This window comes from Leucobacter komagatae (genome assembly GCF_006716085.1).
Lineage (GTDB): Bacteria > Actinomycetota > Actinomycetes > Actinomycetales > Microbacteriaceae > Leucobacter > Leucobacter komagatae.
Genome location: NZ_VFON01000002.1, coordinates 399,800 through 455,292, shown reverse-complemented (window position 1 = coordinate 455,292; position 55,493 = coordinate 399,800). Strand labels below are relative to the sequence as shown.

At 67.3% G+C, this 55,493-nt stretch carries 57 protein-coding genes and 3 pseudogenes (2 of these 60 running past the window's edge); 42 read left to right on the top strand and 18 right to left on the bottom strand.

Annotation, left to right across the window (positions count from 1 at the left end; translation table 11 throughout):
- The 10 genes from FB468_RS17010 to FB468_RS16965 form a co-directional block, all read left to right on the top strand.
- On the top strand, positions 1–205 hold the end of the coding sequence (locus tag FB468_RS17010) for a carbohydrate kinase family protein (protein ID WP_246055917.1). 713 nt of this gene lie to the left of the window's left edge; the window shows 205 of its 918 coding nt (coding positions 714–918); its start codon lies off the left edge, out of view; the stop codon is at positions 203–205.
- 128 nt (positions 206–333) lie between these two features.
- Positions 334–1,266: an alpha/beta fold hydrolase gene (locus tag FB468_RS17005; RefSeq protein ID WP_141888020.1), complete on the top strand. Its 933-nt coding sequence runs from the start codon at positions 334–336 to the stop codon at positions 1,264–1,266.
- A gap of 92 nt (positions 1,267–1,358) precedes the next feature.
- Positions 1,359–2,030 (top strand): response regulator transcription factor, encoded by a 672-nt coding sequence (locus FB468_RS17000; protein WP_141888021.1) that lies wholly within the window; start codon positions 1,359–1,361, stop codon positions 2,028–2,030.
- Positions 2,031–2,033: 3 nt separating this feature from the next.
- A complete protein-coding gene (locus FB468_RS16995; RefSeq protein ID WP_141888022.1) occupies positions 2,034–3,422 on the top strand; it encodes a sensor histidine kinase in 1,389 nt (462 codons plus the stop codon).
- The gene (locus tag FB468_RS16990) at positions 3,415–4,395 is read left to right on the top strand and encodes a TAXI family TRAP transporter solute-binding subunit (protein WP_141888966.1); all 981 of its coding nucleotides are present in this window, start codon (positions 3,415–3,417) and stop codon (positions 4,393–4,395) included. The genes FB468_RS16995 and FB468_RS16990 overlap by 8 nt, the downstream gene beginning before the upstream one ends.
- A 233-nt stretch (positions 4,396–4,628) precedes the next feature.
- Entirely contained in the window at positions 4,629–5,375 is a 747-nt protein-coding gene (locus FB468_RS16985) for an amino acid ABC transporter ATP-binding protein (protein WP_141888965.1), read from the top strand.
- A 54-nt stretch (positions 5,376–5,429) separates the two neighbouring features.
- Positions 5,430–6,341, top strand: a complete 912-nt coding sequence (locus tag FB468_RS16980) for a glutamate ABC transporter substrate-binding protein (RefSeq protein WP_141888964.1) — start codon at positions 5,430–5,432, stop codon at positions 6,339–6,341.
- Between the two features lie 75 nt (positions 6,342–6,416).
- Positions 6,417–7,073, top strand: coding sequence for an amino acid ABC transporter permease (locus FB468_RS16975; protein WP_141888963.1), 657 nt, complete (start codon positions 6,417–6,419; stop codon positions 7,071–7,073).
- Positions 7,070–7,996 carry an amino acid ABC transporter permease gene (locus tag FB468_RS16970; protein WP_246056033.1) on the top strand — a complete coding sequence of 309 codons (927 nt, stop codon included), beginning with the start codon at positions 7,070–7,072 and terminating at the stop codon, positions 7,994–7,996. Before FB468_RS16975 ends, FB468_RS16970 begins: the two co-directional genes overlap by 4 nt.
- A 78-nt stretch (positions 7,997–8,074) precedes the next feature.
- A complete protein-coding gene (locus FB468_RS16965) occupies positions 8,075–8,878 on the top strand; it encodes a TSUP family transporter (RefSeq protein WP_141888961.1) in 804 nt (267 codons plus the stop codon).
- Between the two features lie 166 nt (positions 8,879–9,044).
- Here FB468_RS16965 and FB468_RS16960 read toward each other — a convergent pair whose 3' ends face one another.
- From FB468_RS16960 to soxR, 3 genes are all read right to left on the bottom strand, one after another.
- Positions 9,045–10,085 (bottom strand): hemolysin family protein, encoded by a 1,041-nt coding sequence (locus tag FB468_RS16960; protein ID WP_141888960.1) that lies wholly within the window; start codon positions 10,083–10,085, stop codon positions 9,045–9,047.
- Positions 10,082–11,443, bottom strand: a complete 1,362-nt coding sequence (locus FB468_RS16955; protein WP_141888959.1) for a hemolysin family protein — start codon at positions 11,441–11,443, stop codon at positions 10,082–10,084. Before FB468_RS16955 ends, FB468_RS16960 begins: the two co-directional genes overlap by 4 nt.
- A gap of 355 nt (positions 11,444–11,798) precedes the next feature.
- A complete protein-coding gene (gene soxR, locus FB468_RS16950; protein WP_141889007.1) occupies positions 11,799–12,251 on the bottom strand; it encodes a redox-sensitive transcriptional activator SoxR in 453 nt (150 codons plus the stop codon).
- 106 nt (positions 12,252–12,357) lie between these two features.
- Between soxR and fdxA the strand changes: the two genes are divergently transcribed.
- The 10 genes from fdxA (at position 12,358) to FB468_RS16900 (ending at position 21,153) form a co-directional block, all read left to right on the top strand.
- The gene (gene fdxA, locus FB468_RS16945; RefSeq protein ID WP_119283428.1) at positions 12,358–12,687 is read left to right on the top strand and encodes a ferredoxin; all 330 of its coding nucleotides are present in this window, start codon (positions 12,358–12,360) and stop codon (positions 12,685–12,687) included.
- Positions 12,684–14,054, top strand: a complete 1,371-nt coding sequence (locus FB468_RS16940) for an FAD-dependent oxidoreductase (protein ID WP_141888958.1) — start codon at positions 12,684–12,686, stop codon at positions 14,052–14,054. Before fdxA ends, FB468_RS16940 begins: the two co-directional genes overlap by 4 nt.
- Positions 14,051–14,617, top strand: coding sequence for a flavin reductase family protein (locus FB468_RS16935; RefSeq protein WP_141888957.1), 567 nt, complete (start codon positions 14,051–14,053; stop codon positions 14,615–14,617). The genes FB468_RS16940 and FB468_RS16935 overlap by 4 nt, the downstream gene beginning before the upstream one ends.
- A 23-nt stretch (positions 14,618–14,640) precedes the next feature.
- Positions 14,641–15,240, top strand: a complete 600-nt coding sequence (locus tag FB468_RS16930) for a superoxide dismutase (protein WP_141888956.1) — start codon at positions 14,641–14,643, stop codon at positions 15,238–15,240.
- A gap of 102 nt (positions 15,241–15,342) precedes the next feature.
- Positions 15,343–16,056, top strand: coding sequence for an SDR family NAD(P)-dependent oxidoreductase (locus FB468_RS16925; RefSeq protein ID WP_141888955.1), 714 nt, complete (start codon positions 15,343–15,345; stop codon positions 16,054–16,056).
- A gap of 212 nt (positions 16,057–16,268) precedes the next feature.
- A complete protein-coding gene (locus tag FB468_RS16920; RefSeq protein ID WP_211359208.1) occupies positions 16,269–16,943 on the top strand; it encodes a M15 family metallopeptidase in 675 nt (224 codons plus the stop codon).
- Positions 16,940–18,100: an alanine racemase gene (gene alr, locus FB468_RS16915; protein ID WP_246056032.1), complete on the top strand. Its 1,161-nt coding sequence runs from the start codon at positions 16,940–16,942 to the stop codon at positions 18,098–18,100. Before FB468_RS16920 ends, alr begins: the two co-directional genes overlap by 4 nt.
- On the top strand, positions 18,097–19,080 hold the full coding sequence (locus FB468_RS16910; RefSeq protein ID WP_141888954.1) for a D-alanine--D-alanine ligase family protein: 984 nt from the start codon (positions 18,097–18,099) through the stop codon (positions 19,078–19,080). The genes alr and FB468_RS16910 overlap by 4 nt, the downstream gene beginning before the upstream one ends.
- A gap of 10 nt (positions 19,081–19,090) precedes the next feature.
- Positions 19,091–19,774 carry a response regulator transcription factor gene (locus FB468_RS16905; protein ID WP_141888953.1) on the top strand — a complete coding sequence of 228 codons (684 nt, stop codon included), beginning with the start codon at positions 19,091–19,093 and terminating at the stop codon, positions 19,772–19,774.
- A complete protein-coding gene (locus tag FB468_RS16900) occupies positions 19,774–21,153 on the top strand; it encodes a sensor histidine kinase (protein WP_141888952.1) in 1,380 nt (459 codons plus the stop codon). The genes FB468_RS16905 and FB468_RS16900 overlap by 1 nt, the downstream gene beginning before the upstream one ends.
- Positions 21,154–21,181: 28 nt before the next feature.
- Here FB468_RS16900 and FB468_RS16895 read toward each other — a convergent pair whose 3' ends face one another.
- The gene (locus FB468_RS16895) at positions 21,182–21,934 is read right to left on the bottom strand and encodes a helix-turn-helix domain-containing protein (protein ID WP_170219805.1); all 753 of its coding nucleotides are present in this window, start codon (positions 21,932–21,934) and stop codon (positions 21,182–21,184) included.
- Between the two features lie 100 nt (positions 21,935–22,034).
- On the opposite strand from FB468_RS16895, the gene FB468_RS16890 reads away from it, so the two are divergent.
- The 7 genes from FB468_RS16890 to FB468_RS16860 are packed head-to-tail and all read left to right on the top strand — an operon-like array spanning position 22,035 to position 31,204.
- Positions 22,035–23,084 (top strand): FecCD family ABC transporter permease, encoded by a 1,050-nt coding sequence (locus tag FB468_RS16890; RefSeq protein WP_246056030.1) that lies wholly within the window; start codon positions 22,035–22,037, stop codon positions 23,082–23,084.
- A complete protein-coding gene (locus FB468_RS16885; RefSeq protein ID WP_141888950.1) occupies positions 23,081–24,142 on the top strand; it encodes a FecCD family ABC transporter permease in 1,062 nt (353 codons plus the stop codon). Before FB468_RS16890 ends, FB468_RS16885 begins: the two co-directional genes overlap by 4 nt.
- Positions 24,139–24,966 (top strand): ABC transporter ATP-binding protein, encoded by an 828-nt coding sequence (locus FB468_RS16880; RefSeq protein WP_141888949.1) that lies wholly within the window; start codon positions 24,139–24,141, stop codon positions 24,964–24,966. The genes FB468_RS16885 and FB468_RS16880 overlap by 4 nt, the downstream gene beginning before the upstream one ends.
- A gap of 17 nt (positions 24,967–24,983) precedes the next feature.
- Positions 24,984–25,982 carry an ABC transporter substrate-binding protein gene (locus tag FB468_RS16875; RefSeq protein WP_141888948.1) on the top strand — a complete coding sequence of 333 codons (999 nt, stop codon included), beginning with the start codon at positions 24,984–24,986 and terminating at the stop codon, positions 25,980–25,982.
- 16 nt (positions 25,983–25,998) lie between these two features.
- Positions 25,999–27,795, top strand: coding sequence for a siderophore-interacting protein (locus FB468_RS16870; RefSeq protein ID WP_141888947.1), 1,797 nt, complete (start codon positions 25,999–26,001; stop codon positions 27,793–27,795).
- Entirely contained in the window at positions 27,792–29,444 is a 1,653-nt protein-coding gene (locus FB468_RS16865) for an ABC transporter transmembrane domain-containing protein (protein ID WP_141888946.1), read from the top strand. The genes FB468_RS16870 and FB468_RS16865 overlap by 4 nt, the downstream gene beginning before the upstream one ends.
- A 44-nt stretch (positions 29,445–29,488) precedes the next feature.
- Complete coding sequence (locus FB468_RS16860) at positions 29,489–31,204, top strand: ABC transporter ATP-binding protein (protein WP_170219804.1); 1,716 nt, start codon at positions 29,489–29,491, stop codon at positions 31,202–31,204.
- A gap of 5 nt (positions 31,205–31,209) precedes the next feature.
- Here FB468_RS16860 and FB468_RS16855 read toward each other — a convergent pair whose 3' ends face one another.
- Complete coding sequence (locus FB468_RS16855) at positions 31,210–32,379, bottom strand: acetyl-CoA C-acyltransferase (protein ID WP_141888944.1); 1,170 nt, start codon at positions 32,377–32,379, stop codon at positions 31,210–31,212.
- 34 nt (positions 32,380–32,413) lie between these two features.
- On the bottom strand, positions 32,414–33,271 hold the full coding sequence (locus tag FB468_RS16850; RefSeq protein ID WP_141888943.1) for a thioesterase family protein: 858 nt from the start codon (positions 33,269–33,271) through the stop codon (positions 32,414–32,416).
- A 57-nt stretch (positions 33,272–33,328) separates the two neighbouring features.
- Here FB468_RS16850 and FB468_RS16845 point away from each other — a divergent pair, with 57 nt between their 5' ends.
- The 4 genes from FB468_RS16845 (at position 33,329) to FB468_RS16830 (ending at position 36,185) form a co-directional block, all read left to right on the top strand.
- Complete coding sequence (locus FB468_RS16845) at positions 33,329–33,826, top strand: winged helix-turn-helix transcriptional regulator (RefSeq protein WP_141888942.1); 498 nt, start codon at positions 33,329–33,331, stop codon at positions 33,824–33,826.
- Between the two features lie 84 nt (positions 33,827–33,910).
- Positions 33,911–34,351 carry a hypothetical protein gene (locus tag FB468_RS16840; RefSeq protein ID WP_141888941.1) on the top strand — a complete coding sequence of 147 codons (441 nt, stop codon included), beginning with the start codon at positions 33,911–33,913 and terminating at the stop codon, positions 34,349–34,351.
- A 146-nt stretch (positions 34,352–34,497) separates the two neighbouring features.
- Positions 34,498–35,457 (top strand): cytochrome c oxidase assembly protein, encoded by a 960-nt coding sequence (locus FB468_RS16835; protein WP_141888940.1) that lies wholly within the window; start codon positions 34,498–34,500, stop codon positions 35,455–35,457.
- Positions 35,454–36,185 carry a DsbA family protein gene (locus tag FB468_RS16830; RefSeq protein WP_246056029.1) on the top strand — a complete coding sequence of 244 codons (732 nt, stop codon included), beginning with the start codon at positions 35,454–35,456 and terminating at the stop codon, positions 36,183–36,185. The genes FB468_RS16835 and FB468_RS16830 overlap by 4 nt, the downstream gene beginning before the upstream one ends.
- 2 nt (positions 36,186–36,187) lie before the next feature.
- Here the strand turns inward: FB468_RS16830 and FB468_RS17720 are convergent, their stop codons facing one another.
- Positions 36,188–36,361, bottom strand: coding sequence for a WYL domain-containing protein (locus FB468_RS17720; RefSeq protein ID WP_246056027.1), 174 nt, complete (start codon positions 36,359–36,361; stop codon positions 36,188–36,190).
- A 127-nt stretch (positions 36,362–36,488) separates the two neighbouring features.
- Positions 36,489–36,679, bottom strand: a pseudogene (locus tag FB468_RS17200) (WYL domain-containing protein); the annotation flags it as partial.
- A gap of 48 nt (positions 36,680–36,727) precedes the next feature.
- On the opposite strand from FB468_RS17200, the gene FB468_RS16815 reads away from it, so the two are divergent.
- The gene (locus tag FB468_RS16815; protein ID WP_141888939.1) at positions 36,728–37,312 is read left to right on the top strand and encodes a YdeI/OmpD-associated family protein; all 585 of its coding nucleotides are present in this window, start codon (positions 36,728–36,730) and stop codon (positions 37,310–37,312) included.
- A 16-nt stretch (positions 37,313–37,328) separates the two neighbouring features.
- On the opposite strand, the gene FB468_RS16810 is transcribed toward FB468_RS16815, so the two are convergent.
- Positions 37,329–38,528 (bottom strand): MFS transporter, encoded by a 1,200-nt coding sequence (locus FB468_RS16810; RefSeq protein WP_141888938.1) that lies wholly within the window; start codon positions 38,526–38,528, stop codon positions 37,329–37,331.
- Positions 38,529–38,611: 83 nt separating this feature from the next.
- Between FB468_RS16810 and ribB the strand changes: the two genes are divergently transcribed.
- Positions 38,612–39,259 (top strand): 3,4-dihydroxy-2-butanone-4-phosphate synthase, encoded by a 648-nt coding sequence (ribB, locus tag FB468_RS16805; RefSeq protein WP_342777265.1) that lies wholly within the window; start codon positions 38,612–38,614, stop codon positions 39,257–39,259.
- Here the strand turns inward: ribB and FB468_RS16800 are convergent.
- Complete coding sequence (locus FB468_RS16800) at positions 39,247–39,987, bottom strand: siderophore-interacting protein (RefSeq protein ID WP_141888937.1); 741 nt, start codon at positions 39,985–39,987, stop codon at positions 39,247–39,249. The genes ribB and FB468_RS16800 overlap by 13 nt on opposite strands.
- Positions 39,988–40,075: 88 nt before the next feature.
- On the opposite strand from FB468_RS16800, the gene FB468_RS16795 reads away from it, so the two are divergent.
- On the top strand, positions 40,076–40,660 hold the full coding sequence (locus tag FB468_RS16795) for a TetR/AcrR family transcriptional regulator (RefSeq protein WP_141888936.1): 585 nt from the start codon (positions 40,076–40,078) through the stop codon (positions 40,658–40,660).
- Positions 40,661–40,685: 25 nt separating this feature from the next.
- On the opposite strand, the gene FB468_RS16790 is transcribed toward FB468_RS16795, so the two are convergent.
- On the bottom strand, positions 40,686–42,512 hold the full coding sequence (locus tag FB468_RS16790; protein WP_141888935.1) for a glycosyltransferase family 4 protein: 1,827 nt from the start codon (positions 42,510–42,512) through the stop codon (positions 40,686–40,688).
- 164 nt (positions 42,513–42,676) lie between these two features.
- Here FB468_RS16790 and FB468_RS16785 point away from each other — a divergent pair, with 164 nt between their 5' ends.
- The 5 genes from FB468_RS16785 (at position 42,677) to FB468_RS16765 (ending at position 47,670) form a co-directional block, all read left to right on the top strand.
- Positions 42,677–43,519, top strand: coding sequence for an AraC family transcriptional regulator (locus FB468_RS16785; RefSeq protein WP_141888934.1), 843 nt, complete (start codon positions 42,677–42,679; stop codon positions 43,517–43,519).
- A 152-nt stretch (positions 43,520–43,671) separates the two neighbouring features.
- Complete coding sequence (locus FB468_RS16780; protein ID WP_141888933.1) at positions 43,672–44,733, top strand: ABC transporter substrate-binding protein; 1,062 nt, start codon at positions 43,672–43,674, stop codon at positions 44,731–44,733.
- Positions 44,730–45,803 (top strand): FecCD family ABC transporter permease, encoded by a 1,074-nt coding sequence (locus FB468_RS16775; RefSeq protein ID WP_141888932.1) that lies wholly within the window; start codon positions 44,730–44,732, stop codon positions 45,801–45,803. The genes FB468_RS16780 and FB468_RS16775 overlap by 4 nt, the downstream gene beginning before the upstream one ends.
- Positions 45,800–46,867, top strand: coding sequence for a FecCD family ABC transporter permease (locus FB468_RS16770; RefSeq protein ID WP_141888931.1), 1,068 nt, complete (start codon positions 45,800–45,802; stop codon positions 46,865–46,867). The genes FB468_RS16775 and FB468_RS16770 overlap by 4 nt, the downstream gene beginning before the upstream one ends.
- Before the next feature lie 14 nt (positions 46,868–46,881).
- Positions 46,882–47,670, top strand: a complete 789-nt coding sequence (locus FB468_RS16765) for an ABC transporter ATP-binding protein (RefSeq protein ID WP_141888930.1) — start codon at positions 46,882–46,884, stop codon at positions 47,668–47,670.
- A 49-nt stretch (positions 47,671–47,719) separates the two neighbouring features.
- Here the strand turns inward: FB468_RS16765 and FB468_RS16760 are convergent, their stop codons facing one another.
- Entirely contained in the window at positions 47,720–49,138 is a 1,419-nt protein-coding gene (locus FB468_RS16760; protein WP_211359207.1) for an MFS transporter, read from the bottom strand.
- Positions 49,139–49,239: 101 nt separating this feature from the next.
- Here FB468_RS16760 and FB468_RS16755 point away from each other — a divergent pair, with 101 nt between their 5' ends.
- On the top strand, positions 49,240–49,914 hold the full coding sequence (locus FB468_RS16755; protein WP_211359206.1) for a TetR/AcrR family transcriptional regulator: 675 nt from the start codon (positions 49,240–49,242) through the stop codon (positions 49,912–49,914).
- A 15-nt stretch (positions 49,915–49,929) separates the two neighbouring features.
- On the opposite strand, the gene FB468_RS16750 is transcribed toward FB468_RS16755, so the two are convergent.
- Both FB468_RS16750 and arsB read right to left on the bottom strand, forming a co-directional pair.
- A complete protein-coding gene (locus FB468_RS16750) occupies positions 49,930–51,219 on the bottom strand; it encodes an NAD(P)-binding protein (RefSeq protein ID WP_141888929.1) in 1,290 nt (429 codons plus the stop codon).
- The gene (gene arsB / locus FB468_RS16745; RefSeq protein ID WP_141888928.1) at positions 51,216–52,325 is read right to left on the bottom strand and encodes an ACR3 family arsenite efflux transporter; all 1,110 of its coding nucleotides are present in this window, start codon (positions 52,323–52,325) and stop codon (positions 51,216–51,218) included. Before arsB ends, FB468_RS16750 begins: the two co-directional genes overlap by 4 nt.
- 110 nt (positions 52,326–52,435) lie before the next feature.
- Between arsB and FB468_RS16740 the strand changes: the two genes are divergently transcribed.
- Together FB468_RS16740 and FB468_RS16735 are read left to right on the top strand one after the other, a co-directional pair.
- Entirely contained in the window at positions 52,436–52,846 is a 411-nt protein-coding gene (locus tag FB468_RS16740) for an ArsR/SmtB family transcription factor (RefSeq protein WP_141888927.1), read from the top strand.
- Positions 52,843–53,253 carry an arsenate-mycothiol transferase ArsC gene (locus tag FB468_RS16735; RefSeq protein WP_141888926.1) on the top strand — a complete coding sequence of 137 codons (411 nt, stop codon included), beginning with the start codon at positions 52,843–52,845 and terminating at the stop codon, positions 53,251–53,253. Before FB468_RS16740 ends, FB468_RS16735 begins: the two co-directional genes overlap by 4 nt.
- Before the next feature lie 41 nt (positions 53,254–53,294).
- Here FB468_RS16735 and FB468_RS17320 read toward each other — a convergent pair whose 3' ends face one another.
- From FB468_RS17320 to FB468_RS16725, 4 genes and pseudogenes are all read right to left on the bottom strand, one after another.
- Positions 53,295–54,011 (bottom strand): 2-oxo acid dehydrogenase subunit E2, encoded by a 717-nt coding sequence (locus tag FB468_RS17320; RefSeq protein ID WP_211359205.1) that lies wholly within the window; start codon positions 54,009–54,011, stop codon positions 53,295–53,297.
- Positions 54,012–54,119: 108 nt separating this feature from the next.
- Positions 54,120–54,326 (bottom strand): annotated as a pseudogene (locus FB468_RS17500) (E3 binding domain-containing protein); the annotation flags it as partial.
- 61 nt (positions 54,327–54,387) lie between these two features.
- Positions 54,388–54,516: pseudogene (locus tag FB468_RS17495) on the bottom strand (biotin/lipoyl-containing protein); the annotation flags it as partial.
- A gap of 49 nt (positions 54,517–54,565) precedes the next feature.
- Positions 54,566–55,493 carry the 3' portion of an alpha-ketoacid dehydrogenase subunit beta gene (locus FB468_RS16725; protein ID WP_246056026.1) on the bottom strand. It continues 74 nt past the right edge of the window, so the window shows 928 of its 1,002 coding nt (coding positions 75–1,002); the start codon falls outside the window, past its right edge; its stop codon occupies positions 54,566–54,568.

The window sequence follows — 55,493 nt, the reverse complement described above, 5'->3', positions numbered from 1 at the left end:
GATTGGTGCCGGCGACAGCTTCACCGCGGCGCTGATACAGAGTCTCGCGTCGCTGACGCCCCAAGCCATCCCGCTCCTTGACACGGCAGAACTCCGGGCGCTCGGCCGCCGGGCGGCGGTCGCGGCAGGCCTCACGGTCGCGCGCCGAGGGGCAGACCTCCCGTCACTCGCCGAGCTCGAAGCGGCTCTTGAGGCAAGCCCCTGAGACGAGCCCCGCCGGCAGAATCCCGCCACGCTGAGGCCGCTCGGCGTTCTCCGAGCCGAGTGAGGCAGAGTCGAAGTACACCTGTCGGCGAGCCCGCCCGCAGTGAGGCCGAAAGGAGCCGGATCGCAATGACGCGCATCAGTGACGAAGGGCGACTGCGGGAGCTGCTCGAACCAGACGGCGGTGAGTTTTCTGAGATTCCCAGCGGCACGCTGAACTACTCACTCACGGGGGAAGCCCGCAACGGCACGGTGCTGCTCATCGCGGGGCTGTCGATGCAGCGCACCGACTGGTCGCCCGAGCTCATCGCCGGGCTCCATGAAGCCGGGTACGCGACGCTCGCCGCCGACAACCGTGACGCGGGCAGGTCGCGCATGAACGACAGCATCCCCACGGACTACAGCCTCGCCGACATGGCGACCGACCTGCGCGATCTGCTCGAAACGCTCGACCCCAACGCCGCCCACACCAACCCTGGCCCCGTGCACGTCGTCGGTATGTCGATGGGCGGGATGCTCGCGCAGCATCTCGCGATGCTCGCCCCCGAGCGCGTGAGGTCGCTCACGTCGCTCATGTCAACGACGGGGGCCCGCGAGGTTGGCCGCCCCGAACAGGCGAGCAAATGGGTGTTCCTCACACCTGCCCCGACCGACAGTCGCGACGCCTACCTCGCGTACGCGCAGCGCTACCACGAGGCGCTCGCCGGGCCGTTTTTCGCCGACCCCGAGCGCGCTCGACAGACGGCTGAGATGGCGTGGGATCGCGGGCTCTCGCCGGCAGGCACGGCGAGGCAGCTCGCGGCGATCCAATCGGACGGCGACCGCACCGAGAGGCTGCGCGCCCTGCGAGTGCCGACGCTCGTCGCCCACGGTGACGCCGACCCGCTGATCGGTATCTCCGGTGGCGTCGCGACCGCAGCCGCGATCCCCGGCGCGAGCATGTACGCGATCCCGGGCATGGGTCACACGGTTCCGTGGCAGCGAGCCGCCGAGCTCACGGCCCGCCTCGTCGCCCACTTCGCTGCGGCGGCCGCTTCCGTCGACAGGGCGCACGGTCGCTAGGCTCGGGGAGGAAAAGAAAAAGGAGACGCCCCGAACGGACTACGCTTGAGGCTCGCATCCCACCCGGTCACTGAACGCTTGAGGAAGACCCCATGAACATCCTGATCGTAGAAGACGACGCCCGCGTCGCCGAGGCGCTGAGCGCCTATCTGCGGCAGGCGGGGTACACGACGCACCGAGCGGCCGATGGCGCGTCGGGCATCGAAGCGGTGGGGCAAGACACCGAGGCAGTGATCCTTGACCTCGGGCTCCCTGACATGGATGGCCTCGACGTGTGCCGGCGTATCCGCGGCGTGAGCAGCGTGCCGATCATCATTGCGACGGCCCGCTCGAACGTCGAGTCGCGCATCAAGGGGCTGCATGCCGGCGCCGACGATTTCGTCGTGAAACCCTACGACGTGCGCGAGCTCATCGCCCGTATCGAAGCGGTCACTAGGCGCGCCCGTTCGGCCGCGCCCTCACCCGACGAGAGCTCGAACGTCGAACTCGACGGTCTGTACATTGATTTCGCGAACCGGCTCGTGCTCGCCGAGGGCGCCCCGGTCGAGCTCACCCCGAAAGAGTTCGACATTCTCGCGGTGCTCGCGCGCTACCCGGGTGTCGTGACCCCCCGCGATCGGCTCATCCGTGAGGTGTGGGGAACCGATTGGACGGGCTTCAGTAGGTCGCTCGAGGTGCACGTCGCCTCGATTCGGCGCAAGCTGAACCGGCCCTCGCTCATCGCGACCGTGCGCGGCGTCGGCTATCGGTTGACGGCCGGATAGCCCGTGCGCAGGCGGCTCTTCATCGTCTTTCTGGTGCCGATGACGATCATCCTCGTGGCGCTCGGCGGCGCGTACGGCTGGAGCGCCGCACGGTCGATTCAGCAGCAGGTCACCTCGCAGCTGCTCAGCGACCTCAGCTACTTTACGACGGGCGCGAGCCAGGCGCTGCGGGCGGGCGATCCCGCCATGATCGAGACGGAGCTGCGGCGGTATGGCTCGCTGTACGACGCCGAGGTCGTCGTCTATGACCGCTCGGGTGCGCCGTGGGCCGCGAGCGTGCGAACCCCAACGCTGTCCGAGGAAACGACGAGTCAGGTGAACCTCGCGCTCTCGGGGCGGCGCGGCGAGCCCGCGGGGGAGATGCTCCCCTGGGTGAAGGGCGAGACCGTCATCGTCGAGCCCGTCTTTGACGACGGCAGCGTGATTGGTGCGGTGCACATCTCGGCGAGCACCGATGGGCCGCGGCGCGCGATCCTCACCCAGTGGAGCGCGCTCGTGATCGTGAGCGGCCTGATCATCCTCGCGCTCGTGTGGGCGGTGTATCGACTCGCGAGCTGGGTGCTGCGGCCGCTGCACCGGCTCGACGCCGCGATGGCCGCGATCGAGCACGGCGAGATGGGCGCGCGTATTGACGACGAGACGGGGCCGCCCGAGGCGCGGCGCATGGTGCGCATGTTTAACCAGATGGCCGACGAGATCGAGCGCGTGATGACGCGGCAGCAGGAGTTCGTCATGAACGCTTCGCATGAGCTGCGTAACCCGCTCGGCGCGCTCCTCATGCGGGTCGAATACCTCGCCACGGGGCTCGACGAGGGGTGGATCGACGACGTCGAGCACGCCCGCGAAGAGGGCCGGCGCATGACCCGCATCCTCGACACGCTGCTGAACGTCGCGCGCGATGGGAAGTCAGACTCGGCGTTCGTCGCCGTCGACCTCGCGGCGCTCGCGGAGGATCGCGCGGCCGGCTGGCACGAGCGCGCCGCCGACTCGTGGGTGGTGTTTCACACGCGGGCCGTGGGCGACGTGTGGGCCGTCACCGACCGCATGGCAGTCGAAACCGCGCTCGACGCGATCATCGACAACGCGCTGAAGTTCGCGCCTCGCGGAAGCGCGATCGACCTCTCGGTGACGACGCGGGAGGGCGAGCACGTGATCTCGGTTCGGGATCGGGGCCGGGGGCTTGAACCCGAGCAGCTCGAGCAGGCGACCGCGAGGTTCTGGCGCAGCCCGCAAGATCAGAACGTGCCGGGGTCGGGGCTCGGCCTCGCCATCGCCTCTGACCTGCTGCACACGCTCGGCGGGCGGCTGCGGTTGTCGTCGCCAACGGGTGGCGGTCTCGAAGTTGAGCTCATCCTGCCGGGCGCGAGCGAGAGCGGGGGCGAGCGTGCGTAGGGGCGACGGGGAGCGAAGGCTCTCACCGCGGGCCACGAGCCGCGCCCTCTTGGGCGGGCTCGCGGCGCTGACGCTTGCGCTCTCGGGCTGCAGCGCCGCGGCGAACAACGCGGAGCAGCTTGTGATCGCGGGCGGCGCGTCGACAGGGATCTACTACTCGTACGGCGGCGCCCTCGCGGGCGAGCTCCGTGGCGAGGGGCTCGACGCCGTCGTCGCGACGAGCGGAGGCTCCGTTGACAATCTCTTGCGGGTCGGCAGGGGCGAGGCGATTCTCGGGTTCGCGCAGGCCGACGCGGCCGCAGATGCGATCTCGGGTGTCGGGGCCTTCGACGTGCCGCTTCCTGTCCAGGGGGTCGCCAGGGTCTATGACGAGTACGTGCAGGTGGTCGTGCCCGAGGAGTCACCGGCCGAGCATATCCCTGACCTCGCGGGGCTACGCGTCTCCGTCGGCGAGGTGAACTCCGGTGTCACCGTCATCTCCGATCGCGTGCTGCGCGCCGCCGGGATCGATGAGGGCGACTTTGTGCCCGTGCGTCTCGGGCTCGACGATTCGGTTGCTGCGCTCGCTCGCGGCGACATCGACGCGTTCTTCTGGGTGGGCGGCGTGCCGACACCCGGCATCCAAGAGCTGTCGAAGACAACCCCGCTGCGGATGCTACCGATCCGGCCCGAGACCGTTGAGAAGGTGAACTCGGGCCACGCCGGCGTCTATCGGCTCTCCGATTTCCCGGTCGGCACCTACGGAGCGGCTGAACCGGTCGAGACGATGACGATCCCGAACTACCTTGTCGCGGCCGCCGATGCGCCCGAGCGCCTCGTCTACGAGGTCGCGCGCACCCTGTTCGAGTCGCGCACCGACATCGCCCGCACCGTCCCCGCCGCCGCGCTACTCGACCGGCGACAGGCGATCTTCACGAGCCCGCTGCCGCTCCACCAGGGGGCCGCGAAGTACTACGTCGAGAGCCGCCACTAGCCGCAGGGGGCCCTCGCGCAGGCGGCGCTCGCCGCCGCTGAACCTCAAGAGAAGCTCAAGACGAGCCTCAAGATACCCTCAACGCCCGTGACTTTGGAGATTCGCGCTCACTAGCGTGGGGCTGATCGGTTCAAGGACGAGCAAGCGACTCGCTCTTCGAACCTGGCAACCCAAGCAGTGTGCCGACGCAGCGCAGCCCGCGCTCGCGGTCAGGATCCAAAGGTGGAACATAGATGAGTGCGAGCGAACCGCTGGTCGTCGTCGAGAACGTGCAGAAGCACTACGGTGATTTTCAGGCGCTGACCGACGTGAACCTCACGGTCGACCGTGGCGAGGTCGTCGTCGTGATTGGCCCATCGGGCTCAGGCAAGTCGACGCTCTGCCGGTCAATCAACCGGCTCGAGACGATCACGAGCGGCTCGATCCGCATCGACGGCAAGGAGCTCCCGGCCGAGGGCAAGGGGCTTGCGAAGCTCCGCGCCGAGGTCGGGATGGTGTTCCAGTCGTTCAACCTGTTTGCGCACCTCACAATCCTTGAGAACGTCACACTCGGACCCATCAAGGTGCTCGGCAAATCGAAGGCCGAGGCGAACCGCGAGGCGATGGAGCTGCTCACCCGCGTCGGCGTCGACAAGCAGGCATCGAAGCTGCCCGCGCAGCTCTCCGGCGGCCAGCAGCAGCGTGTCGCGATCGCGCGCGCTCTCGCAATGCACCCCAAGGTGATGCTGTTCGACGAGCCCACGAGCGCACTCGACCCCGAGATGATCAACGAGGTGCTCGACGTGATGGTCGGCCTCGCGAAGGAGGGCATGACCATGGTCGTGGTCACCCACGAGATGGGGTTCGCGCGTAAGGCCGCGGATCGCGTCGTGTTCATGGCCGATGGCCGGATCATCGAGTCGGCGACCCCCGACGAGTTCTTCACGAACCCCGAGAGCGACAGGGCAAAAGACTTCCTGTCGAAGCTCATCACGAACTAACCAGCCGGGCCGCCCGTACCGGGCGACCCGGAACCCCCACCGAAAGGAACGCACATGCGATTCAAGAAAGCTTTTGCAGCGGCTGGTCTGGTTGCGGCGGCAGCGCTGGCGCTGACCGGCTGCAACAGCGGCAGCCCGACGGCTCCCGAGGGCGGCGACACTACCGCCCCGGCCGAGACGAGCACCCCGTGGACGGTTGCCGAGGGCTTCACCCTCGAGGGCAGCCCGACCTTCGACAAGATCGAAGAGCGCGGCAAGGTCGTCATCGGCGTCAAGGAAGACCAGCCCGGCCTCGGCTACTACGACAACGTCACGAAGGAGCGCACCGGGTTCGACGTCGACATCGCGCGCTGGATTGCGGCCTCGATCGGGTTCGACGAAGACAAGATTGAGTACAAGGCGATCGCGTCCGCAAACCGCGAGCAGGCGATCGTGAACGGCGACGTCGACTACTACGTCGGCACCTACTCGATCAACGACAAGCGCAAGCAGGAGATCGACTTCGCCGGCCCGTACTTCATCACCGGCCAGGGCCTGCTCGTCCGCTCGGACGACACCGACTACCAGAAGCTCGAAGACCTGAACGGCAAGACCGTCTGCTCCGCGACCGGGTCGACCCCGATCCAGAACATCAAGGAGAACTTCAAGGAGATCAAGCCGCAGGAGTTCGACCTGTACTCGGCCTGCGTTGAGAACCTCGTGAACGGTCAGGTCGACGCGGTCACCACCGACCAGGCGATCCTCATCGGCTACGCGGCGCAGCAGCCCGATGACCTTAAGGTCACGAGCGGCCCGGTCTTCACCGAGGAGCAGTACGGTGTCGGCCTCGCGAAGGGCGACGACGCGTTCCGCGCGCACATCAACGAGCTCTTCACCGACGGCGGCAGCATCTGGACGAAGATCTTCGACCAGAACCTCGGCCAGTCGGGCATCAAGGTCGACCAGCCCAAGGTCGACGCGTACTAAGCCACGCTTCATCCGCAGTAACGCCCGGGGGCGGAACCCCCGCCCCCGGGCACTCTCTTCACAGAAGGAAGACGAATGGACGTCATCTTCGGGAACCTGGATCTCTGGGGGACCGCGATCGGGAACACGCTGCTCGTGTTCTTCGGCGGCGGGGCTATTGCCCTCGTGCTCGGCCTGATCGTCGGGGCGATGCGAGTATCGCCCGTGCCCATCGCGCGCGGCGTCGGTACCGCGTACGTGAACCTCATTCGCAATACGCCGCTGACGCTCGTGTTCTTCTTCTTCGTGCTCGGCTACCCGGCTCTCGGGCTTGGCCGGATGAACCTGACGGTGCTCGGCATCATCGCGATTGGTGTCTACACCGCCACCTACGTCGCGGAGGTGCTACGCGCCGGCATCAACACGGTGCCCGTCGGGCAGGCCGAGGCGGCTCGCGCCATCGGCCTCCCGTTCGGGCAGGTCATGACCAGCGTGATTCTGCCGCAGGCGTTCCGCTCGGTCGTGCCGCCAATGATGAGCGTGTTCATCGCGCTCCTGAAAAACACAACGGTTGCCGCAGGCTTCTCGATCGCCGAGCTCGCGCAGCTGCGCGCCGCGATCAACGACTCGGGCGACCGCCCCGGCAGCCCCATGGAGGTGCTGCTCTGGGTCGCCGCAGTCTTCGTCGCGATGGTCATGCTGCTGAGCCTCGTGCAAAACCGGCTTGAGAAGAAATGGAGGATCGCGCGATGACCGCCTCAGTGCTGTACGACGTTCCCGGTCCAAAAGCGATTCGACGCAACCGCGTGCTCGCGGTGCTCACGATCGTGGTTGTTGCCGCGATCCTCGGCTTCGTGCTCTACCGCTTCTACCTGACCGGCCAGTTCACCGCGCAGAAGTGGGGGCTCTTCACCTACTCGACGATCTGGGAGCAGATTCTCGCCGCGCTCGGCAAGACGCTTGCGGCATTCGGCGTCGCCGCGGTCGGCAGCCTCGTGGTCGGGTTCGTACTCGCCATTGGCAGGCTTTCCGACCACAGGTGGGTGCGGGTGCCCGTCACTGCGGTGACCGAGCTGTTCCGCGCAATGCCCGTGCTCATCATGATGATGCTCCTCTACTACGGTCTGCCCTCGGTCGGCGTGAAAATGGACCCGTACTGGGCGGTCGTCATCGCGCTCATCGTTTACAACGGCTCCGTGCTCGCCGAAGTGATTCGCGCGGGCGTTGAGTCGCTGCCGCGTGGCCAGAAAGAGGCGGGCTACGCGATCGGCCTGCGCAAGAGCGGCGTGATGCGCCTCATCCTGATGCCGCAGGCGGTGCGGGCGATGCTTCCTGTCATCGTGTCCCAGCTCGTCGTGACGATGAAGGATACGGCGCTCGGGTTCATCATCACCTACCCCGAACTGCTGTACCTTGCGAAGCAGTTCAGCTCGAACGTGCAGTTTGGTCGGCCACTCTTGCAGTCGGCGTTCGTGATAGGCGGCATCTACATCGTGATGTGCTTCATCCTCTCCGGGATCGCGCACTACCTCGAACGGCGCCTGCGCAGCGGCAGCCGCGGTACGGGCGATGCGGGCCTCTCAATCGGGCCGGGTCTTGTGCAGGGCGGGCCAGACCCGCGCATGCACGAGGGCGGCACCGTCACCGAGGTACTCTCGGTACAGGGCGGAAGATAGCGACAACGGGCTCCGCGATGCGGGGCCCGTTTCGCTCTGCCCAGAATTCCACCCCCACACGCTGAGAGGTCACACCGCATGAGCCAGATGGCACTGTCACTCACGCTCATGCCCGAGGGGCTCGACTGGGGCGGCCTCGTCTTGCTGCTGCTCGCAGCCTTCGCCGCGGGCTGGGTCGACGCGGTGGTCGGTGGCGGCGGGCTCATCCAGCTCCCCGCCCTGCTGCTCGTTCCCGGTATCGCGCCCGTTCAGGCCCTCGCGACGAACAAGCTCGCGTCGGTGTTCGGGACGGCGGCGAGCAGCGTGAGCTATTACCGCAGCGTGCGCCCGAGCCTGAAGACCGCCTTGCCCATGGCCGTGATCGCGCTGCTTGCCGCGGTCGGGGGTGCCTCGCTCGCCGCCTTCCTGCCCTCGGAGGTCTTCACTCCGATCATCATGATCGCGCTCGTCGTGGTGGCGCTCATCACAATCTTCAAGCCAGCCCTCGGCGCGGTGACAAAGCTCAAGTATTCGGGCGCGAAGCACGTGGTCCTCGCGGGTGTTGCTGGGGCGGCGATCGGGTTCTACGACGGCCTCATCGGGCCGGGCACGGGAACGTTCCTGGTCATCGCACTCGTCGGGCTGCTCGGCTACGACTTCCTCATGGCGAGCGCGCAGGCGAAAATTGTGAACTTCGCGACCAACCTCGGCGCGCTGCTGCTGTTCATTCCGCTCGGGGTGGTGCTGTGGCCGCTCGGGCTGCTCATGGCGGCGGCGAACGTGGCGGGCAGCGTGCTCGGCTCAAAGATGGCGATTGCCCGAGGGGCGCGCTTCGTGCGGGTCCTGTTTCTCGTCATCGTCGCGGCGCTCATTGTGAAGCTCGGCTTCGACCTGTGGGGGTAGGGCGCTCGCGCCGCCCGCCACCAGCGCTCCCGCCGCCCGCCACCAGCGCTCCCGCCGCCCGCCACCAGCCCATCCGTATGCGATCGGCCCAAGTTACGCCCACCCCGCTACAGGGTTGGCATATCTTGAGCCGATCGCAGGTCTACGGTTCGAAAGGCCGGGAGAGCTAGCGCTGAGCCGCGTCCTGCACCTCACCAATGAGTTCCTCGATGATGTCTTCGAGGAAGAGGATGCCGACGGGCTCACCGTTCGCATCAGTGACGCGAGCCAGGTGGCTGCCGCTCGCGCGGAGCACGCTCAGCGCCTCCTCGGCCTCTGCGGCGGCCGCAACATCAACGAGGTCGCGGAGCCTGTCCGCGGGCACCGGTTGATCCCGATGCTCCGCGGAGCTGAGGTCAAGCACGTCCTTGATGTGAACGTACTGCGTCGGAGCTCCGGCGGGCGCCGCAATGACGAATCGCGAGAAGCCGTGCTTCGCGACCGCGAGCTGCACGTCACGCGGGGTGGCCTGCGCGGGCAGCACGACGAGTGACGAGAACGGCAGCACCACTTCGCCCGCGGTCTTCTCGGTGAACTCGAACGCCGCGGTGACCGTGCCCGAGGCATCGAGCAGCGTCCCCTCTAGCGTCGATTGCTCGACGATGTTCGCGACCTCGTCGAGGGTAAACGCGCTCGTCGCCTCGTCTTTCGGGGTGACCCGGAAGAGCCTGAGAATGCCGTTCGCCACCCAGTTCAACGCGCGAATGAGTGGGCTCACGATGCGCGACACGAACACCAGCGGGGGCGCAAGGATGAGGGCCGCGCGATCCGGCACCGAGAACGCCATGTTCTTCGGGATCATCTCGCCAAAGACGACGTGTAGGAACGTGACGAGGGCGAGCGCGATACCGAATGCAACGCCGGTCACCATCGCGGGGGTCAGGCCGGTCCACGCGAGCGGCACCTCAAGCAGGTGCTTGATCGCGGGTTCGGAGACGTTGAGGATGAGCAGCGAGCACACCGTGATGCCGAGCTGGCTCGTCGCGAGCATGAGCGTCGCGTGCTCCATCGCCCACAGCGTGGTCTTCGCCGAGCGGCTGCCGGCCGCAGCTCGCGGCTCGATCTGCGAGCGGCGGGCGGAGATCACCGCGAACTCGGCGCCAACGAAGAAGGCGTTCACTGCGAGCAGCACGAACAGCCAGACGAGGCCGGGAATGTATTCACTCATCGTGCGTGCTCCGTGGTGTTCTTGGGTGTTGCTGTGCGGGCATGGTCATGCGGGGCGTCGGAAGGGACGAAACGCAGCCGCTCAAGGCGGGCGCCCGCCACCGACTCGACGACGAGCTTGCCGCCTTCGATGTCGACAGTCTCGCCGACTTCTGGGATGCGCTCGAGTTCGGTGAGGAAGAACCCGGCGACAGTGTCGTACTCGTCGCTCTCAGGGACCCGGATCTGTGCGCGCGACCAGAGTTCGTCGGGCCTGAGGGACGCGTCGAAGACGACGGCGTCACCCTCCGAGACAATGCCCTCGTGCAGGGTCGACGGGTCGTCGTGCTCGTCGAGGAGTTCGCCAAGAAGCTCCTCGATGAGGTCCTCGAGGGTGACGATGCCGGCCGTGCCACCGTGCTCGTCGACGACGACGGCGATCTGGTAGCCGCGCCCCTTCAGCGTGCCGAGCAAGGTATCCGCGCCAGCGGATTCGGGAACTCGCAGGAGCTCCGACGAGATCGAAGTGATGGGGGCGTCGCCCCGTCGCTCGTCGTCAACGGCGAAGGCTGACTTCACGTGGGCGATCCCGATCACATCGTCGATATCGTCCCCGTACACCGGGAAGCGCGAGTGGCCCGTCGCGACAGACGCGTCGATCACATCTTGTACCGTGGCGGTGCGGGGAAGTGCCGCGACGCGAACGCGCGGTGTCATCACCTCGTCGGCTGTGCGCTCCGAAAACGTGAGCGTCCGGTGGAGAATGTCGGCGTCGCTCGCGTCGAGCAGCCCCTCGGTCGCCGAGCGGCGGATGAGGTACCCGAGCTCCTCGGCACTCCGGGCGGCCGACAGCTCCTCCTTCGGCTCAATGCCGAATGAGCGGATCACGCGGTTCGCGGTGCCGTTGAAGAGCAGGATCACGGGCTTCAGCACGAACGTGAAGGCCAGCTGAAATGGCACGACAATCTTGGCTGTGGCGAGGGGGACCGCGAGGGCGAAGTTCTTGGGCACCAGCTCGCCGATGATCATGGAGAACAGGGTTGCGAGGGTGATCGCGACGACCGCCCCCACGCCAGGGATAAGCGCCGCGGGGATGCCGATGCTGCTCAGCGGCTCACGCAGCAGCGAGCTGATGGCGGGTTCGAACGTGAAGCCCGCGAGCAGCGTCGTGAGGGTGATGCCGAGCTGCGCGCTCGACAGGTGCGTCGAGGTGACGCGGAGCGCGGAGATCGTGAAGCCGAGGCCCTTCTCGCCGGCCGCCTGGCGGCGCTCAAGGTCGCTGCGGTTGAGATTGACGAGGGCGAATTCCGAGGCCACAAAGAACCCGGTGCCCACGGTGAGGATCACGCCGATGGCGATGCCCCAGAGTTCGGAACTCAATGCTCACCCCGCTTTCGGTCCGCGCTCTGCGGCCTGGTTGGGGTGAGCCTGGGTCTATGACAATCATCCATGCATCGATCATAGAAAACTCGGAGGGCAGGAAAACTGAGACTTTGCCTCGAACCGCGCAAAGTGACAGCCCACCCGTGCGCGGATCACAGCCGCGTAGACCGCACCGTATGCATTCGGCGCAAGGTATCCCCAAGCAAGCCAGGATCGGCATAGGAAGCGTTGATCCCATACGCAGCGTCTGGGGGTTGGGAGCTTTGGGGGCTTGGGCCCAGGGCTGGGGCTGGGCTGGGGCTGGGCTGGGCTGGGCTGGGCAGGGGCTGGGCTGGGCTGTGTGAGGGGCTCCCTACACGGGGATGCGGCGAGCCCCCGCGCCCGTGTCGCCGAGCGCGTCGTCGGGGTTGAGCAGCGAGCATGCCTTCATTGAGAGGCAGCCGCAGCCGATGCAGCCCGTGAGCTCTTTCTCGAGCTGCTCGATGCCCTTCCTGCGCTGCTCCAGCACCTTCTTCCACTCGCGGGAGGCGCGCTGCCAATCCTCGTGCGTTGGTGGGCTCGAGAGCGGAACGTCCGCGAACGCTTCGCGCACGTCCTCGAGCGGGATCCCGAGCCGCTTCGCTACCGAGATGAGTGCGACGCGGCGCAGCATGTACCTCGGGAAGCGGCGCTGGTTGCCAGCCGTGCGCTGCGACGCGATGAGTTCCATTCGCTCGTAGTAGTGCAGGGCAGACACGGGGACGCCAGTGCGGCGGCTCATCTCGCCGATGCTGAGTAGTTCTTCGGGGGAGTGGGCCGGTTCCATCATCGCCTCCAACACGCGGGCCTTGACCTCAACCAAGGTTGAGGTTTTAGCATAGCTGATGTGCCCTCGAAATGTGAGGGCCGAATGCTGGACGAGGGGGATAGCCGTGACATACGTCATCGCGCTGCCGTGCGTAGATCTCAAGGACAAAGCCTGTATCGACGAGTGCCCCGTCGACTGCATCTATGAGGGGGATCGGATGCTGTACATCCACCCTGACGAGTGCGTCGACTGCGGGGCCTGCGAGCCGGTGTGCCCGGTCGAGGCGATCTACTACGAAGACGACCTGCCGGGCGAGTGGCAGGAGTACTACGGTGCAAACGTCGAGTTCTTCGACGCCGTCGGAGCCCCGGGTGGCGCCGCCCGCACCGGCCCCATCCCCGGAGACCATCCCTTTATCGCGGCCCTACCACCTCAGGAGAGTGCACTGGCATGACGCCACATCGAACCGTCGCTATCATCGGAGCCGGCCCCGCCGGCGTCTACGCAGCCGACATTCTGCAGGGGCGAGACGAGACCGTTGAGATCGATCTCTTTGAGAAACTCCCCGCGCCCTACGGGCTCGTGCGGTACGGCGTCTCGCCCGACCACCCCCGCATCAAGAAGATCCAGGACGCGCTGCACGACGTGCTCGAAAGCCCGCGCATCCGCCTCATCTGCAACGTGGAGATTGGCACCGACGTCACGATCGATGAGCTGCGCGAGGCCTACGACGCCGTCGTGATCTCGACCGGAGCCGACCGCGACGTCGACCTGAACATCCCCGGGGCAGACCTGCCCGGGTCGTTCGGCGGCGCCGACTTCGTCGCCTGGTACGACGGGCACCCCGACGCGCCCCAGGAGTGGCAGCTCGACGCCGAGTCGGTGGCCGTGATTGGCGCGGGCAACGTCGCACTCGACGTCGCCCGGATGATCATTACCCAGCCACACCAGCTCACACAGACCGACATTCCCGACCACGTCGAGGCGGCCTTCCGGCAGAACCCGGTGCGCGACTTGCACCTGCTCATCAGGCGCGGCCCCGCCGACGTGCGGTTCTCTCCGATGGAGCTGCGTGAGCTCGGCGCCAGGGACGATGTCGACGTCATCGTCGACCCCGCCGACATGGAGCTCGACGAGCACGCAGAGCGCATGATCGCGCAGTTCAACCAGCGCCGCATCATCATGAAGACGCTCGCTGAGTGGGCGAACACTGACCCCGCGACCCGCACCGCGGCCCGGCGCGTTCACCTGCACTTTTACCAGCAGCCCGCGCAGATCATCGGGGCAGGGGACGCCGGCAGCGAGCGCGTGACCGCGATCGAGATGGAGCGGACGACCCCGGACGAGCTCGGCCGAGTCACCGGAACGGGAGAGACAGTCACCCACAACGTCGGCGCCGTGTACCGCACCATCGGCTACCGGTCGACGCCCGTGCCCGGGGTGCCGTTCGACGAGGTGAGCGGCACGATCCCTGACGCCGCTGGCCGTGTCTTGGGCAGCGACGGGGCCGCGATCCCTGGCCTGTACGCGACCGGGTGGATCCGTCGCGGGCCCGTCGGGCTGATCGGCTCGACAAAATCTGATGCCGCCGAGGCCATCTCGAGCCTGCTCGAAGATCTCGCCGAGCGGCCCGACGTCGCACCGGTTGGGGCTGCCGACGCACTGCGTGAGCGGCTCACGGCCGCTGTCGGCTGGGACGGCTGGCTGCGCATCGACGAGGCTGAGCGACGGCTCGGCGAAGAACGCGGGCGCGAACGCACGAAGATCGTGAATCGCGCCGAGCTGCTTGACCACGCACGAGAGATGGAGCGCAGCCGATGACACACTCGATCCAGGAAGCACAGACAACCCAGAAGGCCCAGGCTGTCCAGGAAGCACAGACAACCGACGCGACCCTCGCGAACGAGTTCAAAGCCGCGTTTCGCTACCACCCCGCCGGCGTCGCCCTCATCACCGCCCAGACGCCGGAAGGGCCGGTCGGCCTCACCGCGTCGAGCGTCGCCTCAGTCGCGGTTGACCCCGCTGCCCTCGTCTTCTCGGTGACGCGCACGACGGGCAGCGCTGGCCTCATCCTCGCCGCTGACACCTTTCTTGTGCACCTCCTCGATGCTGCGCACGCGGGTATCGCCCAAGAGTTCGCAGTCTCCGGCGGCGAGCGCTTCACCCCCGCGCAGGGGTGGACGACGCTCGAGACCGGTGAACCGCACCTGCCGCACGCCCGCGTTGCGCTCCGCGCCCGCACGATGCAGCAGATCGCGGTCGGCGACTCGATGCTCGTCGTCGCCGAGGTGCTCGAGATTCACACCGGGCCGGAGGATCCTGCGGCGAGCGTGCCGATGGCCTACCGAGATCGTGCGTTCACGGCGCTCGGCGAGCGACTCTAATACCCATAACCGAAAGGAACACCATGTCTGTTTACACTCTCCCCGACCTGCCCTACGATTACAGCGCGCTCGCGCCGCACATCTCGGGCCGCATCATGGAGCTGCACCACTCGAAGCACCATCAGGCGTACGTGACGGGCGCGAACACCGCGCTCGAGCAGCTCGCGGAGGCCCGCGAGTCAGGCAACCTCGCGAACGTGAACAAGCTTGAGAAGGATCTCGCGTTCAACCTCGGTGGCCACATCAACCACAGCATCTTCTGGGAGAACCTGTCGCCGAACGGCGGCGGCGAGCCCGAGGGCGACCTCGCAGAGGCGCTCGGCACGCACTTCGGTTCGATCGAGCAGTTCCGCGCGCACTTCACCGCCACGGCCATGGGCGTGCAGGGCTCGGGCTGGTCGGTGCTCGCGTGGGATGAGCTGGGGAAGCGCCCAGTGATCTTCCAGCTGTTTGACCAGCAGGGCAACGCGCCGCTCGGCGTCACCCCGCTGCTGCAGCTTGACGTGTGGGAGCACGCGTACTACCTCGACTACGAGAACGTGCGCGCCGACTATGTGAAGGCCTTCTGGAACCTCGTGAACTGGGAGGACGTTGCGCGCCGGTTCGCGGCTGTCCAGAAGTAAGCGCACGGAACACCCACTGCGCGGGCAGGGCGCGGTCGCTCACGAGGCGGCCGCGCCCTGCCATTTTTGGGAGCGCACCCACACCTACAGGAGGGGGATCACATGTCAGTCTTGATCGTTGGAGCGAGCCGTGGACTGGGGCGCGCGCTCGCCGCAGGCCTCGCTCATGCGGGCCACGAGGTCGTCGGGGTCGCGCGAACGGTGCCCGAGGGCGAGACGAGCGAGACGCGCTGGATCGCGGCGGATCTCGCTCGGCCGAGCGAAGCCGCGGAGCGTATCGCCGCGGGCGCGGGACCCGAGGTCGACACGATCATCTGGAACGTCGGGATCTGGGAGCGGGACGCTTTTAGCGCCGCGTACGATTTCACCGCTCCTGGGGCTGAACACGACGCAGAGATCGAGACGCTCATCACGACGAATGTGACGGCCGCCGTAGTCGTGCTGCGGCGGCTGCTCCCTGCGCTGCTCCGCCACGAGCAGCGCCGCGTGATCATCACCGGCTCGACGTCGGGGCTGCGGGGAAGTGGGCGGCCCGAGGTTGCGTTCGGCGCCTCGAAGCACGCCATCCATGGGATCGCCGACGCGCTGCGCGAGGGGTACCGGGCCGAGCGGCTCGCCGTGACGACGTTGCAGCTTGGCTACTTGAACACCGAGGACGGGCTCGATGTGCCCGAGCGGGAGGCGGCGGAGCGCGGGGCGGGCACGCTCATTCCCGTCCACGACGTCGTCAAGGTCGTGCGCACCCTGCTCGAGCTGTCGCCCGTGGCGTTCGTGCGAGACCTGACGCTGCCCGCGATCCTTGACGAGCGGTTCTGAGGCCCTCGACGAGTATCGCTCGACGAGCCGCCAGACGACTGGGCTAGGGCCCGGGCCGGGGCAAGACTGAGACGCTCGCAGCAAACTCCCAGCCACCCGTCGCCGAACCGAACCGTCCCGTGCCAGAGCGCGCGCGGCGGGGCGAGAGGCTGTGTGCAACGCGGCTCGCACAGGGCTCGCGGCCAGTTCGGTGGCACGAGAGGAGCACACCCGTGACGAGACTTCCCCGAGAAACCTACGTTTCCCCCAAGCAGCACGGCTTTCCCTACCCTTCTTCGGCGGTTCAGCGGCGACGTCGTGCCGTCGCCATTTCCGCGGCGGTCGTCGCCGCCGCCGGAATCGCTGTTGCGGTCGTCGTCGCCCTGATGGCCTCAGTGACGAGCTTGCCGGGCATCGCGAGTGCGAACGACGCCGGCCCGCTGGGAAACGCGGCGGCACCCGCCGACGGCGAGACCGGTGCGATCGACATGTACGAGCCGATTTCGCCGTTCGACGATGGGCACCCGGCGGTGGCGCGGCTTGACCCAGCGCTGCGTGACGCAATTCAGGCTGCGGCAACCGACGCTGAGGCCGACGGCATCGTCATCGAGCTCACGTCAGGGTGGCGCAGCTCCGACTACCAGGCGCTGCTCTTGCGGGACGCGATCGACGACTACGGCAGCGAGGAAGCCGCGCGGGAGTTCGTAAGCACGCCAGAGGCGTCAAACCACGTCACGGGCCAGGCCGTTGACATCGCCAGGGTCGACCCGGCGCTGTGGATCGAGCAGTACGGCAACGCCTATGGCCTCTGCCGTGTGTTTGCGAACGAGAGCTGGCACTTCGAGCTGGCGACAACGCCGGGCGGCGAGTGCCCCCCGATGCTCTCCGATGCGAGCGAGATCTCATGATCGCCGTGGCCCCGCCGCGCACGGGGATGCCCCCGGCCGAGCACAGGCTCGCAGAGATCTTCGTCGACCGCCGGGCGATCGCTCACAACGTCAGGTACTTCAGCTGGGTCACCCAAACCCCGGTGATGGCCGTGGTGAAAGCTGACGCCTTCGGGCACGGCGACATCGCGGAGATCGCGCTTGCGAACGGGGCGACGTGGATCGGGGTCGCGACGATCCCTGAGGCGCTCCGGCTCCGCGAGCAGGGGATCGCGGCGCCCATACTCAGCTGGCTCAATCCCGTCGATGCCGACTGGGCGGCGGCGACCGCTCAGCAGGTCGACGTCGCGGTCACGAGCCTTGAGCAGCTCTACGCGATCGCAGCCGCTGCGGGCGAAGCCGGTGGCACCGCGCGGGTCCACCTTCACCTCGACGTCGGAATGTCCCGTGATGGCGCCCCCACCGAGATCTGGTCGGCACTGTGTGAGTCGGCGCGAGCGCTCGAGGAGGCCGGACGGGTGAGGGTCGTCGGCGTCATGGGGCACCTCTCAAGCGCGGACGACCCAGAGAGCGCGCAGAACGACATCGAGCGCTTGAGATTCGTGAACGGCGTGCGCGCCGCGCACCGTCGGGGCCTCACCCCGAGCGAGCTGCACCTTGCGGCGTCGGCCGGGGCGCTGCACCGGCCCGACTCGCGCTTCACGCTGAGTCGCATCGGCGCGGGCCTCTACGGCATCGACCCTGCCGGGCGCGCCGAGCTGACACCGGCGCTCACGCTCACCGCCCCCGTCGCCCAGCTGCGCAGGGTCGGGGGCGGCGTCGGTGTGGGGTATGGGCACGACTACACGACCGTCGAAGCGACGACGCTCGCGGTTTTGCCGCTCGGGTACGGCGACGGGCTACCGCGCGCGGCGCAGGGTCGCGCTGAGGTGAGTATTCGGGGGCACCGGTTCCCGATTGTTGGAAGGATTTCGATGGATCAGGTGGTGGTTGATGTGGGAAACGCGCAGCTGGAGCTCGGCGACGTCGCGCTCGTGATGGGGCCGGGCGGCCGGGGCGAGCCGACGGTTCGTGAGTGGGCGGCATGGTCGGGCACGATCGAGCACGAGCTCGTGACTCGGCTCGGCGTGCGCAGTAGCCGCGTGCTGCGTACCTCTGACGCGAGGTGGGCGCGATGAGCCGGGCCAGGCATGTCCTCGTTATCGGGGGTGGGGCGAACTCCGAGCATGACGTCTCGCTCGGGTCGGCCGCCGCAGTGCGAGACGCGTTGCTCGCGAGCGGGCACCTTGTCACCGGGCTGACGATTCGGCGTGACGGCAGCTGGGAGACGCCGTCGGGCGCGAGGCTCGGGGTCGCCGCGGCGATCCAACGCTTGCGGGAGAGCGACGTCGTGTTCCCCGCGCTGCACGGCGAGGGGACAGAGGACGGCACGATTGCTGGCCTGCTCGAGACGATCGGCGTACCCTACGTCGGTTCGGGGGTGCGCGCGGGCGCGCTTGCGATGGATAAGTGGGCGGCGAAGCTCATCGCCGAGAAACTCGGGGTAGCGACCGCGGCGGGCGTGCTCATCGACGGTGCCAGCGAGCACGGCGACCCAGCTGCCGTGCGGCTTCCCGTCGTGGTGAAGCCGGTCGCATCGGGCTCCAGCTACGGCGCGGCGCGCGTTGAGCGCGCGGAGGATCTTCGCTCGGCGATCGCGGCCGCGCAGGCCTACGATCCGCGCGTGCTCATCGAGGAGTTCGTGACGGCCCGCGAGATCGATGTCGCCGTCATGCGGCTCGCGAGCGGGGAGATCCACGTCGCGCCTGCGCTCGAAATCGGGAAGGACGCGCAGCAGCTGTTCGACACGGCCTTGAAGTACGACCAGGCGCCCGACTTTCGGGTGCCGGCCGAGCTGCCGCCTGCGGTGGCGGAGTCGCTCGGCCGTGCCGCGCGCGTGATCTACGACGCGGTCGGTTGCGCGGGTGTCGCGCGGGTCGATTTCTTCGTGCGGGGCGAGGAAATCATCTTCAACGAGATCAACACGATGCCCGGAATGACCGAGCACTCGCAGGTGCCGCGTATGTTTGCTGTAGACGGCGTGACGTTTGCGGAGCTGACTGCGCGTCTGGTGGAGGCCGCGTTCGCGCGCAGCGTGCGGGCCGTGCAGCTGACTTGATAGGAGAGGCATGCTGAAGATCCTCGTGGTCGAAGATAACCCCGAGCTCGCGCAGGCGTACCGGCTCGCGCTGAGCCAGCGGGGTCATGACGTGCAGATCGAGGGGACGGGCGCCGGTGGCGCGCGGGCGGCAATCGCCGACGAACCCGACGTCGTGCTGCTCGACCTCATGCTGCCGGACATCGACGGGTTCAGCGTCTGCAGGCACATCCGGCAGGATTCCGATGTGCCGATCATCATGCTTACCGCGCGCGATGACGACGGCGACGTGATCGGCGGCCTCGACTCGGGCGCCGACGACTACGTCGTAAAACCGGTCTCGCCCGGCGTGCTTGAGGCGCGCATTCGCGCCGTGGTGCGGAGCAGGCAGCCGGCGGCGCAGGAGTCGGCGCCCGCGACCGTGCTTGAGTACGAGGGCCTGCGCGTCGACCTCGGGTCGCTCGAGGTCACCCGCGACGGGGTCGAGCTTGAGCTGTCGCCGAACGAGCTGCGGCTGCTCATGGTGCTCCTCGAACACCAGGGCCAGGTGCTCAGCCGCGAACAGCTGCTCGACCGCGCGTGGGGCACCGCCGCGGCGGGAGATCTGCGGCTCGTGAACGCGGCGGTCCAGCGGCTGCGGCAGAAGATCGAGGCTGACCCGGCGGAGCCGCAGCTGCTGCGCACCGTGCGCGGCTTCGGGTATCGGCTCGGCTGATGAGGCATCGCTGGCGGCCGAACCTCCGCACCCGCATCACACTCACGCTCGTCGCGGTTGCGGTGGGGGTCGCCGCGACGACGGCGGGCGCGCTCGTGTGGAACGCGCGGCTCATCATCTTGGAGTCGCGGCAGGCGGCGATCTATGACGTGCTGCGGGTTGAGTCGAAGGTCGCAGCCGAGGGGCTACCCGAGAACCCCACGGAGACCGATCTCGCTATCGCGGCCGAGGAGTTCTCGGTTCCCGCGATCCTCATCAACCTGCGCACCTCGGAGAGCGGCGGCACGCTCGCCCTCAACGAGATCCCTGAGTACCTGCTCGAGACCCTCGTCGACGGCGGCGGGATGTCGGCCTACGAGCGCGAGAGCAAATACGGGTTCCTCACGTTCACGGCAGGTCTTATCGTGAACCCGGGCGACGGGGGCGACCCGATCGCGGCGTTCGGGATGTTCGACATGCAGTCGCAACAGGAGGAGATTGACAGGCTTGTGAACCTCGGGCTCGCCGTCGGCGTGGTGTTCGTCGCCGCGGCCGCAATTGTGGGCCTCGTCGTCGGGCGCCAGCTCGGCAGACCCCTCGACCAGCTCGTCGAGGTCGCCGACGGCCTGGGCAGCCCCGAGCCGTCGCCCGTTGTTGACACTGGCTACCCTGACGTGAACGTCGTGCTCGACGCGATGCGAAACTCGGAGGCCCGGCTGCAATCGACGATCGTGCGGCTCGAACAGAGCGAGGCAGCCTCGCGGCAGCTCGTCGCAGACGTCGCCCACGAGCTTCGCACCCCGCTCGCGACCCTCGTCGCGGTGTCTGACATCCTTGCCGACACGGAGGCCGCGACGACCGAGAACCGGCGCGAGGCAGGCGAGATCGCGGCGCGCAGTGCCACGCACCTCACCACTCTCACGAACGACATCCTTGAGATGTCGCGCTTCGACTCAAAGCAGGCGGAGGTCGTGCGGCGCCCCGTCGACGTGAACGAGCTGTGGGCGGGGCTGCAAGAGAGCAGCAGGTGGCAGGGTGTGTCGTTCGAGCTGTTCGGCGAACCCACAATCCAGACCGACGCGGTGAGGCTGCGGCTCATCGTCTCGAACCTGGTGAACAACGCGCTGCGCCACGGCGAAGCCCCCGTCCAGGTCACCGCCTGGGTGCAGTCGGGGCGCCTGACGGTGACTGTCGCCGACGCCGGGCCCGGGGTTGCCCCCGAGCACGAGGCGCGAGTCTTCAACCGGTTCTACAAAGCCAACTCGGCGCGCTCGGACTCGAACGAGTCGAGCGGGCTCGGCCTCGCGATCGTGCGTGAGAACGCGCGCCTGCTCGGAGGCGAGGCCTGGCTGGTGCCGGGACCCAGTAGCGTCTTCGCGGTGTGGGTCCCGGCAGGGTAGCCACTTATCCCGCGGCCGCCTTGGACGATTAGGCGGCCCGGTGCGCAACCGGGGTGTGGCCGAGTGTGCGCCGGAACGCGTTCGTGAACCCGTTGTGGGTCATGCCGACCCGTGCCGCAACGAGGCTGACCTGCGCGCCCCGCTCAAGGAGCGGAATCGCCTGTTCGACTCGGAAACGGGTGCGCCACTCTGTGAAGCTGAGGCCAGTCTCTGCGAGGAAGGCACGTCGGAGCGAAGTGACGCTGCAGTGGAGGGTCAGGGCCCATTCGTCGAGTGTGCTGTCATGTGACGGGTCTGCTTCGAACGCCGCAGCTATGGGGCCGGTGAGGCGCCCTCGCGGGATAGTGAGCGGGGCCTCCTGCTGGGCCAACTCGGGGGCATCCTGGATCCGATCGATGAGCTGCCCGAGCGCAGCGAAGTCATCGACTCTGGCATAGCGGAGCAACAGCGTGCGAAGCCTCTCATCGATCGCCAGCGCGCACGCGGACGAGGGCCCCGGACGGTCAGGTGCGGGCAGTACGCTGATGGGCACGAACTCGTCGTCGAACCGTGCGCTGTGTTCGGCGTGCGCCGCGATCCAGACCGCAGTACCCTGGTCAGCCCGGAACTCGACGCCTTCGACCTCGACTGTGCATGAGCCGCTCGCGGCATAGAGCAGTTGCGGGGCGTCGTGGCTGTGCGGGTCGTGCCCCCACCACTGGAGGTCGGCGACCTCAGCGTCTGCGGTGGTGAGCGGGCTGGCGCCGCCGGTGGCGTGTGGGGTGAGGATTGGGCGCTGCATGTGAGACCTTGAACGTTGAGATTGATACATCAGACTTAGGTTTGCCTAAGCTTACATTGAAGGTCACTTGAGCCGCGCACAGACGAGAAAGGGGCGCCACTTGTCGACGTCCCCAACCGCCCCGGTCAGTCGTGTGGGTACTCACCGGACACACCCTCTGCTGCGCGGGGGAGGGTTCGTCGCGCTGGCGTGCTTACTCGCGTGCGTCGCAGTTGCAGGGCTCGCTATCGGTGCCCGCGACATCGACCCGATCACAGTGACGCACGCGCTGCTCGGGAAGCTGCCCGCCGATGACTACAACGGCCTCGTCGTGCTGACGGAGCGTTTGCCACGCGTCGCCCTTGGGCTTCTCGTGGGCGCTTGCCTGGGCGCCGCTGGCACGGTCATGCAGGCGGTTACCCGAAACCCGCTGGCCGACCCCGGCATCCTCGGTGTTGAAGCGGGCGCAGCCGCAGCGGTAGTGATCGGAATTGTCATCGTCGGGGTCCACGAGCCCCGCGGCTATTTCTGGTTTGCACTTGCAGGGGCAGCAGTCGCGGCCACGTCAGTCGCCCTCATCAGTCGTGCAACGACCACCGCTTCGCGGGAGATCTCACTCGTGATCGCCGGAGCCGCCGTCGCGGCGTTGCTCATGAGCTTGGTGACGCTGCTGACGGTGCGTGACGAAGCGGTGTACTCGAGTCTGCGTTCATGGTCGGTTGGGTCACTCGTGGGGCGTGGTCTTGTGCTTGGTGAGCTACTGCCGTTCGCACTTGTTGCACTGGGGTTGGCGGTCACGCTCGGTCGCTCACTTGACGCACTCGCTCTCGGTGACGAGGTTGCGGCCGGGCTCGGGGTGCGTGTGGGGCCGACGCGCCTGTGGGCGGCGGGCGTTGGGGTGCTCCTCGCCGCGACCGCGACCGCAGCCGTTGGGCCCGTGGCCTTCGTCGGGCTCGTCGGGGCGCATCTGGCGCGCATGCTCGTGGGAACGGAGCACCGTTGGGTGCTGCCCTATTCGATGCTCACCGGCGCATTGTTGCTCTGCGCAGCTGACGTCGCCGCCAGGCTCGTTCCCGGCCACGGCGAACTCGAGGTCGGCATCATGACGGCCGTCGTCGGAACGCCGTTCTTTGTCGCGCTTGCGCGCCGACGGGGGAGGGGAACCGCATGAGTCCGACCACGATGCGCCCGCGGAGCAACGCGGCCCGTGACACCGCGGTGACCATGCGCGCGAACGCGCGTGCGGCGAGACTGTGGCGAGGGCTTGTGCTCGCCGTCTGCCTGATTGTCGCCGTGGGGCTCGTCGCGGTCCAGCTCTTTCTCACGGGTGACGCCGAGATCGAGCCTGACCGGGTGATTCCGGCGGCGTTCGGGGCGGGCGACGGATTGGCTGATTATGTTGTGCGCCGAACCAACTTGCCGCGTGGCCTCGTCGCGCTCCTTGGCGGCGCCCTCTTTGGCATCTCCGGCGCTCTCGCGCAGCGGCTGTTCGGCAACCCGCTGGCCACGCCCGACGTCATCGGAATCTCCTCCGGTGCTGGTGCGGGCGCGATGCTCGTCATCGCCGGGTTCGGCGCGACCGGCCTCGGGGTGCAGGGCGGTGCGATGCTCGGCGCGCTGGTCGTGTCACTCATTGTGTACGGCCTGAGCTGGCGAGGAGGCGTGCAGAGCTACCGGCTGATCCTCATCGGGATCGGAGTCGGAGCCTGTGCGAGCGCGATCATCACGTTCGTAGTGACCAGGCTCGACGACGCCAGCACGCAGCGAGCCATGCGCTGGCTGATCGGTTCGCTGAATGGCACGAATGAGCGAGACGTTGCGCTGCTTACCTGTACGCTCTGTGTTGGAGTCGCCCTGGTGCTCTGGATCCGTCGCGGTCTTGGCGACCTCGCCCTCGGTGACGAGCTCGCCGCGGGCCTCGGAGTTCGAGTGCCCGTCGTGAGGTTCGCAGCGCTTCTGCTCGCGACAATGCTCGCCGCCGTCGTCACTTCCGTGACCGGCCCGATCGCGTTTGTCGCGCTCGTTGCTGGGCCGATCGCAACCCGTCTCCTCCGCGTCCCAGACGCGCCACTGGCCGCTGGCCTAGTTGGGGCGGTGCTGCTGTGCGCGACCGACATCGCGGCTCAGACCATGCCCCTCATCAGCCCGGTGCCCACCGGAGCAATCACCGCGCTCTTTGGGGCGCCGGTGCTCATCGCACTGCTCGTACGAAGAAAGGCAACGGTATGACCCCCGCGCTTCCCGCGCTCCGCGCAGACGGGCTGAGCGTCGAGTACTCCAAGCATGCTGTGCTCTCCGATCTTGAACTCGAGATCCCGACGGGCCAGATCACCACGCTCGTTGGCCCGAACGGCAGCGGCAAATCAACGCTGCTCAAAGCACTTGCCAGAATCCAACCGCTCTCGACAGGGTCGGTGACGCTCAACGGCTCGGACATTCATCGAATGAAGACACGTGAGGTCGCCCGCAGCCTCGGCATCTTGCCGCAGTCGCCCCTCGCCCCTGAAGGCATCACCGTCGCAGACCTCGTGCGGCGTGGGCGGCATCCGCACGGGCGATCGCTCGGTCGCGGCGCTGCGGGGGATACTGACGCTGTCGCTCAGGCGCTTGACGTGACGGGAACTGCAGAGTTTGCCGGCCGACCGGTTGATTCTCTCTCGGGCGGGCAGCGCCAGCGTGTGTGGATTGCGATGGTCCTTGCGCAGACAACGCCCATCCTGCTGCTCGATGAACCGACAACGTTTCTCGACATTGCCCACCAAATCGAGGTCCTCGAACTGCTTGCAAGCCTGAAGCACGACCACGGCAAGACCGTGCTCCTGGTGCTCCATGACCTCGAACAGGCGGCAGCATACTCCGACCGGATTGTCGCGCTGAAGGCGGGCGAGATCGCTGCTGTCGGCCCGCCGAACGACGTTGTCACCGAGTCGTTTGTCGCCGATGTCTTTGGGCTCGCCTCCCGCGTGATTCACGACCCCGACACCGGCGCACCCCTCATACTTCCTCGCGGCCGAGCCCGCCCAGGCCCGGCGACAGCGCCGAACCCACTGTGAACGAAAGAAGGCAAAGAATGACCACGACGAAGACACGCGCCGCTGCTGCGATTGCCGCAATCGCGGCACTGACGCTCCTTGCCGGCTGCAGCCCATCGGGCGAATTGGCGGGCGGCTCCACGAGCGAAGCGACCAAGGGCTTCCCCATGACTCTCGAAAACCCTTGGGGCACCACGACGATCGAAACGAAGCCGACCAAGGTCGCAGTGATCGACGCGGTTGACCTTGATATCGCCCTCGCCCTCGGCGTCGAACCGATCTTGTCGTCGCGCTACGCCGACAACGCATTTGAGCCGTGGACTGAAGAGAAGCTCGCCGCCGACAACATCGATCTTCAGACGTACGACTCAACTGATGGAACGGACTACATTGCGATCGCAGCAGCTGACCCCGACGTGATCCTCGCGACGAGCGGGTGGACGCTCGACGATGACTACGAGAAGCTCGCCGAGATTGCGCCCGTCGTGACGTGGGGGAAGGGGCAAGAGCTCACCGACCTCACCTGGGCAGACCGGACGCTGCTCGCAGGCAAGGCCCTCGGCCTCGAAGACCGGGCGGCCGAGGTTGTGGCGGACGTTGAGGGCGCATTCGCGGCGGCGTCTGAGGCTCACCCGAAGTGGCAGGGCGCAACGCTCACCTATGCCGTGATGCACCCCTCGCAGATCAGCTACGTCACCTATGAGGGAAGCGACGTGAGCTTCTTCACGGACCTGGGGTTCGTGCTACCGGAACAGGCATCGAAGTTCTCGGATGCGAATAACGCGGTGAGCATTGAAAACATCGACATGCTCGACGCTGACGTGCTGCTCGTCGGGTACCCCTTCGGCGACGAAGGCATCCTCACTCAGTCGGCGCTCGAAGCCAATGCGCTGTTTCAGCAGTTGCCTGCGGTGAAGGAGGGGCGTTACGGAATTCTCGGTGACGACGTCGCGTCGCCGCTTGCGTACCCGACGCCGCTGAGCCACCCGTGGGTGCTCGACCGGATGGTGCCGCAGCTCGAAGCCGTCGTGAAGTAACTGGAAGTCACGAGTCATGGCGAAAAGCATCAGACCACAGGTCACCTATCCAATCAGCCTGCGTGCGCTCACCGTGCGCCGCGCCTATGACATCAGCGCGGGGATGCGCCGTGTCGAGCTCACGGGCCCGGAGCTCGCGGGCGGCGAGCGCGGCGGGTTTACACTGCCGCCGTTTGCTTCTGACGGCTTTGACGACGAGCTCAAGCTGTTCTACCCCGACCCTGAGACTGGCAAGCTCAGCCTCCCCGAACAGCGCGACCGCTTTATCGACTGGCCACGCGATCCGCGGGCAGAGTCACGCACATACACCGTTCGCGACTTCGACCCTGAAGAGGGTGTTCTCACGCTCGACTTCGCCCGGCACTCGCGTGGAGTCGCGACGGATTGGGCCGAAACCGTCGCGCCCGGTTCTGAGATCCATATTGCGGGCCCGAAGATGGCCTGGCTGCATCCGGCGGGGGCAGACTGGCTCCTCATCGGCGGCGACGACACAGCGCTTCCCGCACTCGCCCGCTGGCTCGAAACGATGCCGCCGGAGACGCAGGGCGTCGCCCTGCTCGAGGTTGATGACTCCGACAGCGAATTCGAGATCGCCCACCCGTCGGGGATGGAGGTTCGCTGGCTGCATCGCAACGGCGTACCTGCAGCCCGGTCGACCGTGCTTATCGACGCGGTTCTTGGAGAGCCGTGGCGTCCCGGCGAACCGTTTTGCTGGTTTGCAGGGGAGACAGGTGTGCTTCGCCCGATTCGTACCTACCTGCGGAAAGAGCGTGGCCTGGAACGAGACCGGGTTGAGGTTACCGGCTACTGGCGGGCGCCTGCGGGCGAGGACCTCGACATCGACACAGGCGAAGAGGAGGGTGTTGACCTGCACCACCTCGCCGACCTCGTGCCTCCGTTCGCGCTCAGGGCCGCGGCGACACTCGGGGTCGGGCCTGCGTTGCGGGGTGGCCCGCGGACAACGGGCGAACTCGCGGAGCGCCTCGGCGCCGACCCGCGGGCGCTCGCGAAGCTCCTGCGGTACCTTGCGACGATTGATCTGCTTGAGCACAGCGACACGGGCTGGGAGCTGACTCGCGAGGGCGGGGTGCTCGATGACGAGAGCGAGACTCACGGTCTTGACCTTGGCGACCCGCTTGCGCGGGAACAGCTCGCGCTCACCGACCTGCTCGCCGTCGTTCGCAGCGGTCGACCCGACCGCGGTGAACGAGGGGCGGCGCGCGACCGTGATCCGGCGCTCGATGCGGCAATCATCGCGCAGGAGGCCGATGAGCTGAGCTACGTTGCCTCGTCGTTCGGTGCGGCCGAGGTGCAGTTTGCGCCTGGCGAGCACGTCACTGTTGCCGGTGACGGGGCGCTTGCGGTGCTGCTTGGCCCGCTCAAGGCCGACCCTACGCTCACTGTCACACTGCTCGAACGCCCCTCTCGTGTTGCCGCCCAGCTTGCCGTGCTTCCTGAGGAACACCGAGGCCGCGTGCAAGTTGTGCACGGAACCGGGCTCGACGCCTGGCCAGCGCGCGGTGGCACCACGCTGCTTGTTGGTGCGCTCCGTGATCTGCCGGATGAGGACGCGGCGCACTTGCTGCGGGGCGCCGCGAGCGCCGGTGATCGCCTGCTTGTATTCGAGACGCTGCTCGGCATCGACGAGATCGACGATCACGACGCGGGGGAGGATCTCGCTGCGCTCTGCCTGACGGGCGTTGGGCTGCGCACCAGGGCCGAACTCGAGGCCGTTGTTGCGGCGGCCGGCCTGGCTTTCGAGGCCCGCGCGATCGGGTGGGGCGAGCTGCTCTTCACCGTTACGCGAGTATGAGGGGCGGCGCGCTCGCGCTCAGCGGCGTGCGCAGCCCCAGGCAACTTGTGCTCCAGACCATTGCTGCGTCGCCAGGGGTCGCTGCGGGCGCCGCAGCGCTCATGGCCGTGCAGCAGGTCGCAGAGTTCACTGTCCCCGTTCTGCTTGGGGTCGCGATCGATAGAGGGATCGCCACGGGCGATCTCCGGGGCACTGTGTTCTGGGCGTGCTTGCTCGTCGCAGACTTTCTGGTTCTCGTCGTTGCGCAGCAATTTGGCTCGCGGCTCGGGCTCCGCGCCGTGGAGAGCGTGCAGCACAAGCTGCGTCGCGCTCTTGTCGAGCGGCTGCTTTCGCCGACCGGGCTGAATCAGCCGCGCAGCGTTGGCGAGCTACTCGCGATCACGGGGTCTGATGTGACCAGACTGTCGCACGCAGTACTCATCGTCGTGTACCCGGTGGCGGAGGTCACTGCTCTCGCGTACGCAGCCATCGCGCTCGGCCTCATCTGGTGGCCGCTCGGGTGCGCCGTGCTCCTCGGAGGGCTCGCGCTCGTGCTCGCCATGGAGTTCATTGGGCGGCCCTTCCTCAGGCGGACAGCGGTCGAGCAAGAAGCGATAGCGGGCGTCAGCGCTGTCGCCGCTGACACGCTCGCGGGCGTCGACACGCTGCGAGGCTTTGGCGCCCGTGCCTGGGCTGTCGGGATTCACAGCACAGCAAATGAGCGCGCGCTCGTTGCGACGAAGCGGGCACGGGCGGCCGAGCAGCGTTTCGTTGGCGTCTCGCGGGCGCTATCCGCAGTGTTCGTCGTCGGTGTGGCTGTCACCGCAGCGTTTCTCGCGCTGGCCGGCACGATCTCCGTGGGGCAGCTCGTCATCGTCGTTGGGCTTGTGCAGCTGGTTATTGGCCCACTTGAAGCAATCGCCATCAACCTCGCGGCAGTGTGGCTCGCCGCGCTTGCATCGGCGACGCGCGTTCTCGCGCTGTCTGCCGAGCAGCCAGCGCGGCCAGAGCCGCGGGCCACCGGGGCGGAGCTTTGCACGTCTGAGTTCGAGCCAGAAGGCGAGCCGCCTGCGCTCGCGCTGCGCTGGTCGACCGATGAGAGGAGCGATTCGTCGCGAGCGATGCTGTCGTTCGAAGTGCAGGCTGGCGAAGTCGTCGGTGTCGTCACGGACAGCGCTCGCGCACACGAACTTGTCGCGGGGCTGCGGCGCTGTGGGGTTGAGGATGCTGGGAAGGTCATGCTCGGCGGGTCCGACGCCTCACGTCTCGACTCCGACGCGCTCAGCGCGCACCTGCTCGTCGCACCGAAGCACACCGCGGGGGCGGCATTGCCGGCGCCTGGGCAGAGCGAGCGACGGGCCGCGCATTCGGTGCGAACCCCGCACTCGGGTGGTGAACTGCAACGGGCTGCGCTGGCGCACGCCTACTCGTCGTCGGCGCCCGTGCTTGTGCTGCATGAACCGACCTCGGCGCTTGACCCGGTGACCGAGCAGAGCATTGCGGCCAAACTGCGAGCTGCCGTTGCCGGGCGAGCCGTGCTGGTTGTGACGACCGCCCCCGCGTTACTCGCGGTGACCGACAGAGTGCACCACCTGTGGGGTGGCGCAGCGCGATCTGGTCGACACCATGAGTTGCTCGAGAACTCCGACTACAGGCAGGCCCTGAGATGACGCCAGCGTTGCCCCCATCGACCTCGGGGCGTGCGCGCCGGTGGTTGCTTACTCTCCTGCGCCCCGGTAGCCGTCGCCTGGTCCTTGCCCTCCTCCTGTTTTCGCTCGCGGAAATCTCGGCCCTTGCCCTGCCGTTTGCGCTTGGTGGCATTGTCGATGCCGCAGGGGAGGGGGACGGCTCGGCAGTGTTGACATTTGGTGCGATCGCGATGGGTGGCTTAATCATTGCAGCCGCGCTCGCAACCACGGCTGCCATTCTGCTCACATTTCTGCTCGAATCCGTGCTCACACGCGTTCGGCAGTGCGCGCTTGTGGCCGCACTCGACCTCTCCGCGGAAACGGCCGATGGCATTTCTGCGGGCGAGCTCGCGTCTCGCGGTAGCGACGACATCGAAGCGCTCCGGGAGGCCGTGGCCGGGCCGATCCCTCAACTCGCGAGCTCGGCTGCCGCGGTCGCGGCGTCACTCGCTGGTCTTGTCGCCATCCATCCGGCATTTGTGCTCGTAGTCGGCCTGACCGCCCCCGTGTACTGGTTCGCCGTCAGAAGGTATCTGCGGCGCGCGCCGCGGCTTTACGATGTCGAGCGCGCGGTTGTCGCGCGACGGTCTTCGGGGTTGTTTGAAGCTTTACACGCGCGTGAGGCGATTCGCGCCTACGGATCGGAGCAGCAAGCCGCGGCGATGTTTACTCGCCGGTCGTGGGCAGTGGTGCGTGCCGCACTGTCTATCCGCGTCGTGCAGAGCAGGTTTTTTCTGCGGCTTGGCCTTGCCGAGATGCTGGGGACCGTCGGGCTGCTGTTCCTCGGGTTCGCGCTGACCCGCTCCGGGGTCGTGACTCTCGGCGAGGCCACAACGGCGATGCTCGTGATGCTTGCCCTGTTTGCCCCTATGAGCGGTTTGTTGCTCATCGCCGACGACCTCCTTGCGGCGGGCGCCGCCCTGCGCCGGATTGTTGGCCTCGTCGACGCGGGGGCGCGGTCTGCGCCCGCGACCGGTTCCCTCCCTCGCCGAGCAGACGGGCACGCCTTCAGGCCATCGCCCGCGACAACAGCCGAATGCGCTGTAGAGCTCGCCTCCGTGTCGGTTCAACTGGGTGACGTGACAGCGCTGCGAGACGTTTCAGTCGCGATCAAGCCCGGGCAGGTTGTTGCCGTCGTCGGAGCTTCAGGGGCGGGGAAGACGACCCTCGCACGCGTGCTCGCCGGGCAGCTGGCCCCCGCGTCAGGCAGCGTGCGAGTCCACGGGTTCGACCCATTGACCCTCCGCGGAGACGCGGCGGCCGGGGCTGTTGCGATCGTGGATCAGCAGCCGTACGTCTTTGCTCAGACTGTGGGGGCCAACCTCCGGCTTGCGCGTGCGTCGGCACCTGACGAGGAGCTTCGGGCCGTTGCTGAGCGAGTCGGCTGCGGCGACACCAACGTCGTGCCTGATGAGGGCATCGCTGATGGTCTCGCTCAGCGCCTGGCGCTTGGGCGGGCATTGCTCGCGGGGGCGCCCGTCTTGGTATTTGATGAGGCGACCGCCGCCGTTGACGCTGTGCGGGCCGGAGAGCTGGATGACCTCGTGCGTGCCGCCTGCGTAGGGCGGACAGTGCTCATCGTCGCTCACCGGCTTTCGCAGGCGGAGCGGTGCGACCGGGTGCTCGTACTCGACGGCGGCCGCATTGTCGAAGACGGAGCCCCCGCCGCGCTTCGCGAGTCAGGGGGAGCGTATGCTCGCCTGTGGCGGGCGTGGGCGGCGGGGGCCGACGGGCGACGGTGAGCGCGCTACAGACGTTCGAGGATCGTGGCGTTCGCCATACCGCCGCCCTCGCACATGGTCTGCAGCCCGTAGCGCCCGCCCGTGTCCTTGAGCGTGTGCACGAGCGTGGTCATGAGGCGTGCGCCGCTTGCGCCGAGCGGGTGGCCGAGCGCGATCGCGCCGCCGCGCACATTCACGCGTGACAGGTCGGCGCCGGTCTCCTTCGCCCACGCGAGCACGACGGGCGCGAAGGCCTCGCTCACCTCGAAGTTGTCGATGTCGGAGATCGAGAGGCCCGCGCGCGCGAGCACCTTCTCGGTCGCCGGCATCACCGCGGTGAGCATGTACAGCGGGTCGGCGCCGGCCACGGCGAAGCTGTGCACGCGGGCGAGCGGCGTGAGCCCGAGCTTCGCCGCCATGTCGCTCGTCATCACCATGATCGCGGCGCTGCCGTCGCTGATCTGGCTCGCCGACGCCGCGGTGACGTTCCAGCCGATCTGTGGGAAGCGCTCGGCCATCCGCTCGTTGTAAAACGCCGGCTGCAGCGTTGCGAGCTTCTCGAGGGTGCTGCCGGTTCGGATGCCCTCGTCGTGGGTGAGGCCCGCGAGCGGCGCGAGCTCGGCGTCGAAGGCGCCCGCGCGCGTGGCCGCGTCGGCCTTGTCGTGCGAGCTGATCGCGAAGCCATCCATCTGCTCGCGGGTGATGCCCCAGCGCGCGGCGATGAGCTCGGCTGAGTAGCCCTGGTCGATGAGGCCTTCGGGGTATCGCTCGGCGAGGGCGACGCCATCAATATCGGCCGCACCCGCGACGGAGGCGCCCATCGGCACCCGGCTCATTGATTCGACGCCCGCGGCGATCGCGATGTCGTACGCACCCGAGATGACTCCCTGGGCTGCGAAGTGCACGGCCTGTTGGCTGCTGCCGCACTGCCTGTCGATCGAGGTGGCGGGAACCGAGTCGGGGAAGCCCGCGGCGAGCGTCGCCCGGCGGGTGATGTTGCCGCCCTGCTCGCCGACCTGGCTGACCACGCCGCCGATCACATCGTCGATGAGGGCGGGGTCGACGCCCGTACGTTCGATGAGCTCCCTGAGCGAGTGCGCGAGGAGGTCAACGGGGTGGACGTCGGCGAGCGCGCCGCCCGGGCGCCCCTTACCCACCGGGGTGCGTACTGCTTCAACAATGACTGCGTCTCTCATGTGCTGTCCTCTCATGTGCCTATCTGGGTTGAGCCTACGATGCTTGTGCCGGGCGCACTAGCCTGAGCTGGCGGGCCTCCGCGAGGTGGGTGAGGTCTTCGCCCCACACGTTGATGGTTTCCGTGATCCAGCCGCCGGCTGTCGCGATCGGGGTTCGGGCCTCGATCAGCACCCACGGCGAGACCGCCCGCCCTCCCGCGAAGTGGACGGAGAGCTCGACCGTCGGGATCGGCTGCGGCGCAGGCAGAATCGCCGCGTACGACGGCGCGAGCGCGTCGACCAGGAAGAGCAGGCGAAGGTCGTCGGGTGGCAGGTCGTCCGCGGTCAGGCGCACCCACGCGGTGAGGCCCGGGTCGGTGCCGCCCGCGAACGGCCGGTTCGTTCCGGTGACGCGCAGTTCGTAGAACTCGGCGACGGGCACAAACGACGGCGGCGGGTTGAAGAGGCCGCCTTCGTGCCAGGGTGGCACGGCAGGGGCGGCGGGCCGCAGCACCGGGGAAGCGGTGGGGGCGTCGCTGCCGAAGAGGGCTGTGGCGCTCGCGAGGGGAGCGGTGGGGGATGAGGATCCCGGGCCCTCCGGGCCCTCAGTCGCCACCGGGCGCAGCTTTGCGCTCAGGGAGGCGGTGCTGCGGGTCTCGGCGTCGGCGGTGACGTCGATCGCGAAGGGCTCACGAACCGCGCGGTGGAGCCTGCCCGAGACGCTGCGGAGGGAGCCTTCGGCGCCCGTCTCCCGCATCGCGGCGACCATCGCCCCGACGGCAAGACCGCCGTGCAGGCCCCCGAAACCCCACAGCTCGCGCGGGGCCTCGCGCGTCTCGAACGGTGGGGCGGTGAGGAAGTCGTCGATGGCTGCGCGCGGGGGAGCGGCGGTGAGCTGGCTATGTGTGTCCATAGCTAGAGGGTACGATGCTGACTATTGTTTCCACAAGCCAGGCGGTAGAATTGGTGCATGTCCGTGAAGCTCTCAGGCCCGCTCGCCGATCGATCCTCGTGGAGCACAGAGGAGTGCTCGATCGGAAAGGCGATGGAGGCGGTTGGCTCCCGCACCGCCATGGTGCTCTTGCGCGAGGCGTTCTACGGCACCACCAGGTTCGACGACTTCGCGGCGCGAGCCGGCGTGACCGACGCGGTTGCCGCGGCACGCCTCAAGCAGCTCGTCGAGGTCGGAGTGCTTGAGAAGCGCCCGTACCGTGAACCGGGGCAGCGCACGCGGAACGAGTACCTGCTCACTCAGATGGGGCGCGACCTCTTCCCCGCGGTGTTCGCCCTCATGCAGTGGGGCAACAAGCATCTGCAGGCAGCCGGCGGGCCGCTCGCGCTCGTCGACGGCGAGACCGGTGAGCCGGTCACGGTCGCGGCGCGAACGCCCGCTGGGGAGGAGATCGCGCCAGAAGACATTGCCGTCAGGGTCAACCTCGACTGGTTGCGGCAGGCTGGGCCGCGCTAGCGGCCCCGTGCGTTGGGGGCGTCTCAGCCCGCACTCATTGAGGCGCTGCTAGCGTGAACGTGACTGTGAGGCGGTGAGTGAGCGATGCGAACTGGTGAGGCGAGCGTTGCGCCGGTGTCGGCGCGCGGCCTGCTGTTCCTCTTCGCATTCGTCGCGTTTCTCGCGCTGTCCATTCTCGGCCCGCACGTCCACGGAGCCGACGCGGCTCCGCCCGTCGCCGTGAATTCCGCCGCCCAGCAGCATGCCGAGCCGAGCGTCGCTGCATCGGCCGCTGTCGCCGCGACGGTGACGGAGACCGTCATCGCGTTTCGCGGCGAGCCGGGGAGTAGCGGTGACCAGGCGCTCGGGTTCGGCGCGGTGTGCGTGCTCGTGCTCGTCGCGTCGATCGCGCTTCTCGCGGTCCGCGGCACGCTGGGCTGGGCGCCGCTGCGGCGCAGCCTGCCGCGCTGGCTCACCCCGAGGCCCGATGCGCCGCGCGGGGGCGCCTTCCCGCTCACTCTGCTGCTCTCCGTCAGCCGAACCTGAGTCACCCGCTCGACGAGCGGGGGCGTGACGCGCGCCCCCGCGATCCCGAGCCATCACGGCGGTAGACCCGGCACCCGGCTTCCGCCAACGCGTCGCCCCTCTCCGACCGCGGCTCTCCGCACTCACTGAGAAAGGCGTCTCGCCACGTGAACCTCACCCAATACGCTGCCGCGCGCACGCTCGAGCTCACAGACTTGTTTACCGTCGACGCGTCGCGCATTCCGCCGCTCGGCTGGCTCGCGCTCGGCTGCCTCGTCGCCTATCTCGCCGGTGCCGCCTCCCTCTGGGTGAGGGGCCGGCGGTGGAGCGTACTCGGCACGATTTCGTTCGTGCTCGGCAGCCTCGCCTGGTTTGCCGCGACGGGGCTCGCCGTCAACGCCTACGCAGGCGACCTCATCACCGCGCTCATCTTTCAGGTGATCACGATGCTCGTCGCGGCGCCCCCGCTCTTGCTCATGGGGTCGCCCGGAAAACTGCTGCTGCGCGCGACCCCGCACCGCGGGCTCGGGATCCCGATACTGCGAGCCGCGATCGCGGCGCAGCGCTCCCGCGCGGCCCGGATCCTGCTTCATCCGATCGTCGCGATCCTCGTCGCGGTCATCGCTCTCCCCGGCCTGTTCTTCACCGACGCGATCAGCTGGATCATGGCGGTTCCCGGCGGGCACCAGACGCTGCTCGCGCTGCTGCTCGTGTTCGGCGTGATCGGCGGTGCGCCGCTCTGGGCGCTCGACCCGCTGCCCCGGAAACCGTCGTTCGGGGTGCGGCTCGCGGGCGCGTTTCTCGAATTGCAGGTGCACGCGCTCTTCGGCCTCGTACTGCTGAGAAGCGCGAGCGGGCTGCTGAGCTGGTACTCGGAGGAGCCCGAGGGGTGGGCGGTGAGCCGCGCGCTCGACCAGTCGCTCAGCGGCAGCCTCGTCTGGACGTACGGCCAGCTGCCGCTCATCATCGTGCTCATCGTGACCCTGTCGAAATGGCGGCGCAGCGACATGCGCGGGGCGCGCCACCGGCAGCGCGCGGAGGACGAAGCCCTCGATGAATACAACGCATACCTCGCCCGGGCGGCCGAACACACGGTCGCCGGCGCCAACCGAAAGGATCACGCATGACGAACACGACCGAGCCTGCGCAGCGCAAACGCATGAGCACCTCCGCGAAGGCGGCACTCATCACCATCCCGACAGTGGTCGTTGGCGTGATCATTCTCATCATCGTGCTCTCGCTGGGGAAGCCGGCGGCGGCCCCCGGCGGTGGCGGTGATGCCGCGCGGCCAGGAGACTCGGGTAGCCCGGCTGCCACGCTTCCCGTCGTCGCAGAGAACTCCCACGTGCTCTCCGACGCTGGGCCCGACGCGCCGACCCTCGTCGAGTTCCTCGACTTCGAGTGCGAAGCGTGCGGTGAGATTTACCCGGTCATGGAAGAGCTGCGTGAGGAATACTCGGGCGAGATGAACTTTGTCATTCGCTACTTCCCGCTCCCCGGGCACCAGAACTCGATGACCGCTGCGCTCGCCGTCGAGGCCGCCGCGCAGCAGGGCAAGTTCGAAGAGATGTACAAGCTGATGTTCGAGACGCTCGGGGAGTGGGGCGAGAAGCGCGACTCTGAGGCCCCGCGCTTCCGCGGCTACGCTGAGCAGCTCGGGCTCGACATGGCAGCCTACGACGCCGCGCTGAAGGACCCGGCGACGCAGCAGCGGATCGAGTTCGACTTCGACGCGGGCCAGAAGCTCGGGGTGAGCGGAACCCCGACCTTCTTCCTCGAAGGCGAGCCGTTCCAGCCGCAGTACCTCACCGACATTACTGACGCCTTCGATGCCGCGATTGCGGCGAAGAAGTAGCCCTAGGCCGGGGCGTATCGCTGGCTGAGCGCAGCGCCGATCTTCGCGAGATGGTCACGCACCGACTGCGGGCTCGTGACTTCGAGCCACTCGACGAGACCGGCGAGGTGCCCCGCAATGCCGTACTCGCTCGGTGCGTGGAAGGACACCGGGATGCGACCGTCGCTCAGCCTCATCCGCGAGGCCTCGCCACGTCGTTGCGAGGTCAAACGTCTCGGCGCGATGAACGGAGGCGTCGATTGCTGTCACCCCCGTGACCCGGTCGAGCCGAAACGTGCGCTCGTCCGCTTCGGTCTGGGCGACGAGGTACCAGCGGGGCCCTTCGCGACGAGGCCGAGCGGGTGCGCAACCCGTGCTGACCGCTTACCGGCGCCGTCGACGTAGCTCAGCTGCACCTGCACGCCGCGGATCACCGCATCCTGCAGCTCGTCGAAGAACTCAACCTGGATAGCGGACACTGGGTGCAGCAGGAGCGCCACCGCGAGACGACGCATGCGATCCTTGACTGGCTGGATCGACACCCGGCGGGCTAGGAGACCTGGATGGACGACACGCTGTTCTTTGCAGACGCTGAGGCGTTCAGCGCGTGGCTTGACGCCAACCATGCCCACGCTTCGGAGGCTTGGCTGCTCTTCCACAAGAAAGGTTCAGGGCGTGTGAGCCAGACCTGGCCTGAGGCCGTGGACGTTGCGCTGTGCTTCGGGTGGATTGACGGGCTCAGAAAGGGCGTTGATGGCGACAACTACAAGGTTCGGTTCACCCCCAGGAAGCAAGGGAGCGTGTGGAGCGCGGTGAACGTTCGGAAGGTCGAGGCGTTGATCAGTGCGGGGAAGATGCGGCCGGAGGGGCTAAAGCTGTTCCACGGCCGCGCCGACACCCACGGCTACTCCGCCGAAACGCGGAGGGCGACGCTTGACCCGGAGTATGAACGACAGTTCGCGGCGAACGCAGCGGCGTGGCAGGCATTCCAAGCGTTCGCACCCTCCTATCGGCGAGACGCCGTGTGGTGGGTGATGAGCGCAAAGCGAGAAGAGACCCGGGTGAAGCGGCTCGACGCGCTGATCTCGTCATCGCTTGCCGGGCAACGGGTCCCGCCGCTTCGGGCTCGGAGTGGCGCCGGGGCGTAGCGGGCTGCCCCAGCCCTTACTCCAGTCGGCTCGTCGCGAGGCTGGCGATCGCCACGACCGCGGCGAGGAGTGCAACGGCCGCCGTGAACACGAGGCCCGCGCCGCGCAGCCCGATGACTGTCGCGAGGAGACCGACACCGATCGCGGGCAGCGCGAGCATGAGGTAGAGGCCGGCGAAGAACGACGAGGAGACCTCGCCGCGTCGTTCGGGCAGCGCCTGCTCGACGGTCGTGGCGATGCCGGCGTTCATGCAGAGCCCGGCAGAGACCCCGACCGTCGCCGCCGCGATGAGGAGCGGAGGGAGGACGACGAATGCGAGCGCCCACGCGAGAAACACGACGCCAACGATCATGCCGACGCAGCCGAGGGGCAGCGCGATGCGCGGGCGCATTCGCCGCGCGACGAGCTGCCCCGCGGCCATCCCCGCGAACGCCAAGAACACGACGAAGCCCGCGAGCGCGTGGCTCTCGAGGTGTAGCTCGCGCGCGAGGAACATCGCGGAGACTGCCGTGAGCACGCCCGTCGCTGCGAACCCCGACCCGGCCGCGAGGACTGCGCGCGTAAAGGCGCGACGTAGCTCCGCGGGCACGCGAAGTCTGTGCGGGCGAATGACAAACCTGCCGGCGTGCTCTGGCGCCGGGGTCCAGACCAGCAAGCCCACGAGCGCGAGCGCGCACAGTGCCAGGTGCACGGCGAACGGGGTGAAGAGTGGCTTCGAAGCCGATTCGGCAATGAGGCCTGCGATGAGCGTGCCGAGGGCGAGGCCACCGGTGTTCGCTGCGACGGCGACCGTTCCTGCGACAGCGCGGCGGTGCGCGGGGAACAGGTCCATCATCGCAGCAGTGCCCGCGCCGCTCATAAACCCGGCGCCGAGGCCCGAGATGACCCGTGCGACGACAAGCTGCGGAAGTGAGGGCGGGAGGAGGAACAGCACTGCGCTCAGCAGCGCAAAGCCCACCGCGAGCATAAGCACGGGGCGTCTGCCGAGGTCGTCGGAGAGCCTGCCAAACAGCGACAGTGCGCCGACGACGCCGAGCGCATAGACGGCGAACAGTACGGTGACGGTGAGCGCTGAGAACGCAAGCTCGTCGGAATAGATCGAGTAGAGCGGGGTGGGGAGCGTGGTGCCCATCATGGTGACGCTGAAGGCGAAGGCAGTCGCGGCGACCGCCTTCGCTGGGCGGGTGGGCGCGGGCTCAATGGCTGATGTTGTCATACAGGTTTCTTTCATAAGAGTCCATGGTGTCTCGAAATGGTAACATGATTCAAGACACAGTGTCTCGTTAAAGGTTGGAGAAAATGATGGAAGCGCTTGAACTCACCCCGATGCCCGAGGTGCTTGAGCAGTTGCGGGCGGGCCATGTGGTGCTCGTTGCCGACGATGCGTCGCGCGAAAACGAGGTAGACGCGATTGTGTCGGCCGACCTCGCGACGCCCGCGACGATCGGGTGGATGGTGCGGCACACCTCGGGGTTGCTGTGCGCACCGATCACCGCGGAGCGTGCCGACGCGCTCGAGCTGCCCCCGATGGTGGCGCGCAATGAGGACCCGCGGGGGACTGCCTACACTGTGACGGTCGACGCTTGGGGTATTGAAAGCACGGGCATCTCCGCGACCGACAGGGCGCGCACAGCGAACGTGCTCGCCGACGAGGCGTCGCGGCCGGGCGACCTCATTCGCCCGGGTCACATCCTGCCGCTCCGGGCGCATCCGCTCGGCACGCTTGGGCGGGGTGGGCACACCGAGGCGACAATCGATCTGCTGCGGCTCGCTGGGATGGTGCCCGCTGGGGTGCTCGCTGAGCTCGTGAATGACTCCGGCGAAATGCGCCGAGCGGGCGAGATTCGGGGTGACGAGCGCTTCGCTGGCATGGCGTTCACGACGGTTGCCGAGGTGGCGGCCGCGGTTACTGTCGCCACCTCGGGAGTGGCTGCTTATTCGCGGTAATCGCCGACCCCACTGCGCCAGTAGCCCTTCACGTGGAGCTCCGCGACGCCCCGGTCGCGGAGCCTATGGCGGAACCAGTGGGCGGAGGCGGCTTCGCCGGCAAACCACACGCCGCTCTCCGGGGTAAACCTGGCGTCATTGGCCGCGGCGAGCAGTTGGGAACCTGGCTTCTCGCCGCGCCCACGCGTGAGCCAGGTCGTGACTGCGGCGGAGGTTCGTGGCAGCTCAAAGTCCTGGCGGTCGCGGTCGTCGCCGAGCTCGATAAAGGCCGACACGCTTCGGTGTGAGTGTTCGCGCTCGAGCATCGCGGCGATCGCGGGAAGTGATGTTTCGTCGCCGAAGAGGAGCAGGGATTCGGCGCCCCGGCTCGGCCAGCCGCTCGGGCGTGGGCCGCCGACCCGGGCCCGCGAGCCGATCGCGCAGCGCTCGGCCCACTCGGGGACTGTGCCGGCGCCGTGCAAGAAGACGTCGATGATGATCTCGTCGGCGACCGGGTCGAAGCCGCGCACGGTGTAGGCGCGGCCGTGCTCGCCGAAGCCGTCGGGTTCGTTGATGAAGAGCTTCACCCACGACCCCGGAGTTTCGTGAACGACGGCGAGGAGGTCGTGGCCGGCGAGGGTGAGCCTGATCATGTGCTCGCTGACATGCTCGCGTGACGTCACGACGACGTCGCGTGTGGCGGTGGCCCTGCGGGTGGTTCGCTCGGTGGATGGTGATGGAGTATGCATAGCTGAATTTCTTTTCGAGTCAATGTGTATCGTAATGATACGCACAACCCTTTCGGGTCAGCAAGTCTCGAAAGTGTAAGGTGGTGGCATGGAAGAGCGCACACGGCCACTGGGTCGCCCGCGGAGCGAGGATGCGAGGCTCGCGGTGCTCCGTGCCGTCGACGACATGCTCGTCGAAGAGGGCTACGCGGCAATGACGATGAAGGGCATTGCCGAGCGGGCGAAGGTGGGGCGCCAGACCGTCTATCGCTGGTGGTCGTCGAAGGCCGAAATTTTGCTCGAGGCGAGCGCCGCCGATGCGGTGCGAGAGCTGACCGTGCCGCCAAGTGAGAGCGCCGAGGGTGACGTCGTCGCGTTCCTCGCCGCGCTCTCGGGGTTTCTCACGGAGTCTGACGCGGGCCTCGCGTACCGCGCGCTTCTCGGGGAAGCGCAGCACGACGCGAAGGTCGCCGAGCTGCTCCGGGGCACGGATGTGCTCGGGGATGCCGCGCGGGTGTTGATCGCGCAGGTGCAGGATCGCGGGGGCCTTGTTGGCTTTGCCGGCGCGGCGCGCGAGACGCTTGTTGCGGAGCTCGTTGGCCCCACGCTGTTCCGCACGCTCGTCGAGGGCCGACCGGTCGAGCCTGCCGCGATTGCCGACATGTCGCAGCGTTTTCTCGCCACTTCTCGCTGATGACCCCTACTGAAACGCCGTTCTTCTATTTTTGGTCGAGTGCGGTAAGTAGCGACGCAGCTGCTTGGGGCCAATCGGCAATTTTCGCGAGAGAAGAGCGCAGTTCGATTACTCTTGCTCTGGCTTCTTTCGGGTTGTCAAGGACCTGCCTGATCGCCTCTGCCCAGGCATCTACCGCTAAGCGTGAGGGGGTGTTTCGTGTTGAGACGATTGAAGAGGGCACTGTATTGATCTGACAGTCGGTGATGAGTTGAGCGAGGCCAGATTCTGCGCTCAATAGCACTGGGATGCCCTTGGCAATTGCTTCCAAACCAGCCAGTCCAAAACCCTCGTGCCGGGATGGCATGAGTAGAACCCTTGCCTGGCTCAGATCAGCTAGTAGTTGGTCCTGGTCGTCGGCGTAGGGGCGAAGGTGATAGGTGACCCGAGACTCAAAAATCTCATCTAGCTTGCGCTTCACGACGTTTGCTGCGTCGGACGGAACCCCTCGAATAATGAGCGAAGGTATGTGGTTCTTTGAAGCCGGCCACTGGTCCACGATTTGCAAGAGTGCCTCTGCGACAATGTCAATACCTTTGGACTTCATGTCATCAGCTCTGCCGATGAAGAGCACTTTGTTCTTGACTGGTTCAGGCCGCTCTGATAAATCCAGCGTTGTGTTCATACCCGGAACTAAAGTGAATACTCTTGGTGCCAACGAGTTCCCAAGGAGATCATCGCTGATGGTCTCGCTGAGGAGCGGCCCTATGCCGGCAACGAGGTCTGCACTCATCGACAGTTCGCGTTCAAGCTGTCTGCGTTCGTCTGCGCTAGTCATCCGTGAGGATCCGCCGATGGTCTCCTTCGCGAATTCGAGCTGTTCTGCGTCTGTGTGGACAATATGGACACGTCGAGCGCTGGGGAAGAACTGTTGTTGTTGGGTAGCTGCGTATGGACCGAGTATTCGCCCGTGCCCAACAATCACGTCCGGAGCCCAGCTTTCTTCTGCAAAGATCGGTCTCAGCATGAGTGCCTCGCGGTCGCTGATTCCTGGGGGCCGAGCTGCAGTAGCAAGCGAGACGTTTGCGGCTGATGCTGAACGGATGTCTTCGTCAGAGGCGTCCGGAAGAAGAACTGTGACCTCCTTTCCGATGCTCGCCAGTGCCGCCGCAAGTTCGCGGTTTACGGTAGATATTCCGCCTCGGCCAGACCTCCACTCGTCAGCGACCAACAGGAACCTTTGCTGTTGCTCGCTAATTGGATCGGCAGTTGGTGGCAGAAATGGTTTTTCTGACTCGAAGGTTGCCAGTAGCTGAAATGCTTGCGTTGTCGAAGTTGGGCGGTGATCTGGGGAGGAAGCTTCTGGCTGGCCTGCTTTGTAAAACTCCCAGATGAGTTGGTCTTCCTGGAGTTCTCCGAGAAGGATAGCGTCGTACCCGACGTTGTCCTTCTCGTTCCGAAGCAGTGTGTGCATCGCCCGGGTGGTTGCCCGCTCGCGGGCGGATTCGTCCATCACCTGCTCGTTGCCGGGCGCCAGGAGGAGGACCGCTGCGAGTGTGACCTCCGCTCGGGTCGACCGCCTCATCTGTATTGCATGTGCGAGAAGGGACTGAGAACGGTTGTTGAGATTGTTAAGTGAGCGGGGGCCAGCAAGTATCTGAATCTCAATAAATAGTGGGGGCGAACCTGCTCTGGTTTGGATAAGATCCGGCGAGCCTCCGGAGGCTGAACGGGGTTTCCCCCCAGGGGTTGCGGATAAAGCCTCTGCGAGTAGTGCCTCGATGTGGATCCAGTGGCTGTGGAGGGGAGCGCGCTCGTTCGCAGCACGAGAAAGCAAGCTCGACAGCTGGAGGTCAAGGTCGTCGTTGAGCATGGGCTCATCCTATTCGGTAGGGGACTGCGCATCCCAGGCGGGGACGAAGAGCAAAGGTAGTCACCTGAGCGGAGCATTGCGAGTGACCGGCCAATTGAGTTGTGAGGCTGGGCTTCCTTGTGGCTGAATGGGCCAACGTCAACTGCTGGTACGCTAATCATCTGATGAATCGAATTGGGCCCATTGACTGGGGTGCGAGCGTGTCTCGCCCCTCGTCGCTCAGCGCGCCCTTTCTCATGGCGACGGGCGTGCTGACGGGCGACGGTAGGGCCGAGCGCCCCGTCGCGCCCCCGCACTCGCACCCTGAGCCGATGCTCGCCTGGTGCTACCGCGGCACGGTCTGGGTGTATCTCGAGGACTCGATTTGGCGGCTCGCGCCGGGGGAGGGCATCTGGCTGCCGGCGAATACTCCGCACACCGCCAGGCACGAGCGGGACTCGGTCGGGTGCTACACCAACGTGCCAGACTCGGCGTTCGAGGAGCCGGTGCTCGAAGTGCGGCGCGTGCGCGTGCAGCGGGCAGTGCAGGAGATGCTGCTGCACCTCGGGGTGAACGACATGGACCCCGAGCTGCGAGTGCGCATCCAGGGCGTGCTGCTCGATATGCTCCAGGAACCCGTTGCCGACGAGCCGACGCAGGCTGGCGAGATTCCGCTGCCCGGCGACGAGCGGGTGAGGCCCCTTGTCGAGGCTGTGCTCGCCGCGCCCGGCGACGTTCGCACGGCCCGTGACCTGTTCGCGCAGCACGGGCTCCACGAGCGCACCGTGCTGCGGGTGTTCGTGAGTGACATCGGCATGAGTTTTGGGCAGTGGCGGACCGGGGTGCGGATGACGATGGCCGCCAGGCTGCTCGTCGCGGGCACGCCGGTCGGCGCGGTCGGCAGCAAGTGCGGCTACCACTCGACGAGCGCGTTCTCCGCGGCGTTCAAAGAGCGCTTCGGGGTGACGCCGACGCAGTACGTCGCGCGGGCCAAGTCGGAGGGCGCGCATCGCGCGTACTGGCGGTAAATCTGACCTTTGGCGGTTTTTCGCAAGAAGTCGTCCGCAACGGAACACACAGAACGCCCCTGGGCTTCTAGCATCGATTTGTTAGGTAAGGCTTGCCTAACTTTCGCCGCCGCACCTCGGCCGCGACCCGCCATCTTTTCGCTAGGAGAACAATGCTGCACGCTTCCGCGCGCTCACGCACCCGACGCCTCTCGGGGGTCGCGGCCCTCATCGCGGCCGCCGCGATCGCCCTCACCGGCTGTACCGCACCGGCCGCCGACACCGAGCAGGATCCCGGCGCCGCTACCGGCGTGACGATCGAACACGCGCACGGCACCACCGTCATTCCCGAGAAGCCGAAGCGGATCGTCGCGCTCGGCTGGATGACCCCTGACATTGTCGCGGCGCTCGGCGAGAACCCCGTTGGCATCGAAGAGGTCTGGGGTGCCGACGAGAGCGGGTACCTGCCCTGGTTCAACGAGTACGTGACCGAGCAGTACGGCGAGACTCCCGAGATCATCCCGTACGCGAAAGAAGGCCCGAACTTCGAGGGCATCAAGGCGCTGAAGCCCGACCTGATCCTCGGCCTCTACACGGGCATCACCGACGTCGAGTACGAGCGGCTGAGCGAGATCGCGCCGACGGTTCCGTACATCAATGGCCCGTGGGACCCGAGCACGTGGGAGGAGATGACCCGCACCGTCGGCAAGGCGATGTGGGAGGAGGAGCGCGCAGAGGAGCTCGTGACCGAGACCGAAGAGCTCGTGTCATCCCTCGCGGAAGCACACCCCGAATTCTCTGGCAAGACGTTCGTCTGGGGCCTCACCATGCCTGAGGGCAGCACCGACCTGGGGGTCTACCTCGACTACGACCCGCGCGTGCGCATCACTGAGTCGCTCGGCTTCACCTCGACGAGCGCAATGGACAGCTTCCACCAGAGCGCAGAGGGCGACAACTGGTACACGGGCGTGAGCCTCGAGAAGCTCTACGACGTCGAGGCCGACGTGTTCGCCGCCTGGGGCGCGAGCAAGGCCGAGGCGACCGCGACCGTCGAGAACAAGATCGTCTCGAAATGGAACCCAATCGCGAACGGCGCCTATGTCATCTACAACAACCAGGCTGAGGCCGCCGCGATCAGCTCCCCGACCGTGCTGTCGCTGCAGTACATCCTGCCGAAGTACGTTGAAGACCTCTCGGCCGCGCTGCAGGGCAAGCCGACAAACTCGAACGAATGACACTGACTGCTGAAGAGCGGGGCCGCGCGGCGGCCCCGCTCTCCGCGACGTCCGAGTCGAAACCGCGCAGGCGGGGATGGGTGCTTGGAGCCGGGTTGCTGGTGGTGTGCGGGGTGCTCGTCGCCACGGTGATCGCCTCCCTCGCGGTGGGGAGCCGCGCGATCGACCCGCAGACGGTTATCGCCGCGCTGTTCTCGTACGACGAGGAAGACCCGCTGCACCTCATGGTGCGCGAGCTCCGCGTGCCCCGCACGGTCTACGGGATCCTGATCGGTGCTGCACTCGCCGTGTGTGGCGGGCTCATCCAGGCGTTCACGCGCAACCCGCTCGCCGACCCCGGTATCCTCGGCGTCAATGCCGGCGCATCGTTCGCCGTGACGTTCGCGGTCGGGGTGCTCGGCCTCACGGCGCCCGGCGCCTACGTGCCGTTCGCGCTTGGCGGTGCCTTCGCGCTCACCGTGCTCGTCTACGCCCTCGGCTCCTTTGGCCCGTCGGGTGCGACCCCGATGAAGCTCACCCTCGCTGGCGTCGCGCTCGGCGCAGCCTTCACCGGGTTTACGACCGCGATCGTGCTGCAGAACAACAGCACGCTGCAGGTTATGCGGTTCTGGGGCGTCGGCTCCGTCGCCGGCCGTGACCTCGCAGACCTCGCGTGGGCCGCGCCGCTCATTGGTCTCGGGCTGCTGCTCGGCATGCTCAGCGCCCGCTCGCTCAACGCGCTCGCGCTCGGCGACGACCTCGCGCAAGCCCTCGGGGCAAGAATTCGTTTCACTCGCGTGACCGTCATCATCGCGGTCACGCTGCTCGCCGGTACGGCCGTCGCGGCGGCCGGCCCGATCGGGTTCGTTGGCATCATGATCCCGCACGCCGTGCGTTGGTTTACTGGCCCCGACCAGCGCTGGGTGCTCGCGTATTCGCTGATCGTCGGCGCCGCTTTCCTCCTGCTCGCTGACATCCTTGGTCGCATCGCGCTGCCGAACGGCGAGCTGCGGGTTGGCATCGTCACCGGCCTGCTCGGCGCGCCCGTGCTCATCGCGCTCGTGCGCCGTAGGCAGGTGAGCGGACTGTGAGCGACGCAACCCGCGCAACCCACGGTGTCGACTTTGGCCGCCGCGAGTTGCGCGTCGAGACGCCCCGGCTCGCCTGGGCTATCCCGCACCGATCTCTCATCGTGAGCGGCGCGCTTGCCATCGTTGTGCTCGTCTTCGGCGTCGCCTCGATGAGCATTGGCTCGTACGACGTGAGTTTCGCCGACGTGGTGCGCGCTCTCGTCGACCCGAACGTCGACCCCGATAGCAGGCAGGTCGTCTTCGAGTGGCGGTTCCCGCGTGTGCTGTTCGCGGTGCTCTGCGGCGCGGCCCTCGCGCTCTCGGGCGGCATTTTCCAGTCACTCACGCGCAACCCGCTCGGCTCACCCGACATTATCGGGTTCGGCGTCGGCGCGCAGTTTGGGGTCACGCTCGTGATGGTGGTGCTCGGGCTGAACACCTACATGTTCAAAGCGGCGGGCGCGCTCGTCGGCGGCCTCGTGACCGCGCTCATCGTCTACGTGCTCGCCATGAAGCGCACCGTCTCGTCGTTCCGCCTCATCATTGTGGGCATCGGCGTCTCAGCTGGCCTCGGGTCGCTCACGTCGTGGATCCTCATCTCCGTGAGCGTCGAAAAGGCGATGATGGCGGCGACCTGGGGCGCCGGATCGATTGCCTCGCTCGGGTTCGACCAGCTGATTCCCGCTGCGTTGGTGTTCGCCGTCGTGGCCGTCGCCGCGCTTCCCCTGAACCGCACCCTACCGGTGCTCGAGATGGGCGACGACGCGGCGACCGCGCTCGGCGTGCACCCCGGTCGCACCCGCTTCCTCGCGATGGTGCTCGGCGTTGCGCTCGTCGCGCTCGTGACCGCGGCGGCCGGCCCGATCTCGTTCATCGCGCTCGCAGCGCCGCAGATCAGCCAGCGGCTCACGCGCACAAACACCCCAATGGGCATGGCGCCCCTCATGCTCACTGGAGCGGCGCTCGTTGTCGTGTCAGACGCGGCCGCGCAGCTCTTGTTCGTGCCGGTCGGCGTCGTCACCGTATCTATTGGCGGGGTCTACCTCGCCTGGCTCCTTGCCACCCAGTACGCGCGCCGCGCGTGAAAGGACCCCGCACCATGCCCGCCTCACTCTGCGCGCGCGACGTTTCGCTCGGCTACAGCGACGACCCAGTCATCCAGGGCCTCACCCTCGAGGTTCCCGACGACTCGTTCACGATTATCATCGGGCCAAACGCCTGCGGCAAGTCGACCTTGCTGCGCGGGCTGGCGCGACTCCTGCGCCCGTCGAGCGGCAGCGTGCTACTCGACGGCTCCGAGATTCATAGGCAGAAGTCGAAGGAGGTCGCGAAGCGGCTCGGCCTGCTACCTCAGTCCTCGCTCGCTCCCGACGGGATCACCGTCGCCGACCTCGTAGCCCGCGGCCGGTTCCCGCACCAGAACGCCATGCGAACCTGGAGCAGCGCAGACGAGGCCGCAGTGTCGGGCGCGATGGCCGCGACGAACGTGACCGGGCTGTCCAAGCGCCTGGTCGACGAGCTCTCGGGCGGGCAGCGCCAGCGCGTCTGGGTCGCCATGGCCCTCGCGCAGCAAACGGGGCACCTGCTGCTCGACGAGCCGACGACGTTCCTCGACATCGCCCACCAGATCGACCTCATGGAACTCTTCGCCGAGTTGCACCGCGGCGGCACGACGCTCGTCGCGGTGCTCCACGACCTGAACCACGCCGCCCGATACGCGACCCACCTCGTCGCGATGCGTGACGGGGAAATCGTGGCGCAGGGGGAGCCGCGTGAGATCATCACCGAGAGCATCGTCGAGCAGGTTTACGACCTGCCGTGCCGGGTGATCACAGACCCCGTCTCGGGGACGCCGCTCGTGCTGCCGCTTGGGGGTCGGCGGGCGTAGCGGGTCCCCGGGGCGGCCCTCACTGAGAAGCGGTCGCGTCCCGCCTACCTCAGCGCTGCGCGGGCAGCGCGAGCGAGAAGAGCGCGCCGGCCCCGCTCACCACCGCGCCGATCACGAACAGCGCCGTGAACGAGCCGAGCGTGCTGGCCCCGCTCGTGGCAACCGCGACGCTCGTGAGTACGGTCGTCGAGATCGGGGCGCCGAGCGCGGAACCGACCGTGCGCAGCACGCCGTTCACTCCCAGCGCGGCCGCGATCTCGGTGCGCGGCGCAATGCTCGCGACGAGGTCTGACACCACGGCAAAGCCGATGCCGTTGCCAAGGCCAACCAGAGAGAAGAACACGACGATGACGGTGAGGCTCTGCGGGGCGAGCGCGACGCCAAGGCTGCCGATGCCCATCACGCCGAGCGCGATGAGCGCAGTGACCTTCGAACTGGTTCGGCCGATGAGCCAGGGCGCGAAGCGGCCGCCGAGGAACACGAGGATGGCGCCGGGGAGGAGCGCGATGCCCGTCTGAGTGACGGTGAAGCCCTGACCGAAGCCCGCGGCCGGGTCGGCCTGCAGTAGTACGGGGAGCCCCACGTAGAACAGGTACGGGATGAACCCGAGGAACAGGGTGAGGCCGTTCGTGATCGCGAGCGCTGGCCTGGCGAGGGTGCGCACGTCGATGAGGGGCGCTTCGGTGCGACGCTCGACAAGCACGAGCGCGGTGAGCGCGACGAGCGCGAGCGCGATAAGCCCGAGCACCGCCCCGGAGCCCCAGCCCCAGCTGCCGCCCTGTGAGATAGCGAGCAGCAGGGCGAGGAGGCCCACGGTGAGGAGAACCGTGCCCGGCCAGTCGGTGCGGGCCGCCTGGCCGCGCTGCGAGGCCGGCACGAAGGCGACCGCGAGCGCGATCGAGAGTATGCCCATCGCGGCGCCCGTCACGAACAGCCAGTGCCACGAGAGTGACTCGACGATGACTCCGCCGACCACGAGCGCGGCGCCGGCCCCGAGGCCCATCGTGCCGCTCAGCCAGCCGGTTGCGCTGCGCTGCGACTGGCCCTCGGTGTGGCGCCTCACGATCGCGAGGGCGAGCGGGAACGTCGCGGTGCTCGCTCCCTGAAGCACGCGCCCAACGAGCAGCGCGGGGAGCGTCGGGGCGAGCGCTGCGAGCACGCCGCCGGCCACGAAGGTGGCGAGCGTCGCGAGCAGGATCCGCCTGTGCCCATACCGGTCACCGAGCGAGCCGAGGATCGGGGCGGCAACCGCACCGCACAGGAGGTAGCTCGTGAGGATCCATCCGGCGAGCGAGGCGTCGATACCGAACTCGACCATAAATGTTGGGAGCGCGGGGACGAGGAGCGTCTGCATCATCGAGAAGCTCAGCACCCCGATCGCGAGCGCGAAGACGAGGCCCCGAGACCGGCGCGCTGAGGCGGGGGTCTCTGGCTGGGTGGTGATGGGCGTTGGGGCGGTGTGAGGCACGGCTGCTCGACTTTCGTTTCGGGCAGCGATGCCCTGAACTATCGGATCGGAATGATCCGTTCCGATAGAAGTGTAAGGCAAACACGGGTAGCTTTGGAAGGGTGACGTCACAACAACCCGAAGCTGGGCCCCTGCGCGGTCGCGCCCGAGAAGCGCAGAGCAACGACGGCGCGATCCTCCGTGCTGCCCGGGAGGTATTCAGTGAGTGGGGCTGGAGCGCACCGATGTCGGAGGTCGCCGCGCGCGCGAAGACCGGGGTCGCCAGCATCTATCGGCGCTACCCGAGCAAGACCGAGCTCGTGAACGCCATCCGCGTGTACGCGCTCGACCTCATTTGCGAGCTTGCCGAAGACTGCCTGAGGGAAGCGAGCGGGGCGACGCAGCGCGTGTCCGCCGTCGAACTGTTCCTCCGGCGCCACATCGCTGAGGCCAAAGGCCCGCTCATGCCGCTGCTCGGTCGGCAGGTCGGCAGTAATGACGAGATCGACGAGCTCTCCGACAGGCTTGAGCGCGCGCTCGCGGCGATCATTGCTCACGACGTACCCCTTGGCCTCGTGCCGGGCGACTATGGCCCAGGGGACCTCATGCTCACCGTCACCCACCTGCGCCCGACGCTCACGGTGCCCCGCGAGAAGGCCAACCTCATGCACTTGCGCCAGCTCGACTATGTGCTCGCTGGGCTCCGCGCCTACGCGAGGAGCGGTGAGGAGGCCCGGGGGCAGTCGTCGACCTGGGCCGAGTGGGTCAGCCTGAACAACACCGACGAGCGCGAATAGCGCTCCACCGGGCTATCACGCGCTACAGACGCCGGTCTGGGGGAGCGAGAGGTGAACGGCACGCGCCGCCTCACCGTCCCCGCTCAGTTCCGCGGCGATCGACCGCACCTGTTCGTAGCCCGTTGCGAGCAGGAAGGTCGGGGCGCGGCCGTAGCTTTTCGCTCCGACCACGTAGAAGTTTCGCTCGGGGTGTGTAAGCGCCTCGGCACCGTGCGCGGGGACCGTGCCGCAGCTGTGAAACTCCGGGGCGATGAGTGACCCAAGGGCAATGGGGGCCTCGGTCGGGTCGTCAAGTGCGAGGCGAAGCTCCGACGTGATGCTGTGGTTGGGGCGGAAGCCTGTTGCGGGTACGAGTAGATCGACGTGCAGGGTGCGTCCGTCTGCAAGGCCAACGGTGAGCGGGTGTGGGGCGTTGCTGGCTTCGACGGTGAGGGTAGTCACTGCGACGCCCTCGAGGAGGGTCGCGGCGCCTGAATCGACGAGGCGGCGAAGGCTGACCCCGAGCTGACCGCGTGCGGGGAGTTCGTCGGCAGCGCCGCCCCCATAGAGGCGGTTGGCGTCTGCTACGCCTCGAATTCCCCACAGAATCTCTGTTGACGGTTCGTGCTGGCGAAGCCGCCCGAGGGCGATGAGCGTGGTCGCCGCTGAGTGCCCCGACCCGAGGATCAGGATGCGCTTGCCGGCAAACCGCGCCCGCTCGGCCCCGAGGGGGTCTGGGAGCGGTGCGGTCACCGTGGCCTGCTCGCGTGCGGCGGCCTCACCGATTGCAGGGATGCCTGACCTGCCAGCTGGGTTTGGTGAATGCCAGGTGCCTGTTGCGTCAATCACTGCCCGGGCAAGCAACTCGCCCTCTCCATTTGGGGCGGTAAGCCGGACCAAGAACGGCTGCGCCTCGCGATTAGTTGTTCGCGTCTTATCGAAGGAGCCTCCGGTGATCGACGCTCTGGTGATCGCTGTCACTCGGTGGCGAACCCTGAGGTGGGGCGCGATCGCCGGGTGGGCAGCGAGAGGGGCGAGGTAGGCGTCGATGAGTTCGCGACCGGTCGGCAGCTGAGTTGCGCGCGGACGCTCCCACTGGACGTCGCCAGCCTCGTCTTGTGACTCCAGCAATCGCTGCGCGGCACGATCGAGGTTGTACTGCCAGGTCGAGAACAGCTTCACGTGCTGCCAGGACTCGATTGCTGAGGCGACGGTGCTGCCCGACTCAAGCACAATGAACGGCTGCTTCCGCTCGGTCAGGTGCGCCGCAGCCGCGAGCCCGACGGGGCCGGCGCCGATGATGGCGATGGGGAGAGTGGGGTTCATAGAGTGACACCTTTCTGGAGCGATGCGGTAGCCGGATGTGAGGGGGAAGAGAAGAAGAAACTGCGTGACCAGAGCGCCACATAGACGAGGGTGAGGAGGATGGGCACCTCGATGAGTGGCCCTACGATGCCCGCGAGGGCTTGCCCGCTCGCAGCCCCAAAGGTGCCGATTGCGACGGCGATCGCGAGCTCGAAGTTGTTGCCCGCTGCGGTGAACGCGAGGGCTGTTGTTCGTTGATACCCCAGGCCCGCGAGGCGGCCGACGGCCATGCTGACGCAGAACATCACAGTGAAGTAGATCAGCAGGGGCAGCGCGATCCGAGCGACCTCGAACGGGTGCGAGATGATGCGGTCACCCTGGAGGGCGAAGAGCGCAACAATCGTGAACAGCAGCCCGTAAAGGGCCCAGGGTGCGAGCCTGGGGATGAATGTCTGCTCGTACCACTCTCTTCCCCGCGCGCGTTCCGAGAAGTAGCGCGTCGCGAAGCCCGCGGCGAGCGGTATCCCCAGGAAGACCAATACCGAGAGCGCGATGGCGGTGAACGAAAAATCAATGTGCGCCGTGGGAAGTCCGAGCCAGCCGGGTAGCACCTGCAGGTAAAACCACCCCAGCGCGCCAAACGCAACGAGCTGAAAGACTGAATTGATCGCCACGAGTACCGCTGCGGCTTCGCTGTCGCCGCAAGCGAGCTCATTCCAAATGAGCACCATGGCGATGCAACGCGCGAGTCCGACGATGATGAGACCCGTGCGGTACTCCGGGTGATCGGCGAGGAATAGCCACGCAAGCGCAAACATGAACGCGGGCGCAATGACCCAGTTCAACAGCAGCGACCAGGCGAGGAGCTTCCTGTCTGCCACAACACTTTTCGTTTCGGTATAGCGCACCTTTGCGAGAACCGGGTACATCATGACGAGCAGTCCGAGCGCGATCGGAACTGACACTCCGGCAACCTGTAGGGACTCGAGCGCTTCCCCGACGCCCGGGGCGACGCGCCCAATGGCAATGCCCAGCGCCACCGCAGCGAGTATCCACACCGGAAGGAAGCGGTTGATAGGTGCGAGATGGGGCTTGGAAAGCGCTGCGGGGAGAGGTGAGTGTGTCATGCGGCCTCGTCAAGATATAGATGATTGTCAATGTCTGTCGCGTTCGAGTATGCTCTGAGACATAGACGGCTGTCAATCTCTGCTGGCCGATGACGGGAACGAGGGTGTCCATGACAAAACTCCAACGGCCTCCCGCGCCTCATCCCGCTGAGAGCGTGGAGTGCTGCCCGGCTCAGAACTCGAACGACTCTGGACGCTCATCGACAGATTTCGAGGGGCTAGCCGCTGGGCTTAAGGCAATCGCTGACCCCACCAGGCTCAAGATCCTCGACATCGTGGCTACTGCCCCGCGATCCGAGGTCTGTGTGTGTGACCTTCCCGAGCCGCTTGGTCTGACGCAGCCCACGGTGTCGCACCACCTGAAGGTGCTCGTCGAGGCTGGGCTCCTGCGCCGCGAGAAGCGCGGAGTGTGGGCCTATTTCTCGCTGGTGCCAGCGGCGCTTGGTGATCTTGTGGCCTCCATTCCCGCCGCCGACGCCCCGGCACGGTTCAGCGTGACGCAGAGCGGGGTTTCGCGATGACGGGTGTCCCGAGTGTGCTCTTTGTGTGCGTTAAGAACGGCGGGAAGTCACAGATTGCGGCAGGCTACATGCGGGTGATTGCCGATGGCGCGGTGCGTGTGGCGTCAGCTGGCACATCTCCGGGCAGTTCGGTGAACGCGCTCGCCGCAGCTGTCATGCTTGAGCAGGACATAGACATCTCCGCAGCGATACCAACGCAGCTCACCGAGCAGGCAATGCGCGAGGCGGGGCGCGTCGTGGTGCTCGGCAGTGAGGCGCACGTGCCGAGCGTCCCCGGCGTAGACATTGAAACGTGGATCACTGACGAGCCGAGCGCTCGGGGTATTGAAGGTGTCGAGCGGATGCGACTCGTGTGCGCCGACATCGAGGGGCGCGTCCGCGAGCTGGCTGGCCGCCTCACGGGCTAACCGGTGTGGGGCTTCTTGAGCGAAGCCCCACACCGAAGCCGCTACGCCACGATCGCGACGGGGTTTTCGAGCAGCTGCGTCAGCGCGCGCAGAAACTGGGCCGCGAGCGCGCCGTCGATGATGCGGTGATCCGCTGACAGGGTGTAGCGGAGTTGTTCGCGAACGGTGACATCGCCGCCCACGACCGCCGGCTCTGATACGGCGGCGCCGACCGCGAGGATCGCCCCCTCGGGCGGATTGATGAGGGCCGTGAACTGCTCGACGCCATACATGCCGAGGTTGCTGATGGTGAACGTGCCGCCGGTCATCTCGGAGACTGAGAGTCGGCCGTCGCGAGCCCGCGCCGAGAGCGCTGCCGCCCTGGCAGCGATCGCCGAGGTTGGCTGTCGGTCTGCGTCGCGGATGACGGGCACGACGAGCCCAGACGCTGCAGCGACCGCGAGCCCGATGTGCACGCGCTCGTGCATCACCGTCGCACCGCGCCCCTCAGGCGAGTACGAGGCGTTCACCCCCGGCACCTCGCGCAGCGCGAGCGCTGCGGCCCGCACGAGCAGGTCGGTGACGCTGAGCTTTGGCCTGTCGGCAGCGACGAGCCGCTCGTTGAGGGTCTGGCGCAGCGCCAGCAGCTCGGTCACGTCGGCGACCGCGGTGACCGCGAAGTGCGGCGTCTCGGAGCTACTCTCGCTGAGCCTCCGCGCGATGACCGCGCGGGTCGCGTCGAACGGGATCACGGTCGACCGCTGCGTCTCGTTCGCCACGGCTGGCGATGCCGCCCCGCCCTCGCCACCGCCTGCGAAGGCCCCCGCGGCGGCCTCCGGGATGTCCGCGCGCACGATCCTGCCACCGGGCCCGCTCCCAATGACGCCCGCCAGATCGATGCCGCGCTCGCGAGCGAGCCGCCGTACGAGGGGCGAGGTGAACTGTCGCGTACCCGCGTCGGTGCCCGGCGGAACGAGGGTCGCGGGTACCGCGGGCACCACGGGCGCGGCGGGCACTGCAGGGCGGGCGGGCGGGCGGAGCCGGAGTCTCGGGTCGGGAACGTCCCGGATCCTGATCTGCGCCCGTGCCGTCATCGAGCCGCGCGATCGGCTCGCCGATGCGCGCCTGCTCGCCCTCCTGGGTGAGAATCGCGCTGAGCACGCCGGCCTCGTAGGCTTCCTGCTCCATGAGCGCCTTGTCGGTCTCGATCTCGACGATGATGTCGCCGGCCTCGACTCGGTCGCCCGGCTGCTTGCGCCAGGCCGCGATGGTGCCCTCGGTCATGGTGTCGCTCAGGCGAGGCATAAGAATATCGATCATGGGTGCTGCCTTTCTATGCGCGGCCAGCGACGGCCGCGAGGGTCTCTCGGATCGCGGTGATCGCGTCTGAGGCCTGGGGGAGTGCCGCGGTCTCGAGCGGTTTGGAGTACGGCAGCGGCACCTCTGCCATGGCGACGCGCCGCACCGGAGCGTCGAGCCAGTCGAACGCGCCGTCTGAGATCGTCGCTGCGATCTCAGCGCCGATGCCGTACGTGAGCCAGTCGTCTTCGAGTACGACAGCGCAGTTTGTGCGCTTCACCGACTCGATGATCGTGTCGCGATCGAGCGGCCTGAGGCTTCGCAGGTCGACAACCTCGACGCCGATCCCATCGCTCTCAGCGAGCAGCTCGGCGACCTCGAGCGCCACCGCCGCCATGCGCGAGTACGCGACGACGGTGATGTCGCTGCCGCGCCTCGTGACTTTCGCGCGGCCGATCTCAGCCGGGGTGTCATCGTCTGGCACCTCGCCCTTCGTGTTGTAGAGCGCGAGGTTCTCGAGAAACAGCACGGGGTCGTCGTCGCGAATCGCGGCGAGCAGCAGCGCCTTCGCGTCGGCGGGGCTTGACGGGGCGACAACTTTCATGCCCGGAACGAAGGCGTAGAACAGCTCGATGTTTTGGGAATGGGTCGCGCCGAGCTGCTGGCCGCCGCCGCCCGGCGTGCGAATCACGAGCGGCACGCGGGCCTGCCCGCCAAACATCCCGTAGATCTTCGCCGCGTGGTTCACGATCTGGTCGAGCGCGAGCAGCGAGAAGTTGATCGTCATGATCTCGACGACGGGTCTGAGCCCGAGCATCGCGGCGCCGATCGCGGCGCCGGTGAAGCCCTCCTCCGCGATAGGGGTGTCGCGGACCCGCTTCGGGCCGAACTCCTCGAGCATTCCCGCGGTGATCTTGTAAGAGCCTTCAAAGACGCCAATCTCCTCGCCGATGAGCATCACC

Coding starts and splice junctions, on each gene's coding strand:
- FB468_RS17005 (WP_141888020.1), top strand. CDS start 334: ATGACGCGCATCAGTGACGAAGGGCGACTGCGGGAGCTGCTCGAACCA.
- FB468_RS17000 (WP_141888021.1), top strand. CDS start 1,359: ATGAACATCCTGATCGTAGAAGACGACGCCCGCGTCGCCGAGGCGCTG.
- FB468_RS16985 (WP_141888965.1), top strand. CDS start 4,629: ATGAGTGCGAGCGAACCGCTGGTCGTCGTCGAGAACGTGCAGAAGCAC.
- FB468_RS16980 (WP_141888964.1), top strand. CDS start 5,430: ATGCGATTCAAGAAAGCTTTTGCAGCGGCTGGTCTGGTTGCGGCGGCA.
- FB468_RS16975 (WP_141888963.1), top strand. CDS start 6,417: ATGGACGTCATCTTCGGGAACCTGGATCTCTGGGGGACCGCGATCGGG.
- FB468_RS16970 (WP_246056033.1), top strand. CDS start 7,070: ATGACCGCCTCAGTGCTGTACGACGTTCCCGGTCCAAAAGCGATTCGA.
- FB468_RS16965 (WP_141888961.1), top strand. CDS start 8,075: ATGAGCCAGATGGCACTGTCACTCACGCTCATGCCCGAGGGGCTCGAC.
- FB468_RS16960 (WP_141888960.1), bottom strand. CDS start 10,085: ATGAGTGAATACATTCCCGGCCTCGTCTGGCTGTTCGTGCTGCTCGCA.
- soxR (WP_141889007.1), bottom strand. CDS start 12,251: ATGGAACCGGCCCACTCCCCCGAAGAACTACTCAGCATCGGCGAGATG.
- FB468_RS16940 (WP_141888958.1), top strand. CDS start 12,684: ATGACGCCACATCGAACCGTCGCTATCATCGGAGCCGGCCCCGCCGGC.
- FB468_RS16935 (WP_141888957.1), top strand. CDS start 14,051: ATGACACACTCGATCCAGGAAGCACAGACAACCCAGAAGGCCCAGGCT.
- FB468_RS16930 (WP_141888956.1), top strand. CDS start 14,641: ATGTCTGTTTACACTCTCCCCGACCTGCCCTACGATTACAGCGCGCTC.
- FB468_RS16925 (WP_141888955.1), top strand. CDS start 15,343: ATGTCAGTCTTGATCGTTGGAGCGAGCCGTGGACTGGGGCGCGCGCTC.
- alr (WP_246056032.1), top strand. CDS start 16,940: ATGATCGCCGTGGCCCCGCCGCGCACGGGGATGCCCCCGGCCGAGCAC.
- FB468_RS16910 (WP_141888954.1), top strand. CDS start 18,097: ATGAGCCGGGCCAGGCATGTCCTCGTTATCGGGGGTGGGGCGAACTCC.
- FB468_RS16905 (WP_141888953.1), top strand. CDS start 19,091: ATGCTGAAGATCCTCGTGGTCGAAGATAACCCCGAGCTCGCGCAGGCG.
- FB468_RS16900 (WP_141888952.1), top strand. CDS start 19,774: ATGAGGCATCGCTGGCGGCCGAACCTCCGCACCCGCATCACACTCACG.
- FB468_RS16895 (WP_170219805.1), bottom strand. CDS start 21,934: ATGCAGCGCCCAATCCTCACCCCACACGCCACCGGCGGCGCCAGCCCG.
- FB468_RS16885 (WP_141888950.1), top strand. CDS start 23,081: ATGAGTCCGACCACGATGCGCCCGCGGAGCAACGCGGCCCGTGACACC.
- FB468_RS16880 (WP_141888949.1), top strand. CDS start 24,139: ATGACCCCCGCGCTTCCCGCGCTCCGCGCAGACGGGCTGAGCGTCGAG.
- FB468_RS16875 (WP_141888948.1), top strand. CDS start 24,984: ATGACCACGACGAAGACACGCGCCGCTGCTGCGATTGCCGCAATCGCG.
- FB468_RS16870 (WP_141888947.1), top strand. CDS start 25,999: ATGGCGAAAAGCATCAGACCACAGGTCACCTATCCAATCAGCCTGCGT.
- FB468_RS16865 (WP_141888946.1), top strand. CDS start 27,792: ATGAGGGGCGGCGCGCTCGCGCTCAGCGGCGTGCGCAGCCCCAGGCAA.
- FB468_RS16855 (WP_141888944.1), bottom strand. CDS start 32,379: ATGAGAGACGCAGTCATTGTTGAAGCAGTACGCACCCCGGTGGGTAAG.
- FB468_RS16850 (WP_141888943.1), bottom strand. CDS start 33,271: ATGGACACACATAGCCAGCTCACCGCCGCTCCCCCGCGCGCAGCCATC.
- FB468_RS16845 (WP_141888942.1), top strand. CDS start 33,329: ATGTCCGTGAAGCTCTCAGGCCCGCTCGCCGATCGATCCTCGTGGAGC.
- FB468_RS16840 (WP_141888941.1), top strand. CDS start 33,911: ATGCGAACTGGTGAGGCGAGCGTTGCGCCGGTGTCGGCGCGCGGCCTG.
- FB468_RS16830 (WP_246056029.1), top strand. CDS start 35,454: ATGACGAACACGACCGAGCCTGCGCAGCGCAAACGCATGAGCACCTCC.
- FB468_RS17720 (WP_246056027.1), bottom strand. CDS start 36,361: ATGAGGCTGAGCGACGGTCGCATCCCGGTGTCCTTCCACGCACCGAGC.
- FB468_RS16815 (WP_141888939.1), top strand. CDS start 36,728: ATGGACGACACGCTGTTCTTTGCAGACGCTGAGGCGTTCAGCGCGTGG.
- FB468_RS16810 (WP_141888938.1), bottom strand. CDS start 38,528: ATGACAACATCAGCCATTGAGCCCGCGCCCACCCGCCCAGCGAAGGCG.
- ribB (WP_342777265.1), top strand. CDS start 38,612: ATGATGGAAGCGCTTGAACTCACCCCGATGCCCGAGGTGCTTGAGCAG.
- FB468_RS16800 (WP_141888937.1), bottom strand. CDS start 39,987: ATGCATACTCCATCACCATCCACCGAGCGAACCACCCGCAGGGCCACC.
- FB468_RS16795 (WP_141888936.1), top strand. CDS start 40,076: ATGGAAGAGCGCACACGGCCACTGGGTCGCCCGCGGAGCGAGGATGCG.
- FB468_RS16790 (WP_141888935.1), bottom strand. CDS start 42,512: ATGCTCAACGACGACCTTGACCTCCAGCTGTCGAGCTTGCTTTCTCGT.
- FB468_RS16785 (WP_141888934.1), top strand. CDS start 42,677: ATGAATCGAATTGGGCCCATTGACTGGGGTGCGAGCGTGTCTCGCCCC.
- FB468_RS16780 (WP_141888933.1), top strand. CDS start 43,672: ATGCTGCACGCTTCCGCGCGCTCACGCACCCGACGCCTCTCGGGGGTC.
- FB468_RS16775 (WP_141888932.1), top strand. CDS start 44,730: ATGACACTGACTGCTGAAGAGCGGGGCCGCGCGGCGGCCCCGCTCTCC.
- FB468_RS16765 (WP_141888930.1), top strand. CDS start 46,882: ATGCCCGCCTCACTCTGCGCGCGCGACGTTTCGCTCGGCTACAGCGAC.
- FB468_RS16750 (WP_141888929.1), bottom strand. CDS start 51,219: ATGAACCCCACTCTCCCCATCGCCATCATCGGCGCCGGCCCCGTCGGG.
- arsB (WP_141888928.1), bottom strand. CDS start 52,325: ATGACACACTCACCTCTCCCCGCAGCGCTTTCCAAGCCCCATCTCGCA.
- FB468_RS16740 (WP_141888927.1), top strand. CDS start 52,436: ATGACAAAACTCCAACGGCCTCCCGCGCCTCATCCCGCTGAGAGCGTG.
- FB468_RS16735 (WP_141888926.1), top strand. CDS start 52,843: ATGACGGGTGTCCCGAGTGTGCTCTTTGTGTGCGTTAAGAACGGCGGG.